The sequence below is a fragment of the Paenibacillus ottowii genome (assembly GCF_006874425.1).
Taxonomy (GTDB): Bacteria; Bacillota; Bacilli; order Paenibacillales; family Paenibacillaceae; genus Paenibacillus; species Paenibacillus ottowii.
The window spans coordinates 287868-345538 of record NZ_VIJZ01000004.1; the positions used below are offsets into that span (position 1 = coordinate 287868).

General features: G+C 45.9%; 56 protein-coding genes (1 of these 56 only partly in view). 45 read left to right on the plus strand and 11 right to left on the minus strand.

The window, feature by feature from the left end:
* The 3 genes from FKV70_RS11455 to FKV70_RS11465 all read right to left on the minus strand — a co-directional run.
* Positions 1 to 957, minus strand: the 5' portion of a protein-coding gene (locus FKV70_RS11455) for a polysaccharide deacetylase family protein (RefSeq protein WP_142612916.1). The gene continues 42 nt to the left of window position 1, outside the view; the window shows 957 of its 999 coding nt (coding positions 1–957); the start codon lies at positions 955 to 957; the stop codon falls past the left edge of the window.
* A gap of 119 nt (positions 958 to 1076) precedes the next feature.
* A complete protein-coding gene (locus FKV70_RS11460; RefSeq protein ID WP_142612917.1) occupies positions 1077 to 4772 on the minus strand; it encodes a non-ribosomal peptide synthetase family protein in 3696 nt (1231 codons plus the stop codon).
* Positions 4773 to 4911: 139 nt separating this feature from the next.
* Positions 4912 to 6681, minus strand: coding sequence for a methyl-accepting chemotaxis protein (locus FKV70_RS11465; protein WP_142612918.1), 1770 nt, complete (start codon positions 6679 to 6681; stop codon positions 4912 to 4914).
* Between the two features lie 467 nt (positions 6682 to 7148).
* Between FKV70_RS11465 and FKV70_RS11470 the strand changes: the two genes are divergently transcribed.
* The 10 genes from FKV70_RS11470 (at position 7149) to FKV70_RS11515 (ending at position 15530) form a co-directional block, all read left to right on the plus strand.
* Positions 7149 to 7619, plus strand: coding sequence for a GNAT family N-acetyltransferase (locus FKV70_RS11470; RefSeq protein WP_142612919.1), 471 nt, complete (start codon positions 7149 to 7151; stop codon positions 7617 to 7619).
* Between the two features lie 60 nt (positions 7620 to 7679).
* Positions 7680 to 8348 (plus strand): ribose-5-phosphate isomerase RpiA, encoded by a 669-nt coding sequence (rpiA, locus tag FKV70_RS11475; protein ID WP_142612920.1) that lies wholly within the window; start codon positions 7680 to 7682, stop codon positions 8346 to 8348.
* Positions 8348 to 8782 (plus strand): VanZ family protein, encoded by a 435-nt coding sequence (locus tag FKV70_RS11480; protein WP_142612921.1) that lies wholly within the window; start codon positions 8348 to 8350, stop codon positions 8780 to 8782. The genes rpiA and FKV70_RS11480 overlap by 1 nt, the downstream gene beginning before the upstream one ends.
* Positions 8783 to 8994: 212 nt before the next feature.
* Positions 8995 to 9456, plus strand: a complete 462-nt coding sequence (locus FKV70_RS11485; RefSeq protein ID WP_029514766.1) for a MarR family winged helix-turn-helix transcriptional regulator — start codon at positions 8995 to 8997, stop codon at positions 9454 to 9456.
* A gap of 182 nt (positions 9457 to 9638) precedes the next feature.
* Positions 9639 to 10697, plus strand: a complete 1059-nt coding sequence (locus FKV70_RS11490) for a cobalamin B12-binding domain-containing protein (RefSeq protein ID WP_142612922.1) — start codon at positions 9639 to 9641, stop codon at positions 10695 to 10697.
* 56 nt (positions 10698 to 10753) lie between these two features.
* Entirely contained in the window at positions 10754 to 12469 is a 1716-nt protein-coding gene (locus FKV70_RS11495) for an ATP-binding protein (RefSeq protein WP_142612923.1), read from the plus strand.
* 62 nt (positions 12470 to 12531) lie between these two features.
* A complete protein-coding gene (locus FKV70_RS11500) occupies positions 12532 to 13785 on the plus strand; it encodes an MDR family MFS transporter (protein ID WP_142612924.1) in 1254 nt (417 codons plus the stop codon).
* A gap of 19 nt (positions 13786 to 13804) precedes the next feature.
* Positions 13805 to 14359: a nucleotidyltransferase family protein gene (locus FKV70_RS11505; protein WP_064798139.1), complete on the plus strand. Its 555-nt coding sequence runs from the start codon at positions 13805 to 13807 to the stop codon at positions 14357 to 14359.
* Between the two features lie 41 nt (positions 14360 to 14400).
* Positions 14401 to 14823: a GNAT family N-acetyltransferase gene (locus FKV70_RS11510; RefSeq protein ID WP_142612925.1), complete on the plus strand. Its 423-nt coding sequence runs from the start codon at positions 14401 to 14403 to the stop codon at positions 14821 to 14823.
* A 68-nt stretch (positions 14824 to 14891) separates the two neighbouring features.
* Positions 14892 to 15530 carry a GDSL-type esterase/lipase family protein gene (locus tag FKV70_RS11515; RefSeq protein WP_142612926.1) on the plus strand — a complete coding sequence of 213 codons (639 nt, stop codon included), beginning with the start codon at positions 14892 to 14894 and terminating at the stop codon, positions 15528 to 15530.
* Between the two features lie 107 nt (positions 15531 to 15637).
* Here FKV70_RS11515 and FKV70_RS11520 read toward each other — a convergent pair whose 3' ends face one another.
* Together FKV70_RS11520 and FKV70_RS11525 are read right to left on the minus strand one after the other, a co-directional pair.
* Positions 15638 to 16315, minus strand: a complete 678-nt coding sequence (locus FKV70_RS11520; protein ID WP_142612927.1) for a tetratricopeptide repeat protein — start codon at positions 16313 to 16315, stop codon at positions 15638 to 15640.
* A 267-nt stretch (positions 16316 to 16582) separates the two neighbouring features.
* On the minus strand, positions 16583 to 17620 hold the full coding sequence (locus FKV70_RS11525) for a stalk domain-containing protein (RefSeq protein WP_142612928.1): 1038 nt from the start codon (positions 17618 to 17620) through the stop codon (positions 16583 to 16585).
* A 246-nt stretch (positions 17621 to 17866) separates the two neighbouring features.
* On the opposite strand from FKV70_RS11525, the gene FKV70_RS11530 reads away from it, so the two are divergent.
* Positions 17867 to 19018, plus strand: coding sequence for an iron-containing alcohol dehydrogenase (locus FKV70_RS11530; RefSeq protein ID WP_142612929.1), 1152 nt, complete (start codon positions 17867 to 17869; stop codon positions 19016 to 19018).
* Positions 19019 to 19178: 160 nt separating this feature from the next.
* Here the strand turns inward: FKV70_RS11530 and FKV70_RS11535 are convergent, their stop codons facing one another.
* On the minus strand, positions 19179 to 19472 hold the full coding sequence (locus FKV70_RS11535; RefSeq protein ID WP_142612930.1) for a MazG-like family protein: 294 nt from the start codon (positions 19470 to 19472) through the stop codon (positions 19179 to 19181).
* Between the two features lie 138 nt (positions 19473 to 19610).
* On the opposite strand from FKV70_RS11535, the gene FKV70_RS11540 reads away from it, so the two are divergent.
* The 3 genes from FKV70_RS11540 (at position 19611) to FKV70_RS11555 (ending at position 22051) form a co-directional block, all read left to right on the plus strand.
* Positions 19611 to 20033, plus strand: a complete 423-nt coding sequence (locus FKV70_RS11540; protein WP_064798135.1) for a MarR family winged helix-turn-helix transcriptional regulator — start codon at positions 19611 to 19613, stop codon at positions 20031 to 20033.
* 74 nt (positions 20034 to 20107) lie between these two features.
* A complete protein-coding gene (locus FKV70_RS11545) occupies positions 20108 to 20689 on the plus strand; it encodes an NAD(P)H-dependent oxidoreductase (protein ID WP_142612931.1) in 582 nt (193 codons plus the stop codon).
* 531 nt (positions 20690 to 21220) lie between these two features.
* Positions 21221 to 22051, plus strand: coding sequence for a DegV family protein (locus FKV70_RS11555; RefSeq protein ID WP_142612932.1), 831 nt, complete (start codon positions 21221 to 21223; stop codon positions 22049 to 22051).
* Between the two features lie 74 nt (positions 22052 to 22125).
* Here FKV70_RS11555 and FKV70_RS11560 read toward each other — a convergent pair whose 3' ends face one another.
* The 3 genes from FKV70_RS11560 to FKV70_RS11570 form a co-directional block, all read right to left on the minus strand.
* Complete coding sequence (locus FKV70_RS11560; RefSeq protein ID WP_063209046.1) at positions 22126 to 22758, minus strand: BclA C-terminal domain-containing protein; 633 nt, start codon at positions 22756 to 22758, stop codon at positions 22126 to 22128.
* 210 nt (positions 22759 to 22968) lie between these two features.
* On the minus strand, positions 22969 to 24195 hold the full coding sequence (locus FKV70_RS11565; protein WP_142612933.1) for an MFS transporter: 1227 nt from the start codon (positions 24193 to 24195) through the stop codon (positions 22969 to 22971).
* A 68-nt stretch (positions 24196 to 24263) separates the two neighbouring features.
* Positions 24264 to 26291, minus strand: coding sequence for a beta-galactosidase (locus FKV70_RS11570; protein ID WP_142612934.1), 2028 nt, complete (start codon positions 26289 to 26291; stop codon positions 24264 to 24266).
* Between the two features lie 137 nt (positions 26292 to 26428).
* Between FKV70_RS11570 and FKV70_RS11575 the strand changes: the two genes are divergently transcribed.
* The 8 genes from FKV70_RS11575 to coaD all read left to right on the plus strand — a co-directional run bounded on the left by FKV70_RS11575 (position 26429) and on the right by coaD (position 33527).
* The gene (locus tag FKV70_RS11575) at positions 26429 to 27265 is read left to right on the plus strand and encodes an AraC family transcriptional regulator (RefSeq protein WP_142612935.1); all 837 of its coding nucleotides are present in this window, start codon (positions 26429 to 26431) and stop codon (positions 27263 to 27265) included.
* A 193-nt stretch (positions 27266 to 27458) separates the two neighbouring features.
* Positions 27459 to 29276 carry an APC family permease gene (locus tag FKV70_RS11580; RefSeq protein ID WP_142612936.1) on the plus strand — a complete coding sequence of 606 codons (1818 nt, stop codon included), beginning with the start codon at positions 27459 to 27461 and terminating at the stop codon, positions 29274 to 29276.
* A 216-nt stretch (positions 29277 to 29492) separates the two neighbouring features.
* The gene (locus tag FKV70_RS11585; RefSeq protein WP_142612937.1) at positions 29493 to 30611 is read left to right on the plus strand and encodes an acyltransferase family protein; all 1119 of its coding nucleotides are present in this window, start codon (positions 29493 to 29495) and stop codon (positions 30609 to 30611) included.
* Positions 30612 to 30782: 171 nt separating this feature from the next.
* Positions 30783 to 31415 (plus strand): hypothetical protein, encoded by a 633-nt coding sequence (locus FKV70_RS11590; protein WP_142612938.1) that lies wholly within the window; start codon positions 30783 to 30785, stop codon positions 31413 to 31415.
* Positions 31408 to 31923 (plus strand): accessory gene regulator ArgB-like protein, encoded by a 516-nt coding sequence (locus tag FKV70_RS11595; RefSeq protein WP_142612939.1) that lies wholly within the window; start codon positions 31408 to 31410, stop codon positions 31921 to 31923. The genes FKV70_RS11590 and FKV70_RS11595 overlap by 8 nt, the downstream gene beginning before the upstream one ends.
* A 5-nt stretch (positions 31924 to 31928) precedes the next feature.
* On the plus strand, positions 31929 to 32051 hold the full coding sequence (locus FKV70_RS11600; protein ID WP_081276882.1) for a cyclic lactone autoinducer peptide: 123 nt from the start codon (positions 31929 to 31931) through the stop codon (positions 32049 to 32051).
* Between the two features lie 320 nt (positions 32052 to 32371).
* A complete protein-coding gene (gene rsmD / locus FKV70_RS11610; protein ID WP_142612940.1) occupies positions 32372 to 33013 on the plus strand; it encodes a 16S rRNA (guanine(966)-N(2))-methyltransferase RsmD in 642 nt (213 codons plus the stop codon).
* Positions 33006 to 33527, plus strand: coding sequence for a pantetheine-phosphate adenylyltransferase (gene coaD / locus FKV70_RS11615; RefSeq protein ID WP_064798126.1), 522 nt, complete (start codon positions 33006 to 33008; stop codon positions 33525 to 33527). The genes rsmD and coaD overlap by 8 nt, the downstream gene beginning before the upstream one ends.
* On the opposite strand, the gene FKV70_RS11620 is transcribed toward coaD, so the two are convergent.
* Positions 33490 to 34773 carry a nucleoside recognition domain-containing protein gene (locus FKV70_RS11620; RefSeq protein WP_142612941.1) on the minus strand — a complete coding sequence of 428 codons (1284 nt, stop codon included), beginning with the start codon at positions 34771 to 34773 and terminating at the stop codon, positions 33490 to 33492. The two genes, coaD and FKV70_RS11620, sit on opposite strands and share 38 nt — an antisense overlap.
* A 197-nt stretch (positions 34774 to 34970) precedes the next feature.
* Here FKV70_RS11620 and FKV70_RS11625 point away from each other — a divergent pair, with 197 nt between their 5' ends.
* A complete protein-coding gene (locus FKV70_RS11625) occupies positions 34971 to 36002 on the plus strand; it encodes a SepM family pheromone-processing serine protease (protein ID WP_063209022.1) in 1032 nt (343 codons plus the stop codon).
* Here the strand turns inward: FKV70_RS11625 and FKV70_RS11630 are convergent.
* Positions 35992 to 37227 (minus strand): nucleotidyltransferase, encoded by a 1236-nt coding sequence (locus tag FKV70_RS11630; RefSeq protein WP_142612942.1) that lies wholly within the window; start codon positions 37225 to 37227, stop codon positions 35992 to 35994. The two genes, FKV70_RS11625 and FKV70_RS11630, sit on opposite strands and share 11 nt — an antisense overlap.
* A gap of 329 nt (positions 37228 to 37556) precedes the next feature.
* On the opposite strand from FKV70_RS11630, the gene FKV70_RS11635 reads away from it, so the two are divergent.
* The 22 genes from FKV70_RS11635 to ylqF all read left to right on the plus strand — a co-directional run bounded on the left by FKV70_RS11635 (position 37557) and on the right by ylqF (position 57557).
* On the plus strand, positions 37557 to 38075 hold the full coding sequence (locus tag FKV70_RS11635; RefSeq protein ID WP_064798124.1) for a YceD family protein: 519 nt from the start codon (positions 37557 to 37559) through the stop codon (positions 38073 to 38075).
* 191 nt (positions 38076 to 38266) lie between these two features.
* Positions 38267 to 38440: a 50S ribosomal protein L32 gene (gene rpmF, locus FKV70_RS11640; RefSeq protein WP_013370634.1), complete on the plus strand. Its 174-nt coding sequence runs from the start codon at positions 38267 to 38269 to the stop codon at positions 38438 to 38440.
* Between the two features lie 276 nt (positions 38441 to 38716).
* On the plus strand, positions 38717 to 39313 hold the full coding sequence (fapR, locus tag FKV70_RS11645; RefSeq protein ID WP_014599659.1) for a transcription factor FapR: 597 nt from the start codon (positions 38717 to 38719) through the stop codon (positions 39311 to 39313).
* Positions 39297 to 40289, plus strand: a complete 993-nt coding sequence (gene plsX / locus FKV70_RS11650) for a phosphate acyltransferase PlsX (RefSeq protein WP_064798123.1) — start codon at positions 39297 to 39299, stop codon at positions 40287 to 40289. The genes fapR and plsX overlap by 17 nt, the downstream gene beginning before the upstream one ends.
* An 8-nt stretch (positions 40290 to 40297) precedes the next feature.
* Positions 40298 to 41287, plus strand: a complete 990-nt coding sequence (locus tag FKV70_RS11655) for a beta-ketoacyl-ACP synthase III (protein WP_063209013.1) — start codon at positions 40298 to 40300, stop codon at positions 41285 to 41287.
* 81 nt (positions 41288 to 41368) lie between these two features.
* Positions 41369 to 42310: an ACP S-malonyltransferase gene (gene fabD, locus FKV70_RS11660; RefSeq protein WP_142612943.1), complete on the plus strand. Its 942-nt coding sequence runs from the start codon at positions 41369 to 41371 to the stop codon at positions 42308 to 42310.
* A gap of 51 nt (positions 42311 to 42361) precedes the next feature.
* Positions 42362 to 43111, plus strand: coding sequence for a 3-oxoacyl-[acyl-carrier-protein] reductase (gene fabG / locus FKV70_RS11665; RefSeq protein WP_142612944.1), 750 nt, complete (start codon positions 42362 to 42364; stop codon positions 43109 to 43111).
* 108 nt (positions 43112 to 43219) lie between these two features.
* Positions 43220 to 43453: an acyl carrier protein gene (locus FKV70_RS11670; protein WP_007429985.1), complete on the plus strand. Its 234-nt coding sequence runs from the start codon at positions 43220 to 43222 to the stop codon at positions 43451 to 43453.
* 228 nt (positions 43454 to 43681) lie between these two features.
* A complete protein-coding gene (gene fabF, locus FKV70_RS11675; protein ID WP_063209007.1) occupies positions 43682 to 44920 on the plus strand; it encodes a beta-ketoacyl-ACP synthase II in 1239 nt (412 codons plus the stop codon).
* A gap of 12 nt (positions 44921 to 44932) precedes the next feature.
* The gene (rnc, locus tag FKV70_RS11680; protein WP_013309856.1) at positions 44933 to 45631 is read left to right on the plus strand and encodes a ribonuclease III; all 699 of its coding nucleotides are present in this window, start codon (positions 44933 to 44935) and stop codon (positions 45629 to 45631) included.
* Positions 45632 to 45885: 254 nt separating this feature from the next.
* Complete coding sequence (smc, locus tag FKV70_RS11685; RefSeq protein ID WP_142612945.1) at positions 45886 to 49455, plus strand: chromosome segregation protein SMC; 3570 nt, start codon at positions 45886 to 45888, stop codon at positions 49453 to 49455.
* A 38-nt stretch (positions 49456 to 49493) separates the two neighbouring features.
* Positions 49494 to 50510: a signal recognition particle-docking protein FtsY gene (gene ftsY / locus FKV70_RS11690; protein WP_142612946.1), complete on the plus strand. Its 1017-nt coding sequence runs from the start codon at positions 49494 to 49496 to the stop codon at positions 50508 to 50510.
* A gap of 160 nt (positions 50511 to 50670) precedes the next feature.
* Positions 50671 to 51321, plus strand: a complete 651-nt coding sequence (gene trhA / locus FKV70_RS11695) for a PAQR family membrane homeostasis protein TrhA (RefSeq protein ID WP_142612947.1) — start codon at positions 50671 to 50673, stop codon at positions 51319 to 51321.
* Positions 51322 to 51486: 165 nt separating this feature from the next.
* Positions 51487 to 51855: a putative DNA-binding protein gene (locus FKV70_RS11700; RefSeq protein ID WP_142612948.1), complete on the plus strand. Its 369-nt coding sequence runs from the start codon at positions 51487 to 51489 to the stop codon at positions 51853 to 51855.
* A gap of 52 nt (positions 51856 to 51907) precedes the next feature.
* The gene (gene ffh / locus FKV70_RS11705; RefSeq protein ID WP_142612949.1) at positions 51908 to 53284 is read left to right on the plus strand and encodes a signal recognition particle protein; all 1377 of its coding nucleotides are present in this window, start codon (positions 51908 to 51910) and stop codon (positions 53282 to 53284) included.
* Positions 53285 to 53352: 68 nt separating this feature from the next.
* The gene (rpsP, locus tag FKV70_RS11710) at positions 53353 to 53625 is read left to right on the plus strand and encodes a 30S ribosomal protein S16 (RefSeq protein ID WP_013309862.1); all 273 of its coding nucleotides are present in this window, start codon (positions 53353 to 53355) and stop codon (positions 53623 to 53625) included.
* Between the two features lie 23 nt (positions 53626 to 53648).
* A complete protein-coding gene (locus FKV70_RS11715) occupies positions 53649 to 53879 on the plus strand; it encodes a KH domain-containing protein (protein WP_013309863.1) in 231 nt (76 codons plus the stop codon).
* A gap of 97 nt (positions 53880 to 53976) precedes the next feature.
* Positions 53977 to 54492, plus strand: a complete 516-nt coding sequence (gene rimM / locus FKV70_RS11720) for a ribosome maturation factor RimM (protein ID WP_142612950.1) — start codon at positions 53977 to 53979, stop codon at positions 54490 to 54492.
* Positions 54492 to 55304, plus strand: a complete 813-nt coding sequence (trmD, locus tag FKV70_RS11725) for a tRNA (guanosine(37)-N1)-methyltransferase TrmD (RefSeq protein WP_142612951.1) — start codon at positions 54492 to 54494, stop codon at positions 55302 to 55304. Before rimM ends, trmD begins: the two co-directional genes overlap by 1 nt.
* Before the next feature lie 229 nt (positions 55305 to 55533).
* Entirely contained in the window at positions 55534 to 55878 is a 345-nt protein-coding gene (gene rplS / locus FKV70_RS11730; RefSeq protein WP_007429998.1) for a 50S ribosomal protein L19, read from the plus strand.
* A gap of 101 nt (positions 55879 to 55979) precedes the next feature.
* On the plus strand, positions 55980 to 56606 hold the full coding sequence (gene lepB / locus FKV70_RS11735; protein ID WP_063208989.1) for a signal peptidase I: 627 nt from the start codon (positions 55980 to 55982) through the stop codon (positions 56604 to 56606).
* A gap of 90 nt (positions 56607 to 56696) precedes the next feature.
* Entirely contained in the window at positions 56697 to 57557 is an 861-nt protein-coding gene (ylqF, locus tag FKV70_RS11740) for a ribosome biogenesis GTPase YlqF (protein ID WP_063209153.1), read from the plus strand.
* Positions 57558 to 57671: the final 114 nt, after the last annotated feature.

Here is a 57671-nt window from a genome sequence, read left to right on the forward strand (position 1 = left end):
AAGGGGAGCCCCTTCTTTCATATATTGCACCAATACTTCTGGAATATTGTGTATTCCACCTGCATTGACGCGATAGCCGTTCGTTTGCCCTGGTGAGTTAATTCCTCGTTTCACCGTGAACGTAACGTCAATTCCCAAGGAACGGCAAATTTCCAACGTCTCCTTGGTATAGCCCCCATAAGGAAAGGCCAGTACATTTTGATCATTGTGCAGATGTTTGAATAGCTTTTTGTTAGCCATGTCCAAATCGCTATAAATCCGCTGTTTGAACTCATCCTCAGTTTCCATTCGCCCCAGCTTTTTCGAATACACCGGACCCATCAGAAGCGGTTTTTGTTTGGTGCGCGTGGTGTTGGAGTATCCGTACGAATGCTCATCATTGGTATGACTGTAAAAATCAATGCCCTCTGCATGCATCTGATGAATTTGATCCCATGTCAGCTTGGGTATACCAATATGTTTAGGATTGCTGATTGTGGATGTAATGAGAAAATTGGTAGCCGGAACATGATACTTCTTCAACACGGGAAAAGTGTCCGTATAAAAAGATTCATAGCCATCGTCAAATGTCATAAGAACGGCATTATCGGGAACCTTGGCTTTATGTAAAATAAAGTCCGTATACTCCTTCATTGTGATCCAATGGAAGCCATTTGCTCTCATTTCGTCCAACTGTCTCGTTAAATTACTAAGCTTGAGGGCACCAGGATCAGGTGGAATCTTGGTCACTTCATGATACATCAGGACAATTACTTTGTTTTGGTAATATACCTTATCTGGTGTAGGCGTCAGTGAGAATAAGTGACGTACCAGTCGATCTGCATTCGCAGTGCGTGTACGATGAGTTCCTTTGACTATAGGTGTGTGATATATGGTACGTGCTTCATACACCAAAATCCCTAAGATAGCTAGCAAGCTCATGATTAACAGTGTTCTTTTAAAAAAAGTGTGTTTCATTGAATGACATCCCCCGCATGCAAAAAAATTCTGAAAGTATAGAGGTTTATACTAAATATGAAACTAGCAAAATCTAGTTTATCATACCGAAAACATGCGGGGGAAATATCACAACTTTGTTACCTCTGTGTTGCTTTTGCAGATACCGAAGATGAGGCCGGGAAGTAACCGATCTCGACGGCATGCTGGATCATATTGCGAATAAACTCCAGGTTGGTTACCGGACACTGAACGCCAGCTTGTTCCAGCAGAGCTTTGGTTACAGAGCAGCCGTAACGGTAAGCCGAATCCTTGGCACCATCACCTTCGAGTTGTCCCATCGCAAGGTGGAGTGCATCTTCCTGAATGCCGGAAGACGGATTCAGCAGCCAAGCGCTGTAATCGTCAAAAGGCAGGGTTTCTACTGCGTAACCGAGCTGGTTTACCATAGCGATCAGTTCATCATATGGCAGTGGGTTCGGATTACAGATGTGGAAAATGCGGTTCGCACTTTTTTGCTTGACGGACAGTTCTACGATAGCACGGCTAGCGTAATCAATCGGTGTGAAGTCCGTATGCCAATCGGCTTGTGGAGCTTTGCCCAGCAGCAGCATTGCCTTCATCATACGATAATAAGCATTGCTGTCGATATTACGCTGGAAGCGTCCGTTGGCCGAATGGGCTGTCAAATTGCCCGCACGGTAGATCGAGACAGGCGTACCTGCTTGAGCTGCCTGGAACAATAGCTTCTCCGCTGCGAGTTTACTGTTCGTGTACAGATTGTCCACGTTCAGTTCATCTGGGAAGGCAGAGAGTTCCAATGTCGATTCCCATTTTCCTTCGTTTGCAAGATCCTCCGGTATTCCCATAGTGGAAACATGGTGGAAGGAGACTCCTGGCTTGGCTTGAGCGATTTTTAGCAGTTCCAATGTTCCGGTCACATTCGTGCGATCGAAGGTTGCCGAATCACCAAAATGGCGAACGTCAGCAGCGCTGTGAATGATACCATCGATATGTTGCTCCAGCATATGGCGATCGACAGAGGAGAGACCCAGATCTGCTTGTTCCAGATCTCCATAGACAGCCTTCACACGTCCTTCCATCAAGCTGGAGATATTTTGACCAAAATATCCTGTCAATACGGATTGAATACGCTCTAAGCCAGACGGACCGCTCTGAGAAGGACGGACCATGGCGTATACTTTGGCTTTTGTCCGGTGGAGCAGGTCATACAGAATGTGTGAACCCAGATATCCTGTGGCTCCGGTCAACAAAATTACGCGCAAGTCGCGGATTTCAGCTAAATCTGAAGCACCAGGCAGCTCAATAGGATGTTCATTCAAATCCGTTTTTTCCTTAGAAAACGCGAGTGACTTGCGCTGCGGTGCTTGTTCTGTTCCTAATTGCTCTACATATTCAGCAAGCTCACGAACGGTCTTGTAACGGAAGAAGTCTCCAATACGCAGCGCGCCATAACGCGGCTTCAGAATAGCTAGTACATGAATGACACGAAGCGAATCGCCTCCGATCAGGAAGAAATCATCGGTGGCGCCAATGTTATGTTTACCAAGCACTTGTGTCCATGCTTCGGCAATGAGTGTTTCAGTTCCTTCGCGGAGAGGTTCCCCGCCGGACGTAAGATCAGACACTTCAGGAAGTGGCCGCAGGGCCAACTTTTTACGATCAATCTTGCCTGTTGGTGAAATAGGCATGGCTTCCAGATGGATGACATGGGTCGGTACAAAGTAGGAAGGCAGCTTGCCTCCAATATAAGACTGAATAACGTCCTGTGGAATGGACTGTCCATCCGAAGTGGTGAAATAGCCAACTAGCATGTTCTGATCTGTGTGATCTTTAACGGCGACAACTGCTACGTCTTGAACACCTGGATGTTTGGAGAAATGATCTTCAATTTCCCCTATTTCAATCCGGTTCCCCCGAATTTTGAGCTGCGAATCCTTCCGGCTTACGTATTCAATCGTACCGTCTGGCAGCAGCTTGGCAATATCACCTGAACGGTACATTTTCTCACCTGGGACAAAAGGATTGTCCACGAATGATTGGGCTGTACGCTCCGGCTGATGGAGATAGCCATGGGCTAACGCAGGCGTGGCAATGCATACCTCGCCCGGAATATTGACAGGGCAGAGCTTATTATCGTCGTTAACGATATACACTTTATAATTGTAAATCGGCTTGCCGATCGGGATATTAACGACATGTTCAGGTACGGCACCACGGACTCGATGGGTCGTTGTAGCTACGGTGCATTCAGTTGGTCCGTATACGTTTACGATGTCTGTATCTGTACCAAATTTGCTTTGGAACGCTCGAACTTGTGAGCCATACAGCGCTTCGCCTGCCACAGTCACAATTCGAACATTTGCGAGTTTGCGATAACCTTCGTCTGACAAGTACGTAGATAGCTGATTAAAAAATACGGTTGGCAAAATAGTGATAATCGTCGTGCCTGTACGTTCGATGGCTTCGGCGAATTCTTCGACAGATACGCGCTCTTCGGAAGACAGCAGGTACAATTTTGCGCCATAAAACAAGGCTCCAATCGTATCCCACACCGAGGCATCGAAGCTATAGGTGGCGAATTGGGTCAATACATCCTGAGGTGTAATGTCACAATCGCGTTGCACGACAGCTCCTAAGTTAACAACACCGCGGTGAGCGATCAGGGCACCTTTTGGTTTGCCTGTAGAACCGGACGTATAGATAACATAAGCTAGATCATCCGGACTTACATCAACGTTTGGATTGCTGGCTGCATAACCCGCCAGTGGCCCATCAATAGCTAATATTTCTTTTACGGTTTCAATGGAACCGCATAGTTCAGCCGCTTGTTGGGTGAGTGCGGAAGTTGTTAAGACAAAAGGAGAACGCGTGTCCTCGACAATGTAGCTGCTCCGATCAGCGGGGTGAGCGGGATCAACAGGAACGTACACGCCTCCGGCTTTCAGGATGCCGAGCAGCGAAATAACGGTCTCCAAGCTTCGTTCCATAAAGATGGTCACGAATTCACCTTTGGCAAGACCTTTGGATAACAAAACACGTGCGACTTGGTTAGCGCGCTCGTTCAGTTCACGGTACGTGTATTCCCCAGTATGGGATGCAATAGCTGGACGATCAGGATATTGGGAAGCCGCTTCTTCAAACATTCCGTGAATCGTCTGATGCTCAGGATATTTTACCACTGTATTATTTAAAGCTTCGTGAGCAGCACGATCCGCGTCCGATAATATGTCAATGGAATTCACAAGTGCATGGCTGTTGTTTAGCGCACCACGCAGAAGGGTTACAAAGTATTCTGTGTATCGAACAACCGTTGTTTCCAGCAAGAGTGATTGATCATACCGAATCTGGATTTGATAAGTGCCATTGTTCTCATTGACAGCCCAGTCCATAATACGGGATTCTACACCATTGTTTGAAGGTAGTGTTGATGAAAATGAAGTATCAGCTTGTGGTTCTGCCAGGAACGCATTAGACTCACGCAGCATCCCCTGAAATAAGCTTGCCAGATCATGAAAAGTGGTTTCTTTTTCAACTGTCAGCGATGCTGTAAGCAGACCTGATCGAGGCACAAAAGTAGAGAAAGAAACTTCTTCCTCCGCAGATAGACGATATAACCATGCAGTATATGCTGATAAGAGCACCGCTTGTCTGTTCTCCGCAGATGCTTGCTGATTCAATTGTTCCGAGATGGACGCTTCTAAATCTACCTGATAAGTAGAGAATGTATGCTTGCGCTGTATGCGTGCAAAATCCAAGGGAACTAGGAATGGGGATGGAGCTGTCTGTGTGCTGTTTTGTAGTAATGATGCCATTACGCTAACCTCCTGAATGTCTGGGTATCTAAATTACATGGGAATTTAGTAAATGCCTCCGTTCCCTTCAAATGGATGAACAGGAGGGAGGCATTACCGAACGGCCTATAAAATAAGCATTAAAATCGATAAATGGATATTATGATTTGGTACGGTTGGTGTCTGCAATTTTGAAATAAGAAGTGATCTCTTGAAGCTCTTCAGACATGGTTGTCAGCTTATGGGATGATTCAATAATAGAATCCAAAGAAGCTTTTTGTTCCTCAACTGTTTGCATAATGTGAACACTGTTGTTGGCTGTTTTGGTTACAGTAGAGGAAAGATCGTCTGCTGTCGCGGTCATTTCCTGTGTCCCAGCAGAAATTTCCTCCGTAGCACTGGATACTTCTTGGATTTGCCATGCTACATTTTTAGTGGCTTGAAGAATATCATTGAACAACGCGCCTGCTTGTCCAGCAACGACGATCCCGTTTTGAACTTCAACGTTTCCTTGCTCCATCGACTTCACAGCTTGTCCGATCTCACTTTGAATTTCTTCAATCAGAGACGTAATTTGTTTCGTTGCCTCCGCAGATTGTTCTGCCAGCTTGCGTACTTCACTGGCTACAACGGCAAAGCCTTTACCTTCCTCACCGACACGCGCAGCTTCAATAGAAGCGTTCAGAGCGAGCAGGTTCGTCTGACTAGAAATACCTGAGATGGTGCTAATAATATTGCCAATTTCCTGTGAACGGCTGTCCAGCAACTTGATGATACGGGAAGTATTGGTTACTGAATCGGTAATCAAATGCATTTGGGATGATACCTTGCTTACAATCTCGTTACCTTCATTCGAACGCTTCTCTACCGAATTGGCTTCTTCAGCCACATTGGAAGAACTGGCTGCAATATTTTGGATGACCGACGCCATTTCAGCCATAGCTCGTGCACTGTCGCCTGTGGCTTTTTCCTGTGAACGGATATTATCCGTAATTTCGTTGATATTCTGGTTGATGATGTTGGAATTGATTCCGTTTTGCTCGCAGATTGCGAGTAATTCCTTCGCAGATTCATTGACTTCATCCGTTGTCTGCTTCACTTTGGTCATGATGCTGTTAACATGGCTTACCATATCGTTGAAGTTCTGATTCACGCGCCCCAAATCATCCTGGCCAGCATGAATTTGCACATCCAGATTCCCTCTGCTGACTTCACTGATACCGTACATCAGTTGCTTAATCGGAGACAGCGTGCGTTTCACTACCCAATATTGAAGTGCCAGGCAGATCAGTAGGAAAATCACCAAAATAGTAGCCCCGCTAATAAGCAGCTTGGTCAATCCGGCAGGAACAGCACCAGCATCAGCATCGACAGCAAAATAAGCAAAGATTTTGCCGCTAGGATCTTTAATCGGTGTCATCAAAGTTGTCCATGTGCCAAAAGAGTCATCATAGAAGCTGGTGAATGTAGGTTTGCCGGAATCCAGCATACTCGTTACACCTACAGCCACAACATTGGGTTGCTCGTACATAGCGCCGACACCCATCTTTTCTTTTTCAAATGATTCTCTCAGGTCTGTTGGCATGGCAATAATGGATGTCTGATTCCCATTTTCCAGCTCTGTTCCGAAAATATAGGCGTGAGAGATATTCGGGTTCGTCGCCATGATGTTATCAAGATAGGTACGGAGCTTGGTTTGAATGGGTCCATCATAATTTTTTTCTTGAACTGCTTGGGATACTTCATCGGAATTAATGCCTTGTGCCCACTTCAATGTGATTTTTTCCACTTGCCCATGCAACTGGTCAATCAAAATCGTACGTTGGATCAAATAGCTAGATACAATAAGGACTAGCCCGATCAGTACGATATTGAAGAAGGATAATAATAAGTTTTTGGTGAAGAATGATAAGCTACTCCACTTTTTCAAAATTTTCCACTCCTTGGTAGTATTTTTGTATATGGTGTTGAACCGCTTATCGAATGAGATAATCAAGTCCCCCTTACAAACATAATAAATAGAGATAATTGACCCTTGATTTTTTTGTAATAGGTCTTAAGTCTTTTGCGAACAAGTAATATATCCCTATATATATGTCGTACGAAAAGCTCTTGAAATGAATACCTAGCACAATAAAAAATTAATTTTTAATAGGTAAACGCTGTGTGTATTTCAGTATTTTCCAGTTTATACTCACGCTTGAAATTCGAGTTCATTTCAGTCCATAAGCAACTATTCAACAGAAACCATCATACTTTATAATAGAGTCAAATGCACTTATGAATTTGGGACATTTTTCATATTCGATGCTGCAAATGCTTGATTTATCGCGGTTTTCGGGAATTGTTTGCGAAATGAGTCCATGTATCTATGCATAGAGAAGAGGGATGAGAAAAGTGTCCAAGCTTACAATTTTAAAGGTTGAGAGCGATCATGTGGATCTGCATGATTTGATTCATAGGCTGGATGAAGACCTGCTGGAAAGGTATCCTGCCGACCAAATTTACTTGGTGGATTTTTCCAATTCGAAAGTTAAAAATATGGTTTTCGCTGTTGTGTATGTAGATGAAAAGCCGGTTGCTTGCGGAGGGCTTAGGCCTATAGATGCGGAAGAGATGGAGCTTAAGCGATTTTATGTCGATTCCTCTTATCGCCGACAAGGAATTGCAATTAGTTTATTGTCTTTCCTGGAGGAGGAAGCCAGTAAACGGGGGATTATAAGGATTAAACTAGAGACCGGAGCGGCTCAACCTGAAGCGATCGCTTTGTATACCAAGCAGGGATACGAACCTATTGAACGCTTTGGGGAGTATGAACATGATGAAAATAGTCTTTGTTATGGTAAAAAGCTGTCTCTGTCTTTATAAAGCGTTCTCATATAAAATAGATGATGATCAACACTAGCCTATATAGCGGGAGAGATGATAATGAATTTGAAGCAAAAAGCGGCTGAGAAAGCAGTGGAAGCGATTCAGGACGGTATGAAAGTAGGACTTGGTACAGGCTCGACAGCCTATTGGGCTATCCGAAAAATTGGAGAGCGTGTGGCACAAGGATTACATATACAGGCTGTAGCTACATCCCAAGCCTCGGAGGATCAGGCCAGGGAACTGGGTATTCCCATCATTCCATTTGATCAGATTGGAAGGCTTGACGTTACCATTGACGGTGCGGATGAGGTGAATGAGCAGCTGGTATTGGTAAAAGGTGGAGGCGGGGCTCTGCTGAGAGAGAAAATTGTGGAAAGCAATACCAACCGATTAATTATTATTGTGGATGAGTCCAAGGATGTGAAGGTACTGGGAGCATTCCCTTTGCCAGTCGAGGTGGTGCCTTTTGCTAGTGAATGGACGTTGGAGGCTTTGCGGCAGACAGGCTGTAGAGCGGAATGGCGTATGAAAGACGGTGAGCGTTATCTTACAGATAACGGTAATTATATCGCCGATTGTCGCTACGGCACGATCGAGAACCCGCACGAGCTGGAAATTCGCTTGAACCAAATTCCAGGTGTAGTCGATAATGGACTGTTCATTAACATGGCGGACCAAGTCATTATCGCGCGAGCGAATGGACAAATTGATATCCGGAACAAATAATGCCTGGTAATCGTTTGTTTTATAATGTGGCATTCGTGTTATTGATATTGTATACAGGGCTTCTATTATATTGGATGTTTCTCGGTTTTGGTCGTACGTTACGACCAGGCCCTCCGTATTCATATAATATGGTTCCATTGGAGACGATCGGCCGATACTGGCGGGCAATGCATTTTTCTCCTTTTCGGGTATGGGGTGTTAATTTGCTTGGGAATATTGGTGTGTTCATTCCCTTCGGTATTCTTCTGCCCATGATTTGGGTGCCTATGCGCAGGGTAGGCAGAATGCTATTAGTAGTGCTGATCGCACTGGTCATTCTCGAAGTAACCCAGATGCTGCTGGGTGCAGGTACAGCGGATGTGGATGACATCATACTGAATGTCCTGGGAGTATTATGCGGACGTGTTGCCTACGTATTTTTACGTAAGAAATGAGGGAATGCATTATAATCGCCTTGCTCTCGCAATCAGTGCTTAATAACTGGTTGAGAGCAGGCCTTTTTTACATAATCAACGGCAACTTTTGCATACTAGATGGTAATTCCTTCAACACCGACCGTAAGAGCGGGAAAAAAGTGCTCAAACTTGACAAAAGCATGCAATTAAGATATCTTTGAATAAAGATATGAGTAACGGAGGCTGTTAATATGTCTGTAAAACCAGATGATCAGGACTTAGCGCTGAACTTGTTTGTTGTTCTGGCTCGTGCTTATAATTCGGTCACTTCTCGCACGAATCGGGACATTCATAGTCATGGATTAAATACAACTGAATTTGGTGTGCTGGACTTGTTGTATTATCGCGGACCCCAGCCATTGCAGAAAATCGGAGAAAAGGTACTGATCTCCAGTGGAAATATTACGTATGTGGTAGATAAGCTCCAGAAAAAAAACTTGCTTACCCGCCGTGCGTCACAAGATGATCGGCGTGTAATTTATGCAGAATTGACGGACGAAGGACGTCATTTTTTTGAACAAATATTCCCGCAGCATCATCGTGTTATTATGGAGACTGTGGATGGCTTATCTGTGGAAGAGAAGGAGCAGGCTATTCATCTGCTAAAAAAGCTTGGGCTAACAGCTGAGGGACAGAAGAGTAACGGATCATAAGGGTTGCATATCTGATTAAATCAGCTTTGAGATAAAATACCGACTTTTCGGTATTTTATTTTTTTGTCTTATTTTGGGCAGTAGGGACGCAAATCAGGTATAATTGTCTAATAGTCTCGATCTGAGGTCATCCCCCTAGAAGCTGTTCGAATACAAATACCTTGCCGGGGAAGGAGCTGTACATGAGTATACAGCAATACACCGCAGGTGAGTCGCTATTGATGCAAGCCGGAAATTTGGCTGAATTAGTTACCCATAAACAATACGAATTACAGCCGGATCTTTTGGAGCGCTTTGGGGACAACGGTAAAATAAAAACAAAACAGGACTCTATATATAGTTTAAACTATTTAGCTGAAAGTTTAATTATGAACAGTCCTATTTTATTTACGTATTATGTTGCCTGGTTAAAGAGACTTCTAGAAGGGTTCGGCATAACCCAAGAAGATTTAATCATCAATTTTCAATTAATTCGGGAGACAGTGGTAGAGCACTTCCATCACTCGGATAAAACGACAGTGCTGATGCATCTGGAATTGGGGATACAGCAAATTGGGAAGAGAGAGGAGTATGCCTCTTTTATTACAGATAATAATCCCTATGCTGCCGATGTGACTCAGTATTTGGAATATTTACTCTCAGGTAATCGCAGGCAAGCTTTGGATGGAATCGTCCGATTGCTTGATGAAGGTACATCTATTCAACATACTTACAAATATATTTTTCAAATCTCGCAATACGAAATAGGACGCTTGTGGCATGAAGGCAAAATCACGGTTGGTCAGGAACATTTTTGTACTGCCGCGACTCAGTTTATTATTTCCAGCTTGTATCCCAGATGGATAGGTACTGGAAATAAGGGGCGCAGTCTCGTAGCAGCGTGTGTAGGCAGCGAGCAGCACGAAATAGGTCTGCGTATGCTAGCTGATATATTCGAGATGGATGGATGGGATACGTACTATTTAGGGGCTAATGTACCTGACCGGAGTCTGCTTCAAGCTATTGTGAGTTACAAAGCAGAAGTGGTGGCTATCTCAGCCACCATGGCTTACCATGTCCATCTGGTGAAAAAGTTGATTGCTGTTATTCGTAAAGATACAGCTACTAGGCATGTGAAAATTATGGTCGGTGGTCTGCCTTTTAATCTCGATCCACACTTATGGCAGGAAGTGGGAGCGGACGGATACGCACCGGGTGCAGAGGAAGCACTGGAGGTAGCAGAGGACCTACTTTTCACTTAAGAGATAATGTTAGTGTTGGCAACCCGTAAGTCATTTTGTAAAGGGGGCCTTTTAATATGAAGGAACCGGCAGCAGAAATGGCTGTCCTGCGGAGAACGGTCGAACAATTAACGGACGAGGTTGTGAAAAGCAAAGCCGAGGAAGAAAAGCTGCTGAATGAATTTTCAGCGATGAACAACGAGCTGGTCAATCTGCAGCGTCAGCTTGCCAAAAGCAATGCGGAATTAAAGCGGACAAAGGAAGAAGCGATACGGGCTAATGATCTGAAGAGTACTTTTCTCGCCGTGGTTAGTCATGAATTCAGAACACCAATGAACGGAATCCTGGGGATGATCGAAATGTTAGGTTCATCCAAACTGTCTCCAGAGCAACGGCAGGCCATCAATGTAGTACGTGAGTCTGCTTCTCTGCTGTTAAACATGATTAATAATCTGCTCGATATATCCAAAGTAGAAGCAGGACAGATGGAACTAGAGATCGGAAATGTCAGAGTCCAGGCGATTATGAGCCATGTTGCTCAGCTGTTGGAGCCGCAAATCTACCAGATGGGCAATCGTTTGAGTATAGAGATTGATCCTGGCGTGGCAGAGCATCTTGAAGGAGATTCGGCAAGGATTATGCAGATCTTGCTTAATTTCTTGAACAATGCCAATAAGTTTACGAGCGAAGGGATACTTGTTGTTCGAACAAAATTGGTTGAGGAAACAACAGATTCCCAACGTGTTCGTTTTGAAGTACAAGATTCGGGCATTGGGATTTCACCGGAGGATCAGGACAAGCTGTTTCAGCCTTACGTGCAAGCCGGTGAAGGCAGCGCTTCCCAATATGGAGGAACGGGTCTGGGGCTGTGGATATGCAGTTCATTTGTGAAACTTATGCAGGGAGAGATTGGGGTCGTCAGCGAAGAAGGCCAAGGCTCCACGTTCTGGTTTGAAATTCCCTTCAGGAAGGCTTCAGGACAGGCAGATGAAATAGAGGAACATGAAAATGGTGAATTGACGGCACATAGCGAGTTGCTTCGTGAGCATAGTCATTCTCAAGCGATCTTGGTGGCTGAGGATAATCGGGTGAATCGTCAAGTGGTGCAATCACAGCTCAACCATCTTGGGTTCCAACGTATTGACTTTGTGGAGGATGGACAAGCCGCAGTTAGAGCGGCTGCCGAACGATCCTACGCCTGTATTCTAATGGATCATCACATGCCTCTGCTAAACGGTCACGATGCGGCGAAGACAATTCGTCAGTGGGAAGCAGAAAATCAGCAGCCGCCTGTGCCGATCATTTCGTTGACCGGAAATGGGTTTGGGGAAGACCAGACCCGTGGGCGGGAAGCTGGAGTGAACGATTACTTGATAAAGCCAGTGACGATTGAAAATCTCGCAGAAAAGCTGGTCAAATGGCTCCCCACGCCGGAGTCCGAGCCTATTTTGAATGAGGATGTTATTCGTGAAATTATGCTGCTGGACGAGGATGGCAGCACGGGATTACTAGAGTCATTAGTCGAAATGTATACCAGTGATACACCTGCCAAAATCAACAAGTTAATAGAACTGGTTGCTGCGGGCGAAACTACAAAAGTAGTAGAGGCTGCTCATGAGCTGAAATCAGGCAGCGTGAGTCTGGGGGTCGGATGTTTGTCCAAGTTGCTGTCTGATATTGAACAGCTTGCACGGGAGAACCGACTCGGGAATGCACATGTGAAGTTGTCTGTGCTCCAGTCCGTCTATCAGGCAACGTGTGTAGAACTAGAACGTTATATTCACCAGTGCTAGACTGATGCTTCCCCTTTGTTAGACTTGCACTTGCACCTAGAAGGAGGATCTAAGTTAAATATATGAAAGAACAGCTGCGTTCCATTCACCCGCTGGCCTGGACAATTATAGCGGGTACCATTTTTGGTCGGATGGCCACCTCTATGAGTATCCCGTTTTTATCTATTTACCTGACCACTCATCTAGGGGTGTCCCCCTTTCATACAGGGGTGATCGTGTCGGTCAGCTCGCTGGTTGGCATTTTTGCCAGCTTTTACGGTGGATATATTTCAGACCGGATCGGACGGCGTAAGGTGATGCTGGTATCCATCGCGAGTTGGGCGCTTGTATTCGTCGCTTTTGCGTCGGCAGAAGTGGCATGGGCCTTTTTTGTCATTAATGCTCTGAATGGACTGTGCAGATCCTTATTTGAGCCAACTTCGCGGGCGCTATTATCAGATGTAACCCCCAAGGAGAAAAGATTGCTCGTCTACAACATGAGATACGCGGCAATTAATGTTGGTGTGGTAGCAGGGCCACTGCTTGGTTTGATGTTAGGATCGGCGTCTACAGGTACGCCGTTCATGGTAGCCGCTGGTGTCTATGCTCTATACGGGGTACTGCTGTTGATCCAGTTTACTCGGTATGCATCGGATCTGCATGTCGGCACAACAGCGGGAGAGGCTCCGCTGCGGATGGGCGAAGCGTTCCGAACCGCTAGTCGAGATCCCATATTTATGCCGATTCTGCTGGGAACCGTATTCTGCGTAATGGGCTATGCCCATTCCAATTCGACGATGCCTCAATTTTTATCATTGTCCTTTGAGGAAGGTACCCGGTGGTTTACATATATGCTAACGGTCAACGCGGTTTGCGTCTTGGCTTTTCAGTATCCGCTGGTGCGGTTGGCAAGCCGCTTTTCTCCAGTGAATTCCTTAATAGCAGGGAATATATGTATTGCAGTCAGCCTGCTGTTGTGCGGTATGTTAAATTCAGGCTGGATGTTTATACTGGATATGGTGCTGTTTACAGTAGGTGAAGTGTTATTATTCACGATGCTAGACGTACTGATTGATCAAATTGCTGATGCTCAATATAAAGGGACCTACTTTGGTACGATCGGTTTTAATAATTTGGGCAGTGTACTGGCTCCTTTATTTGGTGGCTGGTTGCTGGATATTTACGGTCAAACGGCACCGCTTGCCGTTTTTGGTCCGGTTTCACTGTCGGTTGTGATTGGGATTCCGTTCCTGCTAGTCGCACGTCGCCGTCTGGCGCAACGTACAGCTCGGTTTGCGGCCCAGGGAGGAGATTCCGTGCAGCAGCTGTCATCATAAAAAAGGGGCTGAGTACAGGATGCAGTCGGAAGAAGATGTGCTACGAATTATACAGTATATGAATGATCCACAGGTCTTGGAAGACTTGCGCTATGTGCGTGAGTTGAAGCTTCCGCAAGGCTGTATAGCCGCAGGCTATGTACGCAATCGTGTGTGGGACAAGCTTCATGGCTATACAACGGCCACGCCTCTAAACGATATCGATGTTATTTATTTTGACCCCAAAAATACGCTAGAGGAACGAGATGAGTTTCTGGAGCACTCCTTGAATCGTAAACAGGCAGGACGCAACTGGTCTGTCAAAAATCAAGCGCGGATGCATATTCACAACGGGGAAGCTCCGTATTCTTCGATAGAGGATGCGATGAGCCGCTGGCCAGAGACGGCCACAGCGGTAGCCATTCGATTGAATGCCAAGGATCAAATGGAGGTCATTTGTCCGTATGGATTGAAAGATTTGCTGGATATGCGGGTACGTCAAAGCCCCTTGTTCCGTCACACTACGGCTTTTCGCCAGCGTGTATTTGAGAAACAATGGTTAGATAACTGGCCATTGCTTATTATGGAGAATTAAGGTGTAACCTCATTTTAGATGATAGGGAGAGACGAATAACGATGTTTAAAAATATAAAACCAGATTCAGATCGGGAGGAGGTGCTTGAGCTGCTTACCTACGCCGTGCTAGATCATCCTGAACGCGGGGAGGCTGCTTTACGTGCTTATCAATCCTCGGATGAATGGAATTTGTTCGGTGTGGAAGATGAAGGACTTATTGTAGGTGTTGTCGGTTTTGAGGAGCGAGAGAATGAAACGATCGTGCTCCATCACCTGGCTGTATTGCCTGAAAATCGTCATAGAGGCTACGGCAGAGGGATGTTGCTTACGCTTATTAAGGAACGTAGCCCGAAGCGCCTGACGGTGGATACGGATGCAGAGGGGGCAGATTTTTTCCGCAACGTGGGCTTTGCTGTCTATGGATCGGAGGATTTGCCAGATGGTGGGCAATTCCATTGTGTATATGAAATAGACGAAGAATAAGCGAATCTCCGGGTCCCGCTTCCTTTTTTCTACATAATATATGTTATGTCGGAGGGAGGTGGGTTTCATTGGCGTATCACTACACAGCGATTGGAGATTCTTTAACGACAGGTGCAGGGACGTTGCTGGGTGGCGGCTTTGTACCTGTCTATCAGCGAATGGCGGAAAGATATCTCCGCACACCCGTCAGTTACGAGAATTTGGGAATCAACGGATTGACGTCGCAGGAACTGCTGTCCATGGTTCGCGACAATTCGTTTTTTCGGTCGGCGATCAGCCGGGCTGAACTCATAACGGTGACGATCGGCGGGAATGATCTGCGTCCATATATCAGTTCACTTGCTGGAAGCCGAGGCTTGTCGGGTTCTTCCATTCCACAAGCGCTGAATCACACCAAAGAACATGTGCGCCAAATTGTACATGCCCTGTATCAAATCAAGCTCGGTCAGCGTGAGCCATTTATCATCCGAATGGTAGGATTGTATAATCCTTTTCCAGGGGTGAGAGAGGCGGGAGTATACGTGCGTCAATACAACTCGTTTCTCTATACATTGGGCGGACCCAATTACCGGGTAGCAAATATTTACCCCGCATTTGAAGGCAATGAACGGGCACTGCTTTCGCTGGACCGGATACATCCGAACAGCCGTGGTTATCGTGTGATTGCGGAAGAGCTGAATCGGCTTGGTTATGCGCCGTTACGATGAGCAAAAGAGGATGCTCTGGACCAGAAAAAAGTATAATAAAAAAAGAGGTTCATCATGGCAGATTAACTGTTCATGTTGAATCTCTTTTTTGCGTTTCAGCGTACGGTTTAGCTGATTATTTTACGGTATAAACTGCGTGCAGCCCACTTGCGCTCACTTCGTTTGCGATATTTGGGCAGAGAACGATAGACAGCAATGGATTGGTTAAATGCAGCGATGGCCTCATCCTTGCGTCCCAGCATACGGTACATCAGGCCTGTCAGATAATAGCCTTCGCTGGAGGAAGACTGAATCTCCTGAAATTGCTGTAGATAGTGTAGTGACTTATTTACGTCCCGTTCCTTGAAAGCTGCAGCTAAATGCAAATAGGGTTCACCGTATTGTACTCGCGGGTTAATGTCCAGTGCTTTGAGTAAATGTCGTTCTCCATCCTCCAGATGGTTTGTGTGTACTTCAGCCGTACCCCGCGCATTCCAATAGTCTGCTGAATCTTCATATCGGGATTGAATTTCCGATAGCAGCTCCAAAGCCTGATGATATTTCTTGCTCTCGATCCAAATACGAGCCAACTCGAACTTGGCAGCCACATCGTTGATGTTTAATACAATCTGCTGACGCAATCGCGCTGCATTACGTCTTCTTTGCCATGGTTTGCTGATGCTGGGCAATACACCAACAAAGCTGCGATCCAATATATAGATCACGATTAGGAGCACGAGCATTGCTAAAAACGGGTTGCCGAGCAAACTCCATAATAGAGAGAAAATCAAAAACTTCCCAATCATTCTGCTACAATCCTCCTGTATATGTATCTATCCATACTTTCCACATTATAGCATACCTATTGAAGCAGATTTGATGGGAAAGATGCAAGATTTTGAGAGAAGGTATTAACGATGAGGATTGAATTACGTGTTGAACAATGGGAATGAATCAATCAAAACCTTTTGCCGCCAAGACGCAAACCACAAGGGAGCGTCCGGCAAAAGGCAATCAGAAGATGATAGTTGTGGTAATGGAACAGTCTATAGTTATAGGTTATCCGGCTTGTCCTAAAACATCCTGCGCGCGGTTACAAAACGTTTCTTCCATTTATCGTCAAACGTGTCAAAATGAACGCCACGTTCTTTGGAAAAAGTATGCAGCAATTTGTTGTCCCCTGCATAGATCGCCACATGGCCGATCTCTAGTCCACGCGCACTGAAGAACAGCAGGTCGCCTTTGCGCAGCTCGTCCAGCCCGACCTCCCGGCCTTCTTTAGCTTGATCGTAAGAGGCACGAGGGAGGTCAATGGAGAGGGTATGCCGGAACACTTCCCCGACAAAAGAGGAACAATCAAAGGTCGATGTCTGTCCGGTTGCTGCGCCGAATTCATAAGGGGTGCCGAGAAATTTCTCCCCATAGGCGATCAGTTCATCTCCCTGCTGTTCCGCCAAGGCTGGGCTGGAATAGTCGCTGTATTTTGGTTTTGCCGATATGTATCCGGTCAGGTTGTCTTTCGTCCGCACTTCCAGCCAGAGAGCATTGACCTCGCGGATGACCTGAACCTTTTCACCAGTTGGAATAAGCCGTAGCGAAGGGGAGGCTTCTGATGAATCCGGTTTGCTGCGCAGGTTGACCCCGGAAAGAATCGTTGTGGAAAAATCCTCTTTTTTGGAGCCGATTCGGATCGTCCGGGTTAGGGCATCCCACTTCACTGTGCTTCCAAGTGCTTCACTTACAAAACGCAATGGAATCATTGTGTTGCCCTCAACAATCTTTCCGGGAACGCTCAGGGATATCATTTTACCGTTTAAGTTGGCGGTGACTTCCCCGATACGATAGGTCAGCGTCGTGCTGCTTTTAGTTGCTGTTACGGTTTTGCTGGGTCCGTTCCAGGAAAGCACAGCTCCTTGCGCCTCAAACAACTGCCGCATGGGAACGAGTGTTGTCCCGTTTAGCATTAGTGGTGGCGCAGCAAGCTGGAGCGGATGGTCATCCACATAAACGCTTGTCACTGGAGTGAGCGGCACCGACTTGGCGTAAGACGGAGTTGCCTGGAGCAGTGTTCCTGCCAGCAGAGCCAGCAACATTTTCTTATTTATTGTCATGCTGTCATCACCTCGTTGTAAATGTGTTCATCTAAGTTGTACGAAGCTGCCTCCGATTAGTTGTGTACCAAATAATGGACTAATCAACAAACCAATATAAACAAAAATAAAACAAAGTGATATCTGTGTTTTTATATTGACATCAAAATTAAATAAAGATAAAATTACAAATGTGAAATGTTTCACTTTGGAATAGTTCTGTATTTAGCGAGGGATCAAAAGTGAATCCTTAGGAGGCAGATTTTTATGAGCGCACATGTATTTTTTGTACCATCTATCAATCTGATGGGAAAAGGCTGTTTGCATGAAGTTGGACCCTATATAAAAGAACTACATTTAAACAAAGCGCTGGTTGTGACGGATAAGTTTCTGATGAAGAGCGGTATTGCAGGCAAGGTTACCTCCTTGCTGGATGATATAGGTATGGACTATGCGGTATATGATGAGGTCAAGCCCAATCCGACCTGTAAAAATGTGCATGATGGCGTTCAATTTCTACAAGAAAATGGCTGTGACTTTTTAATTTCCATTGGCGGAGGGTCTCCACAGGATACGGCCAAGGGAATCGGCATTATTGCTACCAACGGGGGACATATAACGGAATATGAGGGCGTTCATAAATCCAAGCATAAATCGCTGCCGATTGTAGCTATTAATACAACAGCAGGAACTTCCGCTGAAATTACGATTAATTATGTCATTACGGATGAAGAGCGCAAGGTCAAAATGGTTATGGTTGACAAGAATAGCGTAGCTACGATTTCGGTCAACGATCCTGAATTAATGGTAGACAAACCCGCCGCATTAACGGCAGCTACAGGACTAGATGCGTTGACCCATGCCATTGAAGCTTTGGTTACTCCAGGTTCCTATCCTGTAACGGATGCAACTGCGCTAGCAGCGGTAGAGCTTATTTTTAGCAATTTGGCCCGTACAGTGAGCGACGGTCATGATATAGAAGCGCGAGAACAGATGGTGTATGCTATTTTCTTGGGGGGACTTGCATTTAATAATGCCGGATTGGGTTATGTTCATGCTATGGCGCATCAGCTTGGCGGGGTATATGATTTGCCTCATGGTGTTTGCAATGCCATGCTGCTACCCATTGTAGAAGAAGAGAATGCCAAGCATGTCCCAGAGAAGTTTCGTGCCATCGCGAAGGTGATCGGGTTTGAAGATAAGGGGAAAACGGATAAGGAATGTGCAGACTATGTAATTCAAAGGATCAGGAACCTGTCGAAGGAAGTGGGGATTCCTGCCAAACTTTCTGAACTGGGTGTAAATGAGGTGGATTTGGATCTGCTTGCCGAGAATTCCATGAAGGATGCTTGCGCTCCAGGCAATCCGTTCATACCTAGTAAAGAACAAGTTATCGAGATGTTTAAGAAAATTCTTTAAATAATAGGTGCAATTATTTGTTACATGCTAATAGGGCTGTCCCGGAAATGAGCGAAGAATACTGGGAGCAGCCCTTTCTTCGAATTTTCTGCTAAGAGATAACTAGACCAGAGATAGGACAACCCCATAGACGTAGCAAGGCTAATGGTGACCTTTTGGCTTAAGTCATTACAGATTCCCATTTGCTCACTTTTTTGCTTAAGAACTGTTGAAGCTCTTCTTCGTCGCTGCTTAGCTTATAAAATAAAGAAAGAGCGACCAGAATCACGTCTGCACATTCCTCTTTGACATCGGAAATATTCAATTGCTTGTATTCGCTTCCGTTTGCATTCATATAAGACAGCATGGCTTGAGAAGTTTCTCCTACTTCTTCGGATAATTTAAGAACCATCTGCTCTAATGTCTTCTTTTCTTGGCTGCTCAAGTACTGGATTTTCTTTAAAATTTGATCCATTTAACAAGCTCCTAATTATTTTTTTAATCTTATTATAACAGACTAAAATCTAGTTCTTTGAAGTATTTCATACGTTAAAATCAGATCAGACTAAATAAACATCTTGATATATATAGATGTCTATGTAATAATGCTTGTATGTTAAAAAATAATGCAGCCGCCCTTATAGGAACCATTAGAGACTCGATCAATAAATTGATTGTATCTGAGCTCGAATCCTATGGAGTTGAAGGGATTGTACCTACTCATGGTGGAATATTGATGTTCCTGTATCAAACGGATGGACTTTCGATTAAGGAATTGACGCAAAAAATTGCTCGTCAGCAGCCCACAGTCACTGTTTTGATCGACAAGCTAGTGAAGTTGGGGTATGTAGAAAGAAAAAAAGAAAGGGAGGATAGCCGAGTTACTCTGATCTATCTTACCGAGAAGGGGAAAGAGCTGGAGCCTGTATTTGAGACGATCTCTAATAAATTAAAAGAAACCATCTATGGTGGTCTCAAAGACGAGGAACAAAAACAACTGGAATATCTGCTGGAGCATGTAAAAAACAGGTTTTAAATTTTTTTAAGTAAATGTATAGATATCTATATAAATGTCAACAAAATAACCATAAAACATCTGGAGGTCTGAATATGAAACATCTTATTATCTATGCTCACTCTAATGCTGAAAGCTTTAATCACGCGATACTGGAAACGGTTGTATCTACCTTGAAGGAAAAAGGTGACGAAGTCGTTGTACGTGATCTATACGCTCTTGATTTTCAACCGGTATTAAAACCTGAGGATACTGCTGCAATGAGAGCTGGACAAACACCGGCTGATATCAAAGTAGAGCAGGAGTATATCACGCAGTCCGATACGATTACGTTTATTTCGCCCATTTGGTGGACAGGTCTTCCTGCGATCCTGAAAGGATACGTAGATCGTGTATTTGCATACGGCTTTGCATATACGGCTGGTGTAGAAGGGATTAATAAGCTGCTTACAGGTAAAAAAGGGTTTATCGTGAATACACACGGCACGCCCAACGCGATCTACGATGAAATCGGTATGACTGCAGGATTGAAGCTCACATCAGATACAGGGATTTTTGACTTTGTTGGAATTGAGTCGGTCGGTCACCTGCTGCTGGGAAGTATCGGCTACCTTGATGAAGATGGTTACAAAGGATTGTTGAAGCAAGTACGGGACACCGTTCAAACGGTGCTGTAAAGTTAGTTCATACTCGTTCAGAAGCGTAGAAGATTCTTTAAAAGATAAGGCCAACCAGTATTTACGGGTTGGCTTTTTCTTATAAAAGCTAGTACCTTTCCAATATAGTCCAGACAATGATCTGATCCTGCTTGTTATTAAGGGGATATACAAAACTAGCCTTTATATGGTTTATTTTGTCATAATACACTATGGCGTTTAGGCTTTGGGTGGAGTCGTAGCTTTGGTCCACGAAATGGTTACCCAATTTATTTTTCACATCATTTCAAAATATCTGTAATCTCTATCTTTCGTATGTTTATCGTTAGTTAGCTTAAGCATAGCTTGAAGACTCCTTCACCATAACAGAGATTAGCATAGTTCCAGTCGAGCATAATAATTCACAAATAATTCATTGTTAATATCATTGGCAATTCATTATAGTACATAGTATCATATTTAGCTCAACGTCGAGATAATGAAATTAACCTTTCCTTGAATATGATGAATGCGGATTCTAATGAAAAATAACATAATGTGAGGGTGTACTGGGTGAGATATAAAATCATAGCAGATAGTTGCTGCGACTTAACGACAGAGCTTAAAGAAAAGATGCAAGTAACTACGATTCCATTAAACATGACATTGGGTGAAAAATGCTTCATAGATGATGACACATTGGACTTGCCTCAGTTTATGGAAGAGATGAAGGCCTGTACAACCAAGATTGGTTCCGCTTCCCCGTCACCTATGCTATATAAGGAAGCTTTTCAAGGTGTGCACACTTCATTTGCTATTACATTATCCAGCAACCTGTCCAGTTCGTATTCCAGTGCATTGGTAGCAAAGGATATGGCGGAAGAAGAGGGGGCGGATGTTCATGTATTCGATTCAAAAAGCGCGTCAGCCGGACAACTCCTGCTAGTTATAAAACTACGCAAGCTGATCGACGAAGGATATCATAAAAGCGAGATTATCTCCTCCCTGGAGAGCTTTATTAGCAAGATGAAAACCTATTTTGTTTTAGATAACCTGGATAATTTAGTCAAGAACGGACGGATGAATAAAATCACTGGTAAGATACTCTCACTTTTGCATATCAGACCCATTTTAGGTTCGGATGGTGACGGAAACATCGCATTATTTACTCAAGCCCGTGGTCAAAATCAAATCATTGAAAAGTTGGCAGATACCATTGAAAAAAGCGGTCGGAGTACCGAAGGAGAAAGCATCGTTATTACTCACTGCAATAATCCAGGACTGGCACAAAAATTAATGAATACCTTGAAGAATCGCTATCAATTTAAAGATATTCATATTGTGTCCACCAGGGGAATTAGTTCAATGTATGCCAATGACAAAGGAATCATTATCGCCTTTTAAAAGTATTTTGGGTTTATCCTCGTACGATGGATAAACCCTTTTTTAGTATACGAGGTCTTTGCAGGAGCATAAGCCTATCCCAATTTTCGAATAAGGACAGAGGCGTTTACGCTGGTGCGAGTTCCTCCTGCCTGGGTTTGCAAGGTAACAGCAGCAGTAGAGCTATGGTTACGCAGAGTAAGGACATCACCGCAAGCCAGGGCGAGGATGGCTTGCCCTGTGTTCTGCTGTGTCCCGGCTCCTGAGCCGTACACAGTTCCCTCGGCCAGTGCGCCATTAATAAAGATGGCGAATTGATTAGGTTCTACACCCGACACTGAAAAATGAATTTCATACTTCCCCGCATCGGCTACAGCAATCTGGGCAGTCCCTGGAAGGTGAGCAATTCCGGGCGTAAGTATGCCATTCGTATCGAAAGTGACCTCCCCTTCAATCGGAACGACTTGGGGTCTCACATTATAAATATACCCGAACTGCGCTAAATCTCCTGCGGCTCTGGAATCCCTATCAGCATCATGATTAATATTCACATGAACCACTTGCTTTTTGACAATAATGTCTTTGTCTTTACCCAATGATTTCCGTTTCGGGCGGACTCTTTTTTTGGGGGGCATTTCCTCAAATTTCTTTTCTAGCTTATCAAACCAGGCACGGACAAAAACATCTTTTTTACGGCTTTTTTTTCGCTTCAACTCAGGACGACCCAATACAAACACCTCCAGATGGTTTGTTGTATAGTACTCCATTCATCTAGGGGAGGCATGGATATCTGTCCTGTGTTTCATAGGAAACCATCTATTTTGACCAAAAACAGGCTTCTGTACAAGGTACTTTCGTCTAGTATGTAAAAAAGCACCCCAAATGTATCCTTGGTTGTCATCTAAGGATACATTTGGGGTGCCAATAGTGGGCTTATATCATGATGAAATGGTCTGAAGCCGCTTTTTGCGCACATATAGGGCGTACAGAATGCCGCCAAGGAGGCACAGGATACAAGCGAAGCCCGCCAGTAACCATGCTGAAGCGACAGCTCCTACACGATCCATACTGTTTCCAAGCCATAAGGGAAGCAGAGCTCCTCCGACTCCGCCTGCACCGATAAGCAAGCTGGTGGTCGATTCTTCTGTACCTGGCATCATTTTACTGGCAAAAACAAGCGCGATAGAAAAGATGCCAGACATGCCGAGTCCCAGCAGTGCTATAAGGATAAAGGCGCCAGCAGTGCCTTGGATCAGCGGGAACACACACAGCAGCAGAGTAGCTGCCAGTGAGCTTAGAGCGACAAAGATACCGTAGCCGTATCGATCGGCAATGTAGCCTGTAAATAACCGCCCGAAGGCCATTGCCAACCAAAAGCAGGTGACACTGAGTGCTGCTTCGGCTTGCGTGAGACCGAGTCGCTCGATGAACATGGAGGGCAGGAAATTGGCCAGGCTCATCTCTGTTCCTACGTAGATAAAGAAAAAAACAATAAATAATGCAAGGAGCTTCCAATTGCCTACAGGGCTGCTTTTAGGAGCCTCAACCCTAGGAGAATTCAGTGTATTAGTGGAACGCTTATGGTTGTCACCACGGTGTTCTTGTTCGTCCAAGAGAACGTTTAGTGTGCCGAAGGACCCGCGCAGCCAGGCTATAGTGGCTACGGCTGCAAACAAGGAGATGATGGGAAATGCCAGCCGCCACCAACCGAGCGCAATAAACTGGCTGGCGATAGCCGGCATAGCCAAGGCGCCAATTCCGAAAAAAACTTCCAGACGGCTCATAGCTGCGCCCGTTCCTTGGGTAATACCCCCAATCACAATAGTTCCTATGACTGCTTCTACCATGCCAAAGCCAAATCCGGCAGCCGCCCCGACGGCATATAGCCAACCCCAAGGCGGCAGTATGGAATACAGCACTTCAGCCGCACACAGCAGGAGCAGGGAAAATACCAGACTTCGGCGTTTGCCGAAAGTCCGGGCAAGCCACGGTGACAGTAGGACTCCAGCCAGAAAACCGGAAAATTGAGCGAAAATCAGGCTTCCGCCATCTGTATAGCTTCTACCATAATGCTCTAGCAACACGGGCAGTAGAGATCCTACAACCACATGTGCCAGACCAATTAAAAAATAAGACAAGCTGCCGATCCATAGCAGTCGTTTCATGATTTACTCCTTTGGTACTCAATTGCCTTTATGCAGTAAAGTAAATGATATAAGTCAGATTTGATGTATTATGCAAGCTCCAGCACCTGGAAGCCATAACCTTCGATAGAAATATCTCCTTCCAGGAACTTGCCAGTGATCAGCTCTTTTCCTTTATGGTCATCCAGATGATATTGCTGCGTCTGGGCATTATGATTCAGAACGAATAGATATGACTTTCCATCTTTGGACCGTACAGTGGCTTCTATGCCCGCAGGTGCACGCAACAGGGATGAAATCCCTTTTTGCTCACAAATGTAGGCCAGCAGACCATCGAGGAAAGTTTCCTCCGGGTCAGAAGCAATGTACCACGCCTCACCTTGGCCAAAACGATTGCGTGTCAGCGCAGGCATGCCCTGATAGAAATCATCGCCGTATTCTGCCAGCACCTCAGCTCCTTCACTATGCAGCAAGTCGCAGAGCAACCCACATTTATATTCACCTTGTAATACGCCCACTTGTTCTTTCAATAGAATACGATTGGTTGAATCCGGGAGGAGTGCATCAATTTCTTCTACCCAGATTCCGAGCAGATTACGCAGCTTACCAGGATATCCTCCGGTTGTGACCAGATCGTTTTCATTTACAATGCCGCTGAAAAAGGTCGTTAGGAAGGTGCCGCCGCGCTCTGTGAATTGTTCCAGCTTCTCTGCAGTCCCCGGCTTGACCATGTAAAGTACAGGCGCGATAATGAGATCATATTTTTGGAAATCTGTGTCCACTGAAATCAGGTCTACCTGTACGTTACGCCGGAAGAGGGTGGCATAATATTTATGCACCTGATCTACGTAATTCAAGGCAACGGAAGGGCCGCTTGATTTCTCCAAAGCCCACCAATTATCCCAATCGAATAAAATAGCTACTTTGGCATTAACAGTGGCATCAAGCAGTGTGTTGCCTAAAGCGCCAAGCTCATTGCCAAGCTGTGCCACCTCGCGAAATACGCGTGTGTTCTCATGCCCCGCATGCTCAATTACGGCTCCGTGGAATTTCTCACATGCACCGATCGAGCGGCGAAGCTGGAAAAACATGACTGTGTCCGCGCCATGCGCTACGGCCTGATAACTCCATAACCGCATAACGCCGGGCCGTTTAAGCGAGTTATAGGGCTGCCAGTTCTGCTGGCTCGGTGTTTGCTCCATCAGCATAAAGGGCTGCCCCTCCTTCAAGCCACGCATCAGATCGTGCGCCATCGCCGTATAGCTGATCGGGGTATTAGCTCCGGGATAGCTGTCCCAGGATACAATATCCATGTGCTTAGCCCATTTAAAATAATCCAGCTGTTTAAAAAAGCCCATCAGATTGGTTGTTACCACAGCATCGGGTATATGCTTTTTAATCGCGTTATATTCCAGCAGGTAGCAATCCAGCATACTGTCTGAATTAAAGCGTGCATAGTCGAGGGATATGCCCTGGAATGTGGAGTGATTTTCTCCCCAATGTTCGCTCAGATTATTTGGAGGTACAATTTCATCCCAATCATAGAAGGTGTGACCCCAGAAGGACGTATTCCAAACTCGGTTTAGCTCCTCCAGTGATCCGTATTTTTGTTTGAGCCACACCCGGAACGCTGCGGCACAGTTGTCACAATAGCAGTCCCCGCCATATTCATTGGATACGTGCCACACGAGGATCGCGGGATGGTCTTTGTAGCGCTCTGCAAGTCGGTCAGCTATCTGCTCCGCGTATTTTCGATAGGTTGGACTGTTCGGACAAGAGTTATGGCGTCCACCGAATTTTCGCTTGCGTCCATCAGCATCGACCCTAAGAATGTCGGGATAACGGGTAGCCATCCAAGCCGGATGCGCCGCCGTACTAGTTGCTAGACAAACAAAGATATCGCTTTCATAAAGATGTTCAATCAACTGATCCAGCCACTCAAAACGATATGTGATTTCGTCAGGCTGATTTTTAGCCCATGAGAACACGTTGACCGTGGCGATATCAATCCCTGCCTGCCTGAACATCCGTAAATCCTCCTGATGCGTGGCCTCATCCCATTGCTCAGGATTATAATCCCCACCGTAAAATACTTTAGGAAGTTTGCTGCTTATCACGCCAATCACCTCTATATATAAGAATAATCCTATCTTATAATACAAATAACTGCTTTTAAATATAATAAAATGAACATGTATATAATAATATGGAACTACATGAGAAATAAATAACGTATACGCCGGAGGTGCTTTTTATGATTTTGACTCCTCATCATTTGCGATTTTTCCTGACTACTCGTGAGCACTCTTTACCCCTTTTTATTGAAAGCATCGGATTCAATAGCAGGCAGGAGGATGTGTCCCGTCCAGAGGGATATCCGTGTTTTCACTGGATTCAGACGGTATCAGGTGAAGGGGGGTTTACATATAAAGGGGGAACTTTTCGTTTGGGTGAGCATTCCGGGGTGCTACTGCTGCCGGGTGAAGCCCATGCTTATAGACGGGCGACCAAGGTATGGCGAACCTTATACATCACATTCGACGGACCCATCGCCGCTGCTGTATTAACTGCACTCGGATTGAAGCATACGCGAGGGTATCATTGGGACCCGGATAGCGAGCTGCACAGCTTTGGCGAGAACATGCTGCACTCCATGGTTAGTGAACATGATTTGTCCGGATTAGATGCCTCAGCCAATATGTACCGTTTTCTGACTCTGCTGCGTAAACATGGACAACATAGCTCGATGCCTTCCCTATCTCATAATGTGGAACGTTTAACCCCTGTACTGACCTTTATGGAGCAAAATTATGCCAGCCCAGATGTGGGTTTAAGGGATATGGCCGTTATGATGAATGTCAGCGCTCGTCATTTAAACACATTGTTTAAGCAGGCGTTCGGTGTGACTTCCTATGCCTATCTGATTGTAATTCGATTGCGGAAGGCAAAGGAAATGATGACAGAGTATCCGCAATTAACGGTGAAGGAGATTTCGGAGCGCGTAGGCTTCCGAGATGTCAGTCATTTTGTGGCAACTTTCCGCCGTGCGGAAGGAATTACGCCAGAAAAGTTCAAAATATTGTATACATAAGGGTATTTTATCGAAATACTCTTTCTTACTCGAGATTTCTCTTTTTAGGGGGCATTCCTTATTGTTTTTTTCTGGATGAGGGAGTATAAAATAATAGTTCATTTGTTTCATCAATCTGATGTGCAGGTGACATAATAAATATACGATTTATAGTTCTTTTGCAAAACCCTCATCCAAAGAAGGAGTCAACGAAATGCTAAGTAAAGTCAAAAGGTTATTAATCGGTCGTCCGCGAAAATCGACGGCCCTTGAAGATGAGAAACTGAATAAGCTAAAGGCACTGGCCATTCTGTCCTCAGATGCATTGTCCTCTGTAGCTTACGGAACGGAGCAAATTTTGCTGGTTTTAATTACAGCAGGCTTCGCTGCCTTATGGTACTCGATCCCTATATCCATTGCGGTATTGGGTTTGCTGATCATTCTGATCCTGTCGTATAGACAGACCATTTTTTCCTACCCTGGAGGTGGGGGAGCTTACATTGTCGCACAGGACAACTTAGGTAAGAGTCCGAGTCTGATTGCAGGCGGCTCTCTGCTGGTCGATTATATTCTAACGGTAGCTGTAAGCTCATCGGCTGGAACAGATGCAATTACATCGGCGTTCCCATCGTTACATGATCACCGGATCGCCATTGCTTTGGTGATGATTATCTTTTTGACTATTATGAACTTGCGCGGGGTAACGGAATCTGCCTCGGTGCTGGCTATACCGATTTACTTATTTGTTGTTGCCATTTTTGTTTTAATTATTAGTGGTATCATTCATTACGTGGCAGGAGGAGCCCATGCGGCGGCGCCGCAATTCGGAGCCACGGTATCCAATGTTAGTCTGTTTCTTTTACTGAAAGCTTTCAGTTCAGGCTGTTCGGCGCTAACCGGTGTAGAAGCTGTCTCGAATGCCATTCCGAACTTCCGTAAGCCTGCTGCTAAAAATGCGGCAACTACATTGATGATGATGGGCTTGATTCTCGGCTGCATGTTTATCGGAATTAGTTTGCTGGCTTATTGGTATGGTGTTCGTCCTAATCCGCAAGAAACAGTGATTTCGCAAATTGCGAATGCCACTTTTGGGCGCGGTGTGATCTATTACATCATTCAAGGCGTAACGGCGCTTATCTTGTTCTTGGCGGCCAACACAGCATATTCGGCCTTTCCGTTGCTTGCTTTTATGCTCGCGAAAGACAAATACATGCCGCATATGTTCATGGTCCGTGGAGATCGACTTGGCTATTCTAACGGCATTCTGTTTCTGAGTATCTTCTCGGCATTGCTGGTCATCGTTTTTGGGGGCAACACAGAAAATTTGATCCCACTTTATGCCGTAGGGGTATTTATCCCGTTTACCCTGTCACAGCTCGGTATGATGATCCGATGGATTCGACTCAAACCTGCTGGCTGGGTCGTTAAATTGGCTATTAATACGGTTGGGATGCTCACTACACTGTCAATTACGCTTATCTTTATCTTTACTAAGTTTAGCCAGGTGTGGGTAGTCTTTATCTTCCTGCCTTTGGTGCTGTATTTCTTTATGAAGATTAATAAGCATTACAAAAATACGGCTGAACAACTGCGCATTGATATTACGAAGGACAAACCTATGGTCAAAGGCAACACGATTATTATTCCGGTGGCAGGCATTACGCGTGTCGTCATGAATACCATCAGTTATGCCAAAACCCTGTCGGACAATGTGGTTGCCGTATATGTTGGTGTGGATGATGAAGCGATTCAAAAAATGGAGCAGAAGTGGGAAGAGTGGGATGTGGGTATACGTTTAGTAGTGCTGAGATCTCGTTATCGCAGCATCATCAATCCGCTTCGCAAGTTCATCGATACAGTAGAGTGGAAAAAAGCAGATGAGGATCACATTACAGTTCTCATTCCACAATTTATCACTAAACACTGGTGGGAAAATATATTGCATAATCAGACCAGTTTGCTGATGAGAGCTTATTTAATTAATTACAAAGACGTCATCGTAACGACTGTACCTTTTCATTTAAACAAATAAACTCATATTCCTGGAATTATCCCCTGTTCGTTTTTGGTAATAACGCAAGAGAACAGGGAACAGGCTGAATGATAGCATGACAAATTCAACACCCTCCGATCGCATCTCTGTGCGGTCAGAGGGTGTTTTTTGCATCAGGGAGAGTTTACTTGGGTGATACATTTTGTGTATTATAGATACAAAATGTATCATGGAGAATTATCTTGGAGGGATACGATGCCTGAAGACAAGGGGAATAGGGAACAAGACAAGTTGCAATTTGTAGATACGTTAAGGGCGTTGGCGATTCTCGGAGTATTGCTTGTGCATGTCAGCCAGCATGTGGACGGGTTAAGCGGTTGGTTGCAAAAAGGCTTAGGTCTAGGAGCTAAAGGAGTCGCTTTATTTTATATGGCGAGTGCTTTTACGCTGTTTCTATCCATGAGCAGGCGTTCGAGTGACAAGGGAGAAGGAATGACGGCCTACCTGTTGCGTCGGTTTTTCCGGATTGCACCTTTGTATTACGTGATGTTAGGAATCTATTTAATGGTGAATGGGACAGGTTCGCGATTTTGGCTTGGAGATCAGGAGGGAGTCACTGCCACTAATATTGCAGCTCATGTTCTATTTTTGAATGGTCTCAATCCGTATTGGATCAACAGCATTATCGGTGTGGAATGGTCCATTGCGGTGGAATGTATGTTTTATCTAATTATCCCCCTCTTATTTAAGCTGATTCGATCGGTGCGCCATGCGACTTGGTTTATCGTAATGATGCTTGTGGCAAGCTTCGGGCTCAATACAGTGTTTGCTCAATATCCATTGATCAGCGATCCCTCTTTATGGGGGCATTATTTATATTTATGGTTTCCGAATCAACTGCCTGTTTTTGGTCTGGGGATATTGTTGTTCTTCATTTGGAAAGACGAGCGTCATTGGAAAAGCGTAAACCCGCTGACTGGAGGTTTGTTGCTTGTTGCTGTGCTGTTTGCGTTTGTTGGAGGTATAACGGATTATCTCATAGGTGTCGGGCTGCTGCTGGGTGCGTATGCTTTGTATCATTGGCAGCCAATGTGGCTGCTTAATCAGGTATGGTCATGGATCGGTCGCCTCAGCTATAGCATGTATTTGACGCATATGTTGGTCCTAGGGCTAATCGCGCAGATTAAATTACCGTTTGCTCCCCTAGTCAGCCTCACCCTTATGTTCATCATGACGCTGCTATGCACCGTGGGACTTTCCTGGTTAACCTATACATGGATTGAACAGCCGGGCATCCGATTGGGTAAAAAGCTTATATCACGTATAAAAACAGTACGGGAGCAGGAAGATTCGGTCAAAGAAAGTGTAGCCTAGTTGCAACTTGAAGCAGCATCAGATAACATTTGATTGAAGTGCTTGAATAAATCTACGAAATTATTGAAAAGACCTCTTGAAAAGTAGCTCCCAGCCCTTTATATTCGATGTACATCCAAGTTTTTGAATACACCGTATGAGGTTTGTTGGAATTGTAAAGGAGATGCACGTATGCTTTTGGAGCCGCTTGGCTTTTTACTTTTCTCTACACTGGAAGGAGTAGCTGTTTTTGCGCTGATTTTAAGTGTTTTTAAAGTTAGAATGACTCCTTATCTATGGCAGGCTATTTTTGTAAACCTGATTATGAACATGCAAAGCTTTTTGCTCCGAGAGGAATTTTCACTCTCTTATTTGGTACCTGTCATTAATATGCTGCTTTTTATTTTTTTACTTGCTACGGTGGTGAAGATTCCGATTGTTTGGTCAGGTATTATGACGGTTACAGGTTATTTTGCCTATGCTGTTGTTCAGTCGGTACTTCTGAAAGCTATGTTTGGTAACCTGCCAGTATCTGAGCTGCAGGACGGTTCCTTGAAGGGCTATCTGTTACAAGTAGTTAGTGCAGCCACAGGGCTACTTATTTCATTTATATTGTATCGAAAAGGGATCGGCTTTTCCCCAAATTTCAAAAAGCTTAAGTTCAAAGAGGAATATGGCATTGTCATCACGCTGATCATTTTGTCTCTCATTTCAACATCTATTGTGCTTTACTATAATGAAATATGGTTGAGTATGATATTTTTTGCACTGGTATCGGGCTTTTTTATCTATTATGCAGTCGGAAAGGAATATCGGGATGATTGAAACGGTGGCTTTGAAACTTGCTAATCAGATTAAACGTACTGTGCCTGATCATCCGGCCTCCGTCCCAGTACTTAAATACGCACTTGCTCTCATCCTGAATGCGACCATGATCATCGTGTTGACACTATTCGCTTCATTCTTCACAGGGCGTATGGTAGAGGCTGTAACGATTCTCATCGCTTTTGCCTTACTGCGCCAAGTCTCTGGTGGCATTCACTTGAAAACGGGTATGGCATGTGTGGTGGTCACCTCTGTAGCTTTTACATACATATCTTGCATTTCCTTAAATAATGGGTGGACAAACCTGTTTACCGGAATCGCTCTCATTCTTGTTTTGTGCTTTGCCCCTTCCAGAATTGAAAAGCAGTCGCGCATTCCAGTCCGGTTTTATCCCCTCTTGCGATTGTTATCCTCCCTGCTTGTATGTACTAATTTTGTAATAGGTTCTTCTGTAGTAGCTGTTGCTTTCTTGCTTCAAAGCCTAACATTGATTCGAGGAAGGAGGTGAATGGAATGATGAAAAAAATCGTATACGGGTTAGCCACATCGTTGTCTATGTTCGCGACCTTTGCTGTATCAGTGGCAAGTTATGTGTATGTTTATCAAGGGGATACACCCGAGGAACTGCTGAAATAAGAAAAATGCAGAGTAAAAAATAATACATATGAGCTGCTATTGCTATGAAGCAGCTCCTTTTTATGCAAAAAAACAGGCGCTCCACGAAAGAGCGCCCGAATGGGAGAGGAGAAACCGGACGAAGAGCTTATGGGGAAACGTAAGTCTTCTCCGCGGTTGTCTACGACATTGGTTGAATGCCGATATCTTAAGGATGCCCAGGAGATGGTTTTTTATACCTGCTTTATCACTAAGTTTTTCAAACGGCGATGCATGTGGTACGATAACGTCATAATCTTTATATGGTTATGAACACATATAGAAAATAGGTGAGTTTCAGCGTGAGAGTGGTATCGGGTAGTGCCAAAGGAAGGCCGTTAAAGGCAGTTCCCGGCACCGGGACGCGACCGACAACGGATAAGGTCAAGGAAGCGCTATTTAGCATGATAGGTCCTTATTTTGATGGAGGAGTCGCGCTTGATTTGTTTGCTGGCAGTGGCGGCCTCGGTATAGAGGCGCTTAGTCGGGGAATGGACAAGGCAGTTTTTATTGATATGGAATCCAAAAGCATTGATGTCATTAAAGAAAATTTGCGAAAAACTGGATTGGAAGAAAAAGCAGAAGTGTTCCGCAATGATGCCGGACGAGCGCTCAAGGCGCTGGCAAAACGTGGAGCTCTTTTTGATGCTGTTTTTCTGGACCCTCCTTATCGTCTCAAGCACGGAGATGAATTAATGAGCCGCATGGCTGAGTTGGACTTGCTTCGTTCAGGTGCAATCATCGTACTGGAGTATGAATCGGGACATGAGTATCCGGTAAGTTTCGGGCCGTTTGAACAGGTTAGAAAAGCGGTCTATGGTGAAACGGCGTTATCCATTTATCACTTTGCAGATGATGCTTTGTCGGATGCCGAAGAAGATACAGAAGCCGAAGAGGTCAACTTCGGTATCACCGAATCAGACGGGGAGGAACATCATGATTGAGCACAAACCACGTATTGCCGTATATCCGGGAACCTTTGATCCCGTGACGATGGGGCATCAGGATATTATTCAAAGAGCGGCTCGACAGTTTGATCTACTGATTGTCGCGGTTCTTAACAATATTAGTAAAAATCCACTGTTTTCACTTGAGGAGCGAATGGAGCTGCTGCGGACGGTAACTCGCGATATTCCGAACGTGGAAGTGGACAGCTTCCGTGATCTGACAGCCAATTATGTACGCCAAAAAGGGGCTCAGGTTATTGTCAGAGGAATTCGGTCAGTGACCGATTTTGAATATGAGCTGCAATTAGCCTCTACCAATCATAAGCTGAACCCCGATGCGGAAACGATCTTTATGATGACCAATCCGGCTTATTCATATCTGAGTTCCAGTATGGTGAAGGAAATTGCGCATTTTGATGGCAAGGTCGTAGATCTGGTGTCGCCAGAGGTCGAAGACGCACTGCGTGCCAAGGTCAACGCGATTCGCGGTGGCTCCACCATGAAGTCATAAAGGAAACGGCGAGCAGAACTAGTATAATTGTGCTCAGGAGTGCAACGGACAGTACGGTTAGTTGCCAGGGGTACATGGATGTTCCTTCTATTTGTGTTAGTAAACTGCTGGCTCCAGCCATGACAGATTGCGAGCCGGAATCATTTACACTTTCCGCAAAAGAAGATACAGAACTGCGACTGACGTAAGCAGGGATTGTATTACTGACAATGCGGGTAAGCGGAGTCCATGCCGCTAAGGTAAGACCAAAAGCAATGATCCCATGGAGCACGCGTGATAAGGTAAAGGTGATGCCCTTGTCGGAAGGTCTGGTGACGGCGGTGATTTGAAGCCAGCCGCACAGGCCCCCCCAGCCCAATACAGCACTGATCAGTGCTGCTTGTGTACGGAGATCGTTGGGCATCCGGCTGATTTCATAGGAACCCAGATGGATTTCCATCCAGGCGGGCCACACCAGTGAAAGAGTCCCTTGGCCTGAGTATAGGGTTAGCAGCCGAATCAGGACGGAAAAGAAAATAATGAATCCACCTGTCACCATCAGCGTCTGTACAGCATGGGATACGGTTTCGCCTAACAGTTTTCCAAAACTGCGGCCATCCCGTTCTCTGGCAGAGCGGGTAGCTTCCCATGCAGATCGGATCAGGGAGGTGGTAGTGCGGGAATCAGAAGTGCGCCGGCTGGCGGCTGGCGTTTCCCGTTTTTTTGATTTTCTGGACGATTCAGAGAGTCTGACTGTGATCCAGCCTGCCAGCAGCCCGGAAATCCAGTGAACGGCAAGTAACACCCCACCTGCGGCAGCGTTATGCAGCAGTCCTGTTCCAATGACGAGCAGGATCGTAATCGGATTGCAGAAATGAGCGATAGCAGTCAGACGTCGAAGCTGAAGCGCGGTCATGTCTTCTTGCTGTGCCCATTGGCGTACCGCCTCGGCAGCAGCCGGAAATCCCGCAGTCAGGCCGAGGGCGAGCACCCAGCCGCTTCGTCCGGGTAGTCGGAACCAGGATCGCATGAACGGCTCCAGCAGTACACCTAGACCATGTACCAGACCAAAGGCAATAAGCATTTCGGACAGCATCAAAAAAGGCAGCATGGCCGGGAAAATAATGCTCCACCATAACTTAAGCCCCTGGGTAGAGGCTTGAAATACTTCTTCTGGTGAGGCGACGATAGCCGCTACAAGCAAAATGGCTCCAAGGCCAAGCAGCAAGGTTGTCCAATAAGGAGCAGGGCGGGCTTCCTTTTGCATCAAAGAGTTCACCTCTCATAAATATACTAAGGAGAGTCGGATGCTGTTTCCAGCGTTTATTCACGTTCATTATCTTAATATAGGTTGCTCGTACGCGTTGTCGTAAACAATGTATGCTTTTTTCGAAGGCTTGAGAACAAATGGTGCAGAGGCACTTGGGTAAGATAGGAGAAGTTAGGCTGCAAGGGGGAGAAGCAATGAAGCGAATAAACCGGAAAAGAGCATTTTTTACAACCGGTTATGTCTTAATGCTGGTTGCAATGGTCTATGTGCTGGTCTATATGCCAACCCCTTATCTGATCTATGGACCAGGTGGGGCAAATGAGATCAAACCGATGGTTAAAGTACAGGAAGGAGATAGCAGCGAACGAGGGAGCTTTATGATGACGACAGTATCGGCGCGTTATGCCAATCTCATTATGTTGGCACTGTCCAAGCTGGACAGCAACTCGGAGATTCAGCGCAAAGAAGATCGTCTGCATGGCAGAAGTGAAGACGAATATGCGGCAGAGCAGGTATGGTATATGGGGGATTCCCAATCTTCTGCGATGGAGGCTGCCTACACACGTGCTCATGTCCCTTATCGTATTGTGCCAGATTATGTGTATGTATTTAAGGTTCCAGGATCTCGCAGCGTGTTTGAGCCCGGAGATGAAATATTAGAGCTAAGCGGTACGAGGGTAACTGATAATCGCTCCATTCGGAATGCCTTGGAAAATGAGAAACCGGGAACGACGGTGAAAGTAAAGCTAAAGCGGGATGGAAAGTTGCTGGCTGTGCAAGCTCCATTAACGACCATCACAGACAGTGAGACGGGAAAACAACGTTCAGGGTTTGGTGTCAGTATCGCCACGGTACAGAAAGTGGAGCCGAAGGATGGACGTAAAACAATTCATTTTACATCCACAGATGTCGGAGGTCCTTCGGCAGGTTTGATGTTTACTATGGAAATCTACAACCAGTTGACACCAGGTGATTTAAGTAAGGGATATCGTGTAGCTGGTACGGGTACCATTGATAAGGACGGTCAGGTTGGAGCGATTGGTGGCGCCAAGTATAAAATTGTCGCTGCTGACCGTCAGGGCGCGGAATTGTTTTTCGTCCCGGCAGATAATTATAAAGAGGCCAAAGCCAAAGCAGAGCAAATCGGGAGCCAGATGAAGCTTGTTCCGGTTCGCAAGCTTGGCGATGCGCTGAATTATATGGAAAAGCTGCCTATTAAACCATAAGGGGCGGTCGCAAGTAATCAGCATACATGGCACGAATGGCAGGACGCGGCATCCCGGCTGCATGTATTGCCGCTGCGGCAGTATCCCAGTCCAGATGTGAGTGTGATCCGGCAGACGGCTTGACCCATACTGGCAGGACGGCTGTGTCTTTCATTCGCGCCAGCAGCTCGCGTCCAGTTCTGTTAAAGCCGAGCACGCGGATATAGCCGGGACCTTTCGCCAGCTCAGAAGGAATCATATCGACTTTGGCATGATTCAGCAAAATATGTGTACACATTCGCTGAAGCTTCGTACGAGTATAGCGCTTTGTTTTGACAGCGGCAAACAGAGCCTCCACAGAGGGCTGGGGCAGCGTGTACAGCGATTGCTGCAGACGATGCTCCAGCCCTTCGGTGACCTCGTGCAGCTCCGCCAGCTGCTGCGGGCTACGCGTGATCAGGGCGTTCAGCAGCGGCTGGCAGAACGCTTCCCAATGCAGCGGTGCGCGTCCGGCTTGCCACTCGCGCTGCAAAATCTCCAGCGTCGTCGCAGGTACGTACGGCGACGCGGCCTCCGGCCCGCCGTCCAGCAGCAGACGGCGGATGGCCGTGGCGCTGGCGATGACTCCGTCCGCAGGCGCCACGGTTTCGTGGTAGCCCGATCCCGTGCGGGCTACCGTAAAGGGCTTGATTGTGCTGCCCAGCCGTTCCAGCGCAATCAAGTAATGCAGCCCGAGCGTATTGTTGGGCTGCTGCATGAGAGCGGCGAGCGCAGCGCCATCCGCTCCTTCGGCCGCCAGCTCGGCTGCGGCTCCTGCGTAGGCGGCGGGATAACTTGCGCCCTTGCTCAGGCGCTGGGCGATGCCGGCTTTGAGCTCGGCCGGCTCTGTCGCCAGCACGCGGGCCAGCGCGTGCAGCGGGGCGATGTCTCCACTCTCGCTGCCGAAGCAGAGCGCATCGACAATGCCTGTCGCGCAGAGCAGGGTCACCGCGCCGCGGGCAAACCATTCTGCGGGCTGGACAGCATAAGCTACGGGCAGCTCTAGAACCAGGTCTACGCCCATAGCGAGTGCCATTTCGGTGCGTGACCATTTGTCTGTAATCGCGGGTTCGCCCCGCTGAAGGAAGGGACCACTCATCACAGCCACTGTGTGCTGTGCACCAGTTATACGGAGAGATTCCTTCCAGTGATGAACATGTCCGTTATGCAGGGGATTATACTCTACAATTATACCGAGTGTTTTCAAAACTGTATGTCGGCTCCTTTCTTTTGGTAGCTTATTACTATCAGTAAATGATGTTTTTGGGTCAGCTATCTGATATTTCATCATGCACATGAACAAGACCATTGAGACCTAGACCAAAAAGCTTTATACTCGCATTATTGTACACGAAGAGTGGCGGGGGTACGAATACTCATAGGTACATGATGAACACAACACATTTTTTGCACTCTGCGTAGATCCTAATGAACCATTAGAAAACTGACGGATTTGCAAGTGGTGTAAAGTGAAAGGTGTTGACAAACGACTCAATCAGTCGGTATAATAATTTTTGTTTGTTTGGAGTGATAGTGATGCAACTATTTTTTCGCAAAGTAGCAACAAGTGATGGTCCTGTTCCAATTCGTGAATCTCTTAATGTGAGTGAATTGGTAGCGGATCGTGCTGATGTTACAGCCGTTTCCCCGCTGGAGACCGACTTGGTCGCCGTTAGTCTGGGTCAAGGCTCGATGAGCGTGGAAGGCACGTTGACCGCAGGTCTGGACATGCTTTGCTCACGCTGCTTGAGCCCGATGCACGAGGATTTGAAGATTGAATTTCGTGAACGGTTCAAGCAAACCTCATCTTCAAGTGTTGAAGAAGAGGATGAAGATGGCGATTTTATCGCAGTGACGGAGGATTCCTTCGACATTGCGCCGTATTGTGAAGAACTGTTTGTACTGCATGTGCCGTTTGCGCCGATATGCAGTGAGGATTGTCAGGGAATCGCACCAGCGGCCGGACAAAACTGGAGCATTGGCTCCGACGACAGTAACGGAGATACGGAAAAGATTGATCCGCGTCTGGCAGGGCTTAAGGATTTTTTTAAATGAGAATTGAGTTCAATTTTGAAAAAAATCATCATCCGCTTGTGCCGGGAAATTATTGAACCGATACATGGATGTTGCAGACTTGATTCACCGGCTGTAAGATTATTGTCTTTTGGCATTTTCTTTCAGTCTTGAATGAGATAAGAAGTCATACCCGTCAATGCGGGGTTGATCTGTTTAAGGAGGTGGGAATAATGGCAGTACCTCAACGGAGAACATCCAAAACTCGTCGCGACAAACGTCGTACTCACTTTAAACTGGAAGTACCAGGTATGGTGAAATGCTCCGAATGCGGCGAATTGAAACTTGCTCACCATGTGTGCAAAGTTTGCGGAACGTACAAAGCTAGAGAGATCATCTCTCAATAATATCCGATAAGCGGATTCTTTGGAATATTCGCAGAAAAAGTAGCGCTTCACTTCAGTGAGGCGCTACTTTTTTTATCAGCATGCTTTCTTTTTGCGTCAGCATGCTATATACTGTTTTAGTACCAGGTTCTAAGAAAGAAGGTCCCAAGAGGCTCCTTTATACATACAAGAAGACAAACCGGCTTGAAGCTTAGCCGTTAGAACGTAAAATAACCTGAACTGTCGGCTGAACGGCAGTTTACTGTAGGGAAAGGAGGCGTCACTGATATCGAACGTTTGCCGAAGAGACAGAGGCAGCAACGGCTGACTCAATTAATTGATGATAATCCGTTCGTGACGGATCAGGAATTGACAAGACAATTGAAGGTAAGCATTCAGACTATTCGGCTGGACCGAATGGAGCTGGGAATTCCGGAATTGCGGGAGCGGCTAAAGTTGATGGCTGAGCGCTCCTACGATCAGGTTCGTTCCTTGCCTTTACATGAAGTAATCGGGGACATTGTTGATCTCCAGTTGGATCGAAGCGGTATTTCGATTTTCGAGATCAAAGAGGAACATACCTTTTCACGGACAGGCATTGCACGAGGACATTATGTGTTTGCACAGGCCAATTCATTGGCCGTTGCCGTAATTAACGATGAGATAGCATTGACCGCTTCAGCGGATATTCGCTTTGTTCGTCCAGTTCATTTGGGTGAAAAATGCATTGCCAAGGCATATGTGCGTTCAAATCCAGAACAAAAAGGAAAAGCCAAGGTGGAAGTGTTTGCCTACGTAGGAGAAGAGATGGTATTCCAAGGTAACTTTGTTATTTATCGCTCCACGGAGGAAGAGTATAGCGAAGGAGGAAGTCAGCATGCGGATCGCCATTGATGCCATGGGGGGAGATAATGCCCCTGAGGCGACAGTAGAAGGCGCGTTATCTGCGGCAGCGGAATGGAAAGATACAGACATTACGCTGGTTGGTGACCAGGAACGGATTGAATTGGTTCTGAACGGCAGGACGCTGCCTACGAATCTCAGCATTCGCCATGCGTCCGAAACGATAGATGCGCAAGACGAGCCTGTAAAGGCCGTACGGCGTAAAAAGGATGCCTCGATGGTCGTAGCTGGTCGAATGGTTAAGGAAGGCGAAGCGGATGCCATGATATCCGCAGGTAATACAGGCGCTCTAATGACTACAGGATTGCTGGTGGTTGGTAGAATGGAGGGCATTGAGCGTCCGGCTCTCGCGCCGATGATACCGACGATTGACGATCAAGGTATTTTAGCGCTGGACTTGGGGGCCAATATGGATGCCAAGCCTGAACATCTTGCTCAGTATGCACTCATGGGGAGCTTGTACCGTCAGAAAGTTCACGGTCTGGCTTCTCCAAGGGTAGGGCTGCTGAATGTTGGGACTGAAGCTGGAAAGGGCAATGAACTGACAAAGTTGGCATTCCCTCTCATTGAGCAGCTACCTGTCAATTTTGTGGGGAATGTTGAATCTAGAGATGTGTTAACCGGGAATTGTGATGTACTGGTGTGCGACGGATTCGCCGGTAATATTATGCTAAAATCGCTGGAGGGAACAGCTGGAGCGATATTTTCTCTCCTTAAAGAGCAGTTCACCAAATCCTTAAAGACCAAGCTGGCGGCAGCCTTGATTATGCCAGAACTTCGGGGTCTGAAAGGGAAAATGGATTATAAAGAGCACGGCGGGGCCCCTTTGTTGGGGTTGAGCGGACTCGTCTTAAAAAGTCACGGTTCGTCTGATGGCACTGCCGTCAAAAATGCGGTTAGACAGGCTCGCACGGCCTTACAAAACCGGTTGGTGGAAAGTATATCTAAGGAAATCAGCAGGAAGTGAGTGACGATATGAATAAATTACGGCCGGTTGGTGTTATCGGAACAGGGAAATACGTACCTGAGAAAATTCTGACTAATAAAGATCTGGAAGAAATTGTCGAAACGAGTGATGAGTGGATTGTCAGCCGTACAGGGATTCAGGAGCGCCATATTGCTGCTCCAGAGCAGGCTACATCTGATTTGGCATATGAAGCAGCAGTTAAGGCATTGGAATCTGCGGGTATGACGGCACAGGATTTGGACCTGATTATTGTAGCTACGGTTACACCGGATATGGCATTTCCGTCAACTGCTTGTATTCTTCAAGATAAGTTGGGTGCCAAAGGTGCAGCGGCCTTTGATTTGTCAGCTGCATGCTCGGGTTTTGTGTACGGGCTGGCTACGGCAACGAGCTTCATTAAGACAGGGATTTATAATAATGCGTTAATCATTGGTGCAGACTGTCTTTCCCGGATTACAGATTATACGGACCGCAATACCTGCGTTCTTTTTGGAGATGGAGCAGGAGCTGTAGTGATTGGTGAAGTACCTGAAGGCAGAGGATTCCAATCCTTTGATCTTGGAGCTGAAGGCGCTGGAGGCACCTTGCTCAAGTTGGAAGCTGGGGGCTCACGTTTGCCTGCGAGTACCGACACACTGGAAAATAAACAGCACTATATTTACATGAACGGACGCGAAGTGTTCAAGTTCGCAGTTCGCGTTATGGGAACAGCAACGGTTGATGTGTTGGAGAAAGCTGGGATGTCCAAAGACGACATTGATCTGTTTGTCCCGCATCAAGCCAATATTCGTATCATCCAATCAGCAATGCAACGCCTGGATTTGCCTGAGGAAAAGGTAGTTATTAATGTTAATAAATATGCAAATACATCCGCAGCATCTATTCCTCTCGCTCTTGTGGAAGCAGCTGAGGAAGGCCGCATGAAGGAAGGCGACCGTGTACTCATGGTGGGCTTTGGCGGCGGTTTGACTTGGGGTGCGTCGGTTCTTATCTGGTAATTAAGTGCAATTTTTGATATAATATTGAATTTGACTAGTGTTTTACAGTAGAAGTATGGGAAACAGAGAGGTGCATGCACGATGGGCAAAACGGCATTTATATTTCCTGGTCAGGGTTCACAAGCGGTAGGTATGGCTAAAGATGCTTATGAAGCAGTTCCAGCCGCAACAGAAGTATTTCGTAAAGCAGACGAACGTTTGGGTTTCGCGCTAAGTACACTGATATTTGAAGGGCCGGACACAGCCTTGAAGCAGACATCCAATACGCAGCCTGCACTGTTAACGGCGAGCATTGCGTTGTATGAAGCGTTCAAGGACAAGGGCATTCGTCCTGATTATGTAGCTGGGCACAGTCTAGGAGAGTACAGCGCGCTAGTGGCTTCCGGTGTTCTCACATTCGAGGATGCGGTTGAGACTGTTCGTGCACGTGGTCAGTTTATGGAACAAGCCATTCCTGATGGACAAGGTGGGATGGCTGCTGTGCTGGGAGCTGATCGTGAAGCATTGGCCGTATTGTGCCGTGATATCACAGAATCTGGTCAACTGGTTGAATTGGCTAACATCAACTGTCCCGGACAAATTGTTGTATCGGGTACAAAGGCGGGCGTAGCTGCTGTCGCTGAGCGTGTGAAGGAAGCAGGCGGCAAGCGTGCTATCACTTTGGAGGTCAGCGGTCCTTTTCACTCCTCCTTGATGAAGGAGGCAGCGGACAAGCTCTCTACTAAATTGGAGACTGTGAAATTTGCCGAAGCTCAGGTTCCGGTGGTGACCAATGTAACAGCAAAACCTGTCCGTGAGGGAAGTGAAATTCGCCAACTATTGGTGGAACAGGTCTATTCCCCGGTGCTATGGGAAGACAGTGTAGCATGGCTACTGGAACAAGGTGTGGACACCTTTGTGGAGTTTGGACCAGGTAGTGTCTTGACCGGACTGGTTAAAAAGATTGACAAAACGGTAAAGCTGTATAATATAAGTAGCCTGGAGTCGTTCGCTTCTGTAACAGAAGCCTTGGAAGCCCGCTAAAAGTATTAATGATTGCCTTTACGGGTTAAATACTTGCAAGGGAGGACTATGATGTCTAAGCCATTAAGTGGAAAAACAGCGCTGGTTACAGGAGCATCGCGTGGAATTGGTCGTAGTATTGCACTGGCGCTGGCTGAAGCAGGCGCTAATGTTGCGGTAAACTATGCTGGTAGTGAAGCGGCTGCGACTGAGGTAGCAGAATTGATTCGTGCCAAAGGCGTGGAAGCTATTACAGTTCAAGCTAATGTCGGGCGTGCTGAAGAAGCTGACCAGCTAATCAAGGATGTGATTGAGGCTTGGGGCAAGATTGACATCCTGGTGAATAATGCTGGCATAACAAGAGATAATTTAATCATGCGCATGAAAGAAGAGGAATTCGATCAGGTGATCGAAACAAATCTTAAGGGTGTGTTTAATTGTCTCAAGGCGGCCACACGCCCGATGATGAAGCAGCGTTCCGGCCGAATTATCAATATTTCTTCTGTTGTCGGTGTACTTGGCAATGCAGGACAAGCCAACTATGTTGCTGCTAAAGCGGGAGTGATTGGGCTTACCAAATCCTCCGCTAGAGAGCTTGCCTCAAGAGGGATTACAGTGAACTGTGTGGCTCCTGGATTCATTGATACTGAAATGACGCAGGTGCTGGCTGATGATTTGCGTGACAATATGCTTAGCGGTATTCCGCTGGCCCGTCTTGGACGGCCTGAGGAAATTGCTGATGTGGTGCTCTTCTTGGCCTCGGATGCTTCCTCATATATGACGGGCCAGACCTTGCATGTGGATGGCGGCATGTATATGTAGTTCATGCTGCCATCCACATGCCCCGATGAAGAGTGGTTGATGAAAACTCTCTTCTATGGCATTTTAATTGTAATTTTCGTATAATACCATAAGGAGGAGGTGAGCCGGATGTCCGATGTATTGGAGCGCGTAAAACGCATTGTCGTTGACCGTTTGGGAGCCGACGAAGCCGAAGTTACACTTGAAGCATCTTTTAAAGATGATTTAGGCGCTGATTCTCTCGATGTAGTTGAATTGGTTATGGAATTGGAAGATGAGTTTGATATGGAAATCTCTGATGAAGATGCAGAGAAAATTACAACTGTAGGTGAAGTTGTAAAGTACATACAATCTCATACCTAATTCATGTCATCAAAAGTCCCGTTCTGTTACAGGCGGGACTTTCTCCTAATTATACAGATTGAACTAAAGACGGAATTGCCGCATGTTTTTGAGTTTGGCTCAGCTTCACTTTGTCGAAGGCTGAGTATAATGCGGCATTACTAACTTTAGTTGATTCTATATTATTTTTGTACACAAGCGTGCGCGATCTAAAAATACAATTTGCAGTAGACATAGAGGTGATTATCTTTGAAACAACGAGTTGTCATAACAGGAATGGGTGTAATCACTTCGCTGGGACAGGATTTGAGTACATTATGGGATAATCTGATGGCTGGAAAATCTGGTATCAGTAAAATCGAAGCTTTCGATACAAGTGATTACACTACGAAAATAGCCGCTTCCATTAAAGATTTTAATCCAGAGGATTATATTGATCGCAAGGATGCGCGTAAAATGGACCGCTTTGTGCAGTTCGCAGTTGCTGCTAGTAAAATGGCGCTTGAGGATAGCAAACTCGTAATCGGAGAAAATGTCGATGCCGAGCGCGTGGGTGTATCTGTTGGTTCTGGTATTGGTGGATTGGGTACTTGGGAAGATCAACACAATGCATTGATCGAAAAGGGACCTAAACGCGTAAGCCCTTTCTTCATCCCGATGATGATTGCGAATATGGGTTCCGGCCAAGTTTCGATTTCACTCGGTGCTAAGGGTCCTAATACATCGCCGGTTACGGCTTGTGCCACAGGCAGTCATGCCATTGGTGACTCTTTCCGCATGATTCAGCGCGGTGACGCTGACGCTATGATTTGCGGAGGTGCCGAAGCAACGATTCGCCCGATTGGTATTGCTGGATTTTGCTCCATGCGAGCGATGTCCACGCGTAACGATGAGCCGGAAAAGGCAAGTCGTCCATTTGATACCGAACGAGACGGGTTTGTTATGGGTGAAGGCTCTGGTGTTCTGGTTCTGGAATCGTTGGATCATGCTTTGAAGCGTGGCGCACATATTTACGGCGAAGTGATTGGCTATGGCCTTTCTGGCGATGCCCATCATATGACAGAGCCTGATCCAGAGGGAGCGGCACGTTGCATAAGAATGGCGATCCGTGATGCTGGATTGAATCCTGAAGATATCGATTATATCAATGCGCACGGTACATCTACACCAGTTGGTGACAAATCGGAAACAGAAGCAGTCAAGAAAACGCTTGGAGAGCATGCCTATAAGGTAGCGATCAGCTCGACCAAGTCGATGACAGGGCATTTGCTAGGTGCAGCGGGTGGCGTTGAAGCTGTAATCTGTGGTCTTGCGCTTCAACATCAGACGATCCCGCCAACGATTAATTTGGATAATCAAGACCCTGCTTGCGATCTTGATTATGTACCTAATACGCCAAGAAAAGCGGATCTGAATGTGGTAATGTCCAATTCCTTTGGTTTTGGCGGACACAATGCTACGGTTATTTTAAAAAAATATGAAGCGTAAGGGGTCAGTTCGTTGAGTGGAGACTTGAAGCAATTACAGCAGAAACTTCATATTCAATTCAACAATCGGCAGCTTCTGAAGCAGGCCTTTACGCACGCTTCCTACGTAAACGAACATCGATTCAGTCAGCATGCAGATAATGAGCGTTTGGAATTTTTGGGTGACGCTGTTCTGGAACTGACGGTGTCTGAGCAATTGTACAATCAGTACCCTAACCGGCCCGAAGGCGAACTAACCAAGTTGCGTGCAGCTATTGTCTGTGAGCCTTCTTTGGTGAAGTTTGCTGTCGGGCTTGAGTTCGGGCAGTATGTACTGCTTGGAAAAGGTGAAGAGCTGACAGGCGGACGTACTCGTCCGGCTCTGTTGGCTGATGTGTTCGAGGCGTTCGTAGGCGCGCTTTATTTGGATCAAGGTCTAGAAGCCGTCCGGTCGTTTCTGGAACGTTATATTTTTCCTCAAATTGTATTAAACGGTAAGCTTCAGATGAGTGATTTCAAAACAGAGCTTCAGGAACTGACGCAGCATCATAACATGGGGATGCTTGAATACAAGATTGTCGAGGAACGCGGACCTGCCCATGAGCGCGAGTTTGTAGCCGAGGTATATATGGACAGCGAACGGCTGGGGGCAGGTACAGGACGCTCCAAAAAAGAAGCTGAGCAGCAAGCGGCGGCAGTTGCTTTAAACCGTTTGAAGCTGGCGGAATCGTAATCGGTACCTGAGCGGCCCGAACGGGTGACGCAAGCAGAGGACACAAAGTAAGAGCAAAGGGCAGTCCGCGGGGAGTCCCGGCCCGTAATGGCGAATGGACTGCGTTTTGCTCTTTTTTCGTGGCTTAACTGCTGTAACGTGAGCGTCGATACTGTGCTTTTTTCAAATTATTTTTATGCTAGAATAGGGATAATTCATTCATCAGGTCAATGGAGTTGTACAAGCATATTTGAATGTTAGAGGTGAGATTAAGCATGTTTTTAAAGCGCATTGAGCTGGCGGGCTTCAAATCGTTTGCAGATAAAACGGAAATGGAATTTGTCCGCGGCATTACGGCAGTCGTCGGACCCAATGGAAGCGGGAAAAGTAATATTTCCGACGGAATTCGTTGGGTGCTGGGCGAACAGAGTGCCAAATCACTGCGTGGCGGCAAGATGGAGGACATTATTTTTGCAGGTAGTGATGCCCGTAAGGCTGTTAACTACGGTGAAGTATCGCTCACGCTGGATAATGAAGATCAGGCGTTGCCTCTGGATTTTGGTGAAGTGACGGTAACGCGACGTGTGCATCGGAGTGGGGATAGTGAATATTTCATTAATCGGCAATCATGCAGACTTCGAGATATTACAGAGCTGTTTATGGATACAGGCATTGGTAAAGAAGCTTATTCAATTATTGGACAAGGACGTATTGAAGAAATTTTAAGTACCCGATCTGAGGATCGACGGGGTATTTTTGAGGAAGCCTCGGGTATCGTAAAATATAAATCACGTAAAAAAGATGCAGTTCGCAAGCTGGATGATACAGAGCAAAATCTGCTACGTATTCACGATTTGGTGACTGAACTTGAGGATCAGATTGGGCCTCTTAAGGAGCAATCTGAAAAAGCAATTCATTTTAAAGAGCTGCGCAGTGAATTAAAATCAAAAGAAATTTCGATGTACGTCCACCGAATTGAACAGATTCATACTTCGTGGAGTGATGCGACTTCCAAACTGGCTTTGTTGCAGCAGGAGCAGCTTCAATTGTCTACTGTGGTGTCCCGCCACGATGCAATGCTGGAAAATGACCGTAATGAATTACGGCAACTGGAAGAGCAAGTAGAACGTCTGCAAAGAGAACTACTGCAATACAGTGAAGCTACGGAAAAAAGTGAAGGCTATGGTGAATTGCTCAAAGAACGTACACGTAATTTGGAGGCCAATCGGGAACAATTGATTTTATCCCTCAGCACAAGCGAATCACGACATTCCGAACGCAAAAGTGAACTGGATCAACTGAATGAGAAGCTGTCAGCGCTGAATGTTGAGCTGGACGAGTTGCGTGCGCGACTGTCTGACGAAGAGGCCAAACTGATTGGCGTCACAGGTGGAATCAGCCAGGAGCAGGAAGAAAGCCTAAAGGGTGGCCTGCTGGAGCTGATGAACCAGATGGCGCAGGCGCGTAACGAAATTCGTTATACCGACCAACAGAAGGAAGCGTTGGAACGTCGAGTGAATCGCGTAAGTGATGAATCTGGCAAATGGGAAGCCCAGAAAGCCGAACTTGAACAGCGCAAAAAAGGATTGGAAGCGGCGATTCAGAAGCTTGGACAGGAAATTAGCAGTTTGCGCAGTGGCTATATTCAGGGAAGTGAACAGTACCAGGCCCTGCAAAAACTACTGGAAGAAAACCAGGGCACAGTTCGTAAATGGGAACAAAAAAGAGAAGCTCAAATTTCACGTCGAGATACGATGAAAGAAATGCAGGATGACTTTGACGGCTTCATGCTTGGAGTTAAAGAGGTATTAAAAGCTTCACGCAAAGGAACTTTGTACGGTGTGCATGGAGCAGTAGCAGAGCTGATTCGGGTACCTGAGCAATTAGAACAGGCGATGGAAACTGCTTTGGGCGCTTCAGTTCAGCATATTGTGATGGAAAATGAATCGGTATCCAGACAGGCGATCAGTTTTCTAAAGCAACGTCAACTGGGCAGAGCGACATTCTTGCCAATGGATGTTATCCGCCCACGTCAGATCGGTGCAGGGGAACGCCAAATTGTAGAAAGCGCTGAAGGCTTTGTCGGAATCGGTGCAGATCTTATTCAGTACGATGATCGATATGCCGGAATTATAGGCAGTCTCTTGGGGAATGTGGTCATTGCTCGTACGTTGGAAGATGCCAATCGTATTGCTGCCCGCTGCCAGTATAGATATCGTGTTGTTACGCTGGAAGGCGATGTAGTCAATGCAGGCGGTTCCATGACTGGGGGGAGCCAGTTCAAGAAAAATGCTAATCTGCTAGGTCGTAAACGTCAGCTAGATCAGTTGGATCAAGACATTCTGGATACGGAACAGCAAATTGCCAGGTTGCGTCAGAGTGCAATAGATACCAAACGACAGCTGGAGGAGACGCAGACCCGTCTGGACGAACTGCGCCAGGGCGGCGATGTGAAGCGGACCGAAGAGCAGCAAATGGCAATGGAACTCAAACAACTTGAGCATGAACTTCGTCATGTTCTGGAACAGGTAGCTGCGTCTGGTCAGGAGAAAAAAGGCTTTGATCAGGAAATCAAGGAGCTGGAAACTTCCCGTGCAGAAGCGCTGGTCAAGTTGGCTGCGTTGGAAGAAGAAGAGAAGAAAACGCATCAGGCCATTCACGCTGCCGAATTTGCGCGTAAAGCGAATGAATCAGCTAAAGAGCAACTGCAGGGAGAACTCACGAATCTCAAGGTAAGAGAAGGCAAGCTTGACCAAGAGCGCTTTTCATTGGAAGAGCAGATTCGCAGATTGCGTGGAGATTATGATACCCTTGGTAAAGATTCAAGACAAAATAAGACCTTGCTTGCTTCCATTGAAGCAGATCTGCTCACTAATGAGCAGGAGACCGTTAAGCAGATTGAGAATCTCAATCAATATCGGTTGAAAAAGGAAGAAGCTTCACAGCAATTGGACCTCAAGCGGGCTGCACGCAGCAGCTTGTCCAAAAAACTGGAAGTAGCTGAGAATGATACGAAAGAACAGCGAATCCAGCTTAAGTCGGTGGAGGAACAACTCCGTCAAACGGAAATTGGAGTAAACCGACTTGATGTGGAACTGGAAAATGTTTTGAAAAAATTGAGTGATGATTATGAACTCAGCTATGAACTGGCGAAACAGCGTTACCCTATACCGGAAGATATTGAAGGTACGCAGAGTGAGGTGGAAAGACTCAAACGCGGGATTTCTGCGCTAGGTGAGGTCAATTTGGGTGCCATTGAAGAATACCAGCGTGTACATGAGCGTTATACGTTTCTCGATGAGCAAAAGTCTGATTTGGTAGAGGCTAAGACCACGCTTTATCAGGTTATTCGTGAAATGGATGATGAAATGTCCAAGCGCTTCAAGACTACGTTCGATGCGATTCGTCGCGAATTTGGAACGGTTTTCTCCAAGCTGTTCGGAGGTGGACGTGCAGATCTTGTCTTGCTTGATCCGGAGCGATTGCTGGAGACGGGAATTGACATTGTAGCTCAGCCACCAGGCAAGAAACTTCAGAACTTGCAGTTGTTGTCAGGTGGTGAACGGGCTTTAACAGCCATGGCATTGTTATTTGCCATTTTACATGTTAAACCTGTTCCATTCTGTGTACTCGATGAAGTAGAAGCAGCATTAGATGAAGCAAATGTGGTGCGTTTTGCTCAGTATTTACGTGAATTCTCAGAGCAGACACAGTTTATCGTAGTTACACACCGTAAGGGCACCATGGAAGAATCCGATGTGCTATACGGGGTTACGATGGAAGAAGGCGGGGTTTCCAAACTCGTATCTGTCAAGCTGGACAACGATGAAGCTGAGATTGCCTGACATCAAATAACATACTTTCAGATCAACGGAGGGAATCTATGAGTTTCTTTAGAAAATTAAAGGAAAGCATCGCGAGCAAAACGGAATCAGTCACCAAGCAGTTCAAAGATGGCTTGGAAAAAACACGTAAAGGTTTTGTAGAAAAAGTAACGGACCTGATGATTCGCCGTAAAAAAATTGATGAAGAATTTTATGAGGAACTGGAAGAAATTCTGATTGGAGCAGACGTAGGCGTCAACACGGTCATGAACCTCATTGAAGACTTGCGGGTAGAAGTGAAAAAACGCAAAATCGAGGATGCATCCGAGTTACAGCCTGTATTGTCGGAAAAGCTGTCCGAGTTGCTGCGGGGCAATGACAATAGTCAGCTCAAAATGAACCCTGACGGGATTACAGTCATCCTATTCGTAGGCGTCAATGGAGTCGGCAAAACAACGACCATTGGCAAGCTGGCGCACCGTTTTAAACAAGAGGGCAAAAAAGTATTGTTGGCTGCTGGGGATACCTTCCGCGCGGGTGCGATTGAACAGTTGGAAGTTTGGGGTGAGCGGGCAGGTGTAGAGGTTATTAAACAGCAATCTGGTTCTGATCCAGCTGCGGTTATGTTTGATGCTGTACAGGCTGCCAAGCAGCGTCAAGTAGATGTTTTGCTATGCGATACCGCAGGACGTCTTCAGAACAAAAGCAATCTGATGGAAGAATTGAACAAAATATTCCGCGTTATCCAGCGTGAAATTCCAGATGCTCCTCATGAAGTGTTGTTGGTACTTGATGCGACGACTGGACAAAATGCACTTAACCAAGCCAAACTGTTTGGTGAGAAGAGCGGCGTAACCGGTCTGGTACTGACGAAATTGGATGGTACAGCAAAGGGCGGGATAGTCGTGGCCATCCGTCAAGAATTGAATTTGCCTGTTAAGCTGGTGGGTTTAGGTGAAAAAGTAAATGATCTTCAACCGTTCGATTCAGAACAATTCGTTCATGCGTTGTTCGCTGGTTTGATCCAAGAAGAGGCCATCGAAGCAACTGCTGCTGGCGAGGAAGAGCAGAACTAATCCTGCTTGTTTTGTTTAGGCTTGCTTATAAGTCCGGGACTTAGCAGTGCTCCAGTTGCTGCTCAAGTCCGCCCAGGTGTATAATGAAAACAAGAGGTTTGACAATGCCGGATCAGTTTTTTGTATAAAAAATATTACACAGGAAGCCGGGTGAAAAACGATGGCAAACACCTATACTTATTCCCGACGGGAAGAAGTAGCCAACGCAATTACACATGGTATTGGAGTCGTTTTAAGTGTGGCGGCGCTTGTGCTGCTCATTGTTTTTGCTAGCGTGAAAGGGACGGCGTGGCATGTCGTAAGTTTTACAATTTACGGGATTACGATGCTGTTGCTGTATACCAATTCCACGTTGCTTCATAGCCTGCGTGAAGGGAAATTGAAGGATTTGTTCGAAATATTCGATCATTCTTGTATTTACCTGTTCATTGCAGGCAGCTATACCCCTTTTATGCTCGTTGCATTGCGAGGTACACTGGGATGGACGCTGTTTGGAGTGATTTGGGGGATCGCTCTGTTTGGTGTATTGTTCAAGGCGTTCTTCACTAAACGCTTCCTGTTTATGTCTACAGTGTTTTACATTATAATGGGCTGGCTCATTACCATTGCATGGAATCCCCTGACGGCTATTGTTCCCGCCGGAGGGATGACGCTATTGTTCGTAGGTGGTCTTATGTATACGTTGGGTACGATTTTCTATGTGTGGCGGGCATTTCCATATCACCATGCGATCTGGCATCTGTTTGTTCTGGCTGGCAGCATACTTCATTTTCTGGCTGTTCTGTTGTATCTTACTCCGGTAAGGGTGTAGGTGAGAGAGGGGAAAAACCGATCCATATTCCTGTTTAGGAGCAGTGGATCGGTTTTTTTTTGTATGACAAGGGATAACGCTTGACATCTTCTTTTCTTTTATGTATGATAAGGAACGTTGAAAAGAACTGTAAAGTGTTTTTCCTTGACGATGGAGGTATATACGATGAGTCAGGAGAATCGACTGGAAAAGACAAACCGGATTAACCGACTGTTTGACTTCTATGAACCTCTACTTACAGAGAAGCAACAGATGTTTTTAAAATATTACTTTCATGATGATTTTTCTTTGGGGGAAATTGCATCGGAATTTCAAATTAGCCGTCAAGCAGTCTATGAACATATTAAACGTGCTGAGCAGGTATTGGAAATGTACGAGGAAAAGCTCGGTTTGCTAAGTAAGTATGAGCATAGAATCCAAGATCTGGAAGAATTAAATAAGACGTTGTATGAGGCATTCGGTAAAATCGGTGAGTCCGATGAAGCCACTCTGCAACATGTCCATCAAATTGTAAATCGCCTGCAGGAATTGTAGGATATATAGATATAAGAACAAACAACCCTGGTAGACAAGGAGGTGCGAAAGTATGGCATTTGAAGGGTTATCGACTCGCTTGCAAAATGTATTCAGTAAACTGCGCGGCAAAGGAAAAGTGTCTGAGGATGATGTAGCTCAGGCGATGCGTGAAGTGCGCTTGGCTTTGCTGGAAGCGGACGTTAACTTCAAGGTTGTAAAAGACTTTATTGCCAAGGTAAAGGAGAAATCCGTTGGTAAGGAAGTAATGGACAGCTTTACGCCAGGTATGGTCATCATCGACATCGTAAACAAGGAATTGACTGAGTTGATGGGTGGCAGTCAGGCCAAGCTTGCCAAAGCCAACAAACCGCCTACAGTCATTATGATGGTGGGTCTCCAGGGCGCAGGTAAAACGACGACGTCCGGTAAACTGGCGAAGTTGTTGCAAAAGCAAAACCATCGTCCATTGCTTGTAGCTGGTGATATTTACAGGCCGGCCGCGATCAAGCAGCTTCAGATTCTCGGCGAGCAGATTAATGCACCTGTATTTACAATGGGAGACCAGACAAGCCCGGTAGAAATTGCAAAACAGGGTTTGCAGCATGCTAAGGATAATGGTAATGACTACGTTATTATAGATACTGCGGGTCGTCTTCATGTTGATGAAGAGCTCATGGAAGAGTTGCGCCAGATTCATGCCAACGTCAAGCCGGATGAAGTTCTACTGGTTGTAGATAGCATGACTGGGCAGGATGCGGTTAACGTTGCTGAGCACTTTAATAGTAGCCTGGAGTTAACTGGAGTTGTACTGACGAAGCTGGATGGCGACACTCGTGGTGGTGCAGCTTTATCGGTTAAAGCTGTGACGGGCTGTCCGATCAAGTTTGCTACATTGGGTGAAAAGCTGGATGCGATGGAGCCGTTTCATCCTGAGCGGATGGCTTCACGGATTTTAGGCATGGGAGACATGTTGTCCCTGATTGAAAAAGCGCAGTCCAATATCGACGCCGATAAGGCGAAGGAAATGGAACGGAAAATGCGTAATGCCGAGTTTACTTTTGAAGATTTTCTGGAGCAAATGGATCAGGTTAAGAAGCTTGGCCCAATCGACCAGATTCTCGACATGATTCCTGGTATGGGCAACATGAAGCAAATGAAAGACATCAAAGTGGATGACAAACAGATGGGCCGGATTGAGGCTATCGTTCATTCGATGACTACACAAGAAAAGCAAAACCCGGATATGATTAATCATAGTCGCCGCAAGCGGATTGCTGTAGGTAGTGGAACATCACTGGCTGAGGTAAATCGTCTGATAAAGCAATTTGACGAAATGCGTCGCATGATGAAGCAGTTTTCAGATATGATGGGGCCTAAGGGTGGCAAAAACAAGGCTATGAAGCAGTTGAAGAGTATGGGGAAAGGTATGAAGTTTCCTTTCCGTTAAAAGGTCAGTAGGCCTTTGGAGTATGGGATAGCAATATACAGTCTACTTTTTGAAGGAGGTGAATTTTCGTGGCAGTTCGTATTCGTCTGAAACGTATGGGTGCACATAAAGCTCCTTTCTATCGCGTCGTGGTATCTGATTCTCGTTCCCCGCGTGACGGTCGTTTTATCGAAGAAATCGGTTACTACAACCCAATCACAGTACCAGCGGTTGTAAAAATTGATGAAGATAAAGCGCTGAAATGGTTGCAAGATGGTGCACAAGCATCCGACACTGTTCGCAACTTGCTTAGCAAAGCGGGCGTAATGAAAAAGTTTCATGAGTCTAAACTACAGAAATAAGGTGCTGATACGGAGGGTCAACCATGGAAGAATTAGTGATAATCATTGCTAAGGCTTTAGTCGATCATCCGGAAGATGTAACCGTGAAGACCTTGGAGAAAGATCGGCTTGTTGTATATGAGCTTAGTGTACATCCTGAGGATGTAGGCAAAATCATTGGCAAGCAGGGTCGTATCGCCAAGGCGCTTCGCACTGTGGTTGCATCAGCAGCCGTTAAGATGGATAAACGGGTTACCGTAGACATCATATCTTAAAGATATACGAAAGTGGGTTAGGATGTATGTCCTAACCCTTTTTCGTACATGATGAAGATGATATGGAGCGGAACTGATTACGTGCAGGAGGAACACGATGCAGCAAATGTTTAATGTCGGAAAAATTGTGAACACCCATGGAATCCGTGGGGAGCTTAAAATATTAACGACGACAGATTTTCCAGAGGATCGCTTTGCAAAAGGCAGTGAGCTGTTGATTGTTCCGGCAGATGGTAAAGCACCGGTTCCCGTAACTGTCGAAACAGCGCGTTTTCAAAAAAATATGGTTATCGTTAAATTTAAGGAATATCACAATATCAATGATGTTGAAAAATATAAAGGTACTTTGTTGAAGGTCTCTGCTGAACGGCTAGGCGAATTAGAGGAAAACGAATTCTATTTTCATGAAGTAATCGGTATGGAAGTAGTAACGGAAGACGGAACTGAGCTCGGTGTGGTAAAAGAAATTTTGACACCGGGAGCGAATGATGTATGGATCGTCCAAATGCCTAAAGGCAAGGAATTGTTGCTGCCGTATATCGAGGATGTTATTTTGGATGTAAACGTGCGTGAAAAACGGGTTACGGTACGGCTAATGGAAGGTTTGTTGTAATGCGAGTGGATGTACTAACCCTGTTTCCAGAGATGTTTGACGGAGTTTTTAATGCAAGCATTTTGGGAAAAGCAAGGGATAAGGGGATTGTATCACTGCAAGCGGTTAATTTTCGCGAGTATGCCGGCAACAAGCATGGGCAAGTGGATGATACGCCCTATGGTGGTGGGGGCGGCATGGTGTTGAAGCCTGACCCCATTTTTGCTGCGGTGGAAGCGCTGCTGGATAAATCAGAGCGACCAACATCTGAAACTCCCGATGAAGCTGACCGATATGAAGATGTCGAACATTACGTAGGCATAAAGGCTCCGCGTATTATTTTGATGTGTCCACAAGGTGAGACTTTTACGCAAAAGAAGGCGGAAGAGCTGGCCAAAGAGGACCATCTTATTTTTATATGTGGGCATTATGAGGGGTATGATGAGCGTATTCGGGAGCATCTGGTGACAGATGAGCTTTCGATTGGCGATTATGTTTTGACTGGTGGGGAATTGCCGGCTATGGTAGTCATCGATAGTGTGACACGGTTGTTACCAGGGGTGTTGGGGAATGAAACGAGTGCGGTAACAGATTCGTTTAGTACAGGGCTGCTGGAATACCCCCATTATACCCGGCCTGCTGAGTTTCGGGGCTGGAAAGTGCCTGATGTACTCTTGTCAGGGCATCATGTCAATATTGACTTTTGGAGACGACAAGAAGCGTTACGTCGCACGATGGAACGTCGACCGGACTTGTTGGAACAGGCTGAGCTAACAGGTAAGGAACGCGCGTGGATTGAAGAGCAGCAACAATCGGACAAGTCCGGAGACTAGCGATAAAGCGCGATACCATGAGTGGATTTGAAAGCAGGCGGTGACCTGTTTTATAATAAAGTCAATTAAATAATGTTTGGTCAAATCCCTTTTTGTTGTTGCAATGCGGTAACCTCCATGATACAATACATCTGTTGTGTGTAATACGGTGGTCCTCTGTGGATGATGAAGGAAACGAATGTGTTTCCAGAAGAAACATGAACACCTGTACGGAAGGAGGGAGTCATAGATGAATATCGTCCAAGCGATTACTGAAGAACAACTTCGTAAGGATCTGCCTAACTTTCGTCCTGGTGACACTTTGAAAGTGCACGTGAAAGTTATCGAGGGAACTCGTGAGCGTATCCAGTTGTTTGAAGGTGTAGTAATTAAACGCCGTGGTGGTGGAATCAGTGAGACTTTTACAGTTCGTAAAATTTCTTACGGTGTAGGTGTGGAAAGAACTTTCCCGCTTCATTCCCCAAAAATCGATAAAATCGAAGTGGCTCGCCGTGGTAAAGTGCGTCGTGCGAAGCTTTATTATCTTCGTGAACTGCGCGGTAAAGCAGCGAGAATTAAAGAAATTCGTCGTTAATACAACGAATAACGAAAGGGGCTTGTTTACAAGCTCCTTTCGTTTTTTCTACGTACATAGGGAACTGTGGATAATTGACCGTAAAGAGAGGACAGTGAGCTATGGAGCAAGAAGTAGGACAAGGAGCTGTACAACAGCCAACTGATCAGGATGGTACGCCCAAGCGTAAACCAAAAAATGAGATTTTTGAGTGGATCAAAGCCATCGTTATTGCGTTAGTGCTTGTCTTTTTAATCCGCTGGCTTCTCTTTAAGCCTTTTATTGTGGATGGCCCGTCGATGCAGCCTAACTTTCATACCGGAGAACGCGTCATTGTAAATGAGATATTGTATGATTTTCGTGCTCCTAAACCGGGTGAAGTGATTGTGTTCCATGTCCCGGAAGAAAAAAGAGATTTCATCAAGCGCGTCATTGCCGTAGCGGGTGATACGGTCAAGGTAGAAGGTGACACGATTACAGTAAATGGTAAGCCGATTCAAGAACCTTATCTCAAGGCTCCTTTGGAAGAAGCACATCAAAATGGCGAACTTTACAACAAGTTTACCAATTTTCCAAATGAGAAATTTAAGGATGGAAAAGTGCCAGAAGGGCATATTTTTGTTATGGGCGATAACCGTTCCAATAGTACAGACAGCCGGATGATTGGATATATTGATTTGAAGGAAGTCGTGGGTCGGGCTGATGTCATTTTCTGGCCAGCGAAGGATATGCAGTGGATTAACCACTAGAACTAACAAATAAGCAGCATAGCTGCCGTAATTCTAACGATAAGCCTGAGGGTGAAGAAAGTAGGAGTTACGCTCAACGGGGTGATGACGGTGACGATTCAATGGTTTCCTGGTCATATGACCAGAGCGCGCCGCCAAATTGAAGCAAAATTAAAGCTGATTGATTTGGTTATTGAGCTGATTGATGCTCGATTGCCACTTTCCAGCCGAAATCCAATGATTGATGATATTTTGCAAGGCAAGCCGCGAATGATTATTTTGAACAAGGCAGATTTGGCGGACCCTGTTGTATCACAGCAATGGATTGCTTATTTTAAGGAACAGGGGCATGTAGCCTTTCCGGTGGATGCCACGACAGGGACGGGACTCAAGGAAATTCCGATTCAGGCTAAGCTGTTGCTTAAGGAAAAAATAGACCGGCAGATTTCAAAGGGAATGAACCCTCGTCCTATACGTGCTTTGATTGTCGGTATTCCGAATGTCGGCAAATCGACATTGATCAACCGAATGGCAGGACGTAATATTGCAGCTACAGGTGATCGCCCAGGAGTAACGAAGGCACAACAGTGGATCAAGACCGGTGAAATTGAATTGCTGGATACACCAGGGATTTTATGGCCTAAATTTGAGGATCAAAACGTCGGCTATCGTCTGGCTGTGACAGGAGCGATCAAGGAAGAAATTCTGAATGTAGAGGACATTGCCTTTTTCGCGACAAAGTATTTTATCCAATATTATTGGGATGCCATGGCAGAGCGTTTTGAGCTTACTGAACGTCCTGAGGATACAGAAAATCCAGATGATGTTGTAAGTGTTATGGAGGCTATCGGACGTAAACGTGGCTGTATCGTTAGTGGCGGACGTGTAGATCTCGAAAAGGCCTCAAAGATTATTTTGCGTGAGCTACGTGCAGGAAAGCTGGGGCGGTTCAGTCTAGAGGCTCCATACTGATCGTATTAGTAACCAATATAGAACATTGCATTTTGTGGCAAGGAAGAACCTTCCCCATCTCTCCGGAGAGGAGGAAGGTTTTTTGGTATGTAAAGGTAAATAGAAAAGGGTTTT

Coding starts and splice junctions, on each gene's coding strand:
- FKV70_RS11495 (WP_142612923.1), top strand. CDS start 10,754: ATGAAGGAACCGGCAGCAGAAATGGCTGTCCTGCGGAGAACGGTCGAA.
- FKV70_RS11520 (WP_142612927.1), bottom strand. CDS start 16,315: ATGATTGGGAAGTTTTTGATTTTCTCTCTATTATGGAGTTTGCTCGGC.
- FKV70_RS11590 (WP_142612938.1), top strand. CDS start 30,783: ATGCTTTTGGAGCCGCTTGGCTTTTTACTTTTCTCTACACTGGAAGGA.
- FKV70_RS11480 (WP_142612921.1), top strand. CDS start 8,348: ATGCCTGGTAATCGTTTGTTTTATAATGTGGCATTCGTGTTATTGATA.
- FKV70_RS11530 (WP_142612929.1), top strand. CDS start 17,867: ATGAGCGCACATGTATTTTTTGTACCATCTATCAATCTGATGGGAAAA.
- ffh (WP_142612949.1), top strand. CDS start 51,908: ATGGCATTTGAAGGGTTATCGACTCGCTTGCAAAATGTATTCAGTAAA.
- FKV70_RS11510 (WP_142612925.1), top strand. CDS start 14,401: ATGTTTAAAAATATAAAACCAGATTCAGATCGGGAGGAGGTGCTTGAG.
- FKV70_RS11565 (WP_142612933.1), bottom strand. CDS start 24,195: ATGAAACGACTGCTATGGATCGGCAGCTTGTCTTATTTTTTAATTGGT.
- FKV70_RS11635 (WP_064798124.1), top strand. CDS start 37,557: ATGCAACTATTTTTTCGCAAAGTAGCAACAAGTGATGGTCCTGTTCCA.
- FKV70_RS11670 (WP_007429985.1), top strand. CDS start 43,220: ATGTCCGATGTATTGGAGCGCGTAAAACGCATTGTCGTTGACCGTTTG.
- FKV70_RS11655 (WP_063209013.1), top strand. CDS start 40,298: ATGAATAAATTACGGCCGGTTGGTGTTATCGGAACAGGGAAATACGTA.
- FKV70_RS11600 (WP_081276882.1), top strand. CDS start 31,929: ATGATGAAAAAAATCGTATACGGGTTAGCCACATCGTTGTCTATGTTC.
- smc (WP_142612945.1), top strand. CDS start 45,886: ATGTTTTTAAAGCGCATTGAGCTGGCGGGCTTCAAATCGTTTGCAGAT.
- FKV70_RS11575 (WP_142612935.1), top strand. CDS start 26,429: ATGATTTTGACTCCTCATCATTTGCGATTTTTCCTGACTACTCGTGAG.
- fabG (WP_142612944.1), top strand. CDS start 42,362: ATGTCTAAGCCATTAAGTGGAAAAACAGCGCTGGTTACAGGAGCATCG.
- FKV70_RS11460 (WP_142612917.1), bottom strand. CDS start 4,772: ATGGCATCATTACTACAAAACAGCACACAGACAGCTCCATCCCCATTC.
- rpmF (WP_013370634.1), top strand. CDS start 38,267: ATGGCAGTACCTCAACGGAGAACATCCAAAACTCGTCGCGACAAACGT.
- FKV70_RS11700 (WP_142612948.1), top strand. CDS start 51,487: ATGAGTCAGGAGAATCGACTGGAAAAGACAAACCGGATTAACCGACTG.
- FKV70_RS11595 (WP_142612939.1), top strand. CDS start 31,408: ATGATTGAAACGGTGGCTTTGAAACTTGCTAATCAGATTAAACGTACT.
- rpiA (WP_142612920.1), top strand. CDS start 7,680: ATGAATTTGAAGCAAAAAGCGGCTGAGAAAGCAGTGGAAGCGATTCAG.
- FKV70_RS11545 (WP_142612931.1), top strand. CDS start 20,108: ATGAAACATCTTATTATCTATGCTCACTCTAATGCTGAAAGCTTTAAT.
- rplS (WP_007429998.1), top strand. CDS start 55,534: ATGAATATCGTCCAAGCGATTACTGAAGAACAACTTCGTAAGGATCTG.
- plsX (WP_064798123.1), top strand. CDS start 39,297: ATGCGGATCGCCATTGATGCCATGGGGGGAGATAATGCCCCTGAGGCG.
- FKV70_RS11625 (WP_063209022.1), top strand. CDS start 34,971: ATGAAGCGAATAAACCGGAAAAGAGCATTTTTTACAACCGGTTATGTC.
- FKV70_RS11505 (WP_064798139.1), top strand. CDS start 13,805: ATGCAGTCGGAAGAAGATGTGCTACGAATTATACAGTATATGAATGAT.
- FKV70_RS11585 (WP_142612937.1), top strand. CDS start 29,493: ATGCCTGAAGACAAGGGGAATAGGGAACAAGACAAGTTGCAATTTGTA.
- FKV70_RS11540 (WP_064798135.1), top strand. CDS start 19,611: ATGTTAAAAAATAATGCAGCCGCCCTTATAGGAACCATTAGAGACTCG.
- FKV70_RS11620 (WP_142612941.1), bottom strand. CDS start 34,773: ATGCAAAAGGAAGCCCGCCCTGCTCCTTATTGGACAACCTTGCTGCTT.
- FKV70_RS11490 (WP_142612922.1), top strand. CDS start 9,639: ATGAGTATACAGCAATACACCGCAGGTGAGTCGCTATTGATGCAAGCC.
- fabD (WP_142612943.1), top strand. CDS start 41,369: ATGGGCAAAACGGCATTTATATTTCCTGGTCAGGGTTCACAAGCGGTA.
- lepB (WP_063208989.1), top strand. CDS start 55,980: ATGGAGCAAGAAGTAGGACAAGGAGCTGTACAACAGCCAACTGATCAG.
- trhA (WP_142612947.1), top strand. CDS start 50,671: ATGGCAAACACCTATACTTATTCCCGACGGGAAGAAGTAGCCAACGCA.
- FKV70_RS11500 (WP_142612924.1), top strand. CDS start 12,532: ATGAAAGAACAGCTGCGTTCCATTCACCCGCTGGCCTGGACAATTATA.
- coaD (WP_064798126.1), top strand. CDS start 33,006: ATGATTGAGCACAAACCACGTATTGCCGTATATCCGGGAACCTTTGAT.
- trmD (WP_142612951.1), top strand. CDS start 54,492: ATGCGAGTGGATGTACTAACCCTGTTTCCAGAGATGTTTGACGGAGTT.
- FKV70_RS11535 (WP_142612930.1), bottom strand. CDS start 19,472: ATGGATCAAATTTTAAAGAAAATCCAGTACTTGAGCAGCCAAGAAAAG.
- FKV70_RS11580 (WP_142612936.1), top strand. CDS start 27,459: ATGCTAAGTAAAGTCAAAAGGTTATTAATCGGTCGTCCGCGAAAATCG.
- ftsY (WP_142612946.1), top strand. CDS start 49,494: ATGAGTTTCTTTAGAAAATTAAAGGAAAGCATCGCGAGCAAAACGGAA.
- rimM (WP_142612950.1), top strand. CDS start 53,977: ATGCAGCAAATGTTTAATGTCGGAAAAATTGTGAACACCCATGGAATC.
- FKV70_RS11715 (WP_013309863.1), top strand. CDS start 53,649: ATGGAAGAATTAGTGATAATCATTGCTAAGGCTTTAGTCGATCATCCG.
- FKV70_RS11485 (WP_029514766.1), top strand. CDS start 8,995: ATGTCTGTAAAACCAGATGATCAGGACTTAGCGCTGAACTTGTTTGTT.
- FKV70_RS11525 (WP_142612928.1), bottom strand. CDS start 17,620: ATGACAATAAATAAGAAAATGTTGCTGGCTCTGCTGGCAGGAACACTG.